The 57,671-nt window shown below is 27.2% G+C and carries 51 protein-coding genes, 6 tRNA genes, 1 other RNA gene, 1 pseudogene and 1 CRISPR repeat array (2 of these 60 only partly in view); of the genes and pseudogenes, 20 read left to right on the forward strand and 39 right to left on the reverse strand.

What is annotated here, in order from left to right:
* The 6 genes from cas3 to ACZ5CK_RS03455 all read left to right on the forward strand — a co-directional run.
* Positions 1-751 carry the 3' end of a CRISPR-associated helicase Cas3' gene (gene cas3, locus ACZ5CK_RS03430; protein ID WP_464582508.1) on the forward strand. Its footprint begins 1,403 nt before the window's first position, so the window shows 751 of its 2,154 coding nt (coding positions 1,404-2,154); the start codon falls outside the window, past its left edge; it ends in the stop codon at positions 749-751.
* A gap of 8 nt (positions 752-759) precedes the next feature.
* Positions 760-1,248, forward strand: a complete 489-nt coding sequence (gene cas4, locus ACZ5CK_RS03435; protein ID WP_464582509.1) for a CRISPR-associated protein Cas4 — start codon at positions 760-762, stop codon at positions 1,246-1,248.
* A gap of 3 nt (positions 1,249-1,251) precedes the next feature.
* Positions 1,252-2,235 carry a type I-B CRISPR-associated endonuclease Cas1b gene (cas1b, locus tag ACZ5CK_RS03440; RefSeq protein WP_464582510.1) on the forward strand — a complete coding sequence of 328 codons (984 nt, stop codon included), beginning with the start codon at positions 1,252-1,254 and terminating at the stop codon, positions 2,233-2,235.
* A 6-nt stretch (positions 2,236-2,241) separates the two neighbouring features.
* Positions 2,242-2,526 (forward strand): CRISPR-associated endonuclease Cas2, encoded by a 285-nt coding sequence (gene cas2, locus ACZ5CK_RS03445; protein ID WP_464582511.1) that lies wholly within the window; start codon positions 2,242-2,244, stop codon positions 2,524-2,526.
* Between the two features lie 175 nt (positions 2,527-2,701).
* A CRISPR array of direct repeats spans positions 2,702-4,785; the repeat unit is 30 nt; unit sequence GTCTTTAATAATCCATATTGGAATGTAAAG.
* A 175-nt stretch (positions 4,786-4,960) separates the two neighbouring features.
* Positions 4,961-5,890: a carbohydrate kinase family protein gene (locus ACZ5CK_RS03450; RefSeq protein ID WP_464582945.1), complete on the forward strand. Its 930-nt coding sequence runs from the start codon at positions 4,961-4,963 to the stop codon at positions 5,888-5,890.
* 83 nt (positions 5,891-5,973) lie between these two features.
* A complete protein-coding gene (locus tag ACZ5CK_RS03455) occupies positions 5,974-6,939 on the forward strand; it encodes a dipeptidase (protein ID WP_464582512.1) in 966 nt (321 codons plus the stop codon).
* A 21-nt stretch (positions 6,940-6,960) separates the two neighbouring features.
* On the opposite strand, the gene ACZ5CK_RS03460 is transcribed toward ACZ5CK_RS03455, so the two are convergent.
* Positions 6,961-7,401 carry an OsmC family protein gene (locus tag ACZ5CK_RS03460; RefSeq protein ID WP_464582513.1) on the reverse strand — a complete coding sequence of 147 codons (441 nt, stop codon included), beginning with the start codon at positions 7,399-7,401 and terminating at the stop codon, positions 6,961-6,963.
* A 181-nt stretch (positions 7,402-7,582) separates the two neighbouring features.
* Here ACZ5CK_RS03460 and pcp point away from each other — a divergent pair, with 181 nt between their 5' ends.
* Both pcp and ACZ5CK_RS03470 read left to right on the forward strand, forming a co-directional pair.
* Positions 7,583-8,197, forward strand: a complete 615-nt coding sequence (gene pcp, locus ACZ5CK_RS03465; RefSeq protein WP_464582514.1) for a pyroglutamyl-peptidase I — start codon at positions 7,583-7,585, stop codon at positions 8,195-8,197.
* A gap of 16 nt (positions 8,198-8,213) precedes the next feature.
* On the forward strand, positions 8,214-9,113 hold the full coding sequence (locus ACZ5CK_RS03470) for a histone deacetylase family protein (RefSeq protein ID WP_464582515.1): 900 nt from the start codon (positions 8,214-8,216) through the stop codon (positions 9,111-9,113).
* Between the two features lie 59 nt (positions 9,114-9,172).
* Here the strand turns inward: ACZ5CK_RS03470 and ACZ5CK_RS03475 are convergent.
* The 3 genes from ACZ5CK_RS03475 to ACZ5CK_RS03485 all read right to left on the reverse strand — a co-directional run bounded on the left by ACZ5CK_RS03475 (position 9,173) and on the right by ACZ5CK_RS03485 (position 10,728).
* Positions 9,173-9,247: transfer RNA gene (locus ACZ5CK_RS03475), tRNA-Glu, on the reverse strand.
* Between the two features lie 43 nt (positions 9,248-9,290).
* The gene (locus ACZ5CK_RS03480) at positions 9,291-10,151 is read right to left on the reverse strand and encodes a sugar transferase (protein WP_464582516.1); all 861 of its coding nucleotides are present in this window, start codon (positions 10,149-10,151) and stop codon (positions 9,291-9,293) included.
* Positions 10,152-10,203: 52 nt separating this feature from the next.
* The gene (locus ACZ5CK_RS03485; protein ID WP_464582517.1) at positions 10,204-10,728 is read right to left on the reverse strand and encodes a DUF402 domain-containing protein; all 525 of its coding nucleotides are present in this window, start codon (positions 10,726-10,728) and stop codon (positions 10,204-10,206) included.
* A 167-nt stretch (positions 10,729-10,895) separates the two neighbouring features.
* On the opposite strand from ACZ5CK_RS03485, the gene ACZ5CK_RS03490 reads away from it, so the two are divergent.
* The 4 genes from ACZ5CK_RS03490 to ACZ5CK_RS03505 are packed head-to-tail and all read left to right on the forward strand — an operon-like array spanning position 10,896 to position 15,469.
* Positions 10,896-12,506 carry a DNA repair protein RecN gene (locus tag ACZ5CK_RS03490; RefSeq protein ID WP_464582518.1) on the forward strand — a complete coding sequence of 537 codons (1,611 nt, stop codon included), beginning with the start codon at positions 10,896-10,898 and terminating at the stop codon, positions 12,504-12,506.
* 1 nt (position 12,507) lies between these two features.
* On the forward strand, positions 12,508-13,122 hold the full coding sequence (locus tag ACZ5CK_RS03495) for a hypothetical protein (RefSeq protein WP_464582519.1): 615 nt from the start codon (positions 12,508-12,510) through the stop codon (positions 13,120-13,122).
* Positions 13,119-14,024: a UDP-N-acetylmuramate dehydrogenase gene (gene murB, locus ACZ5CK_RS03500; protein ID WP_464582520.1), complete on the forward strand. Its 906-nt coding sequence runs from the start codon at positions 13,119-13,121 to the stop codon at positions 14,022-14,024. Before ACZ5CK_RS03495 ends, murB begins: the two co-directional genes overlap by 4 nt.
* A 2-nt stretch (positions 14,025-14,026) precedes the next feature.
* Complete coding sequence (locus tag ACZ5CK_RS03505) at positions 14,027-15,469, forward strand: GGDEF domain-containing protein (protein WP_464582521.1); 1,443 nt, start codon at positions 14,027-14,029, stop codon at positions 15,467-15,469.
* Between the two features lie 211 nt (positions 15,470-15,680).
* On the opposite strand, the gene ACZ5CK_RS03510 is transcribed toward ACZ5CK_RS03505, so the two are convergent.
* Positions 15,681-16,928, reverse strand: coding sequence for an IS256 family transposase (locus ACZ5CK_RS03510; protein ID WP_464581024.1), 1,248 nt, complete (start codon positions 16,926-16,928; stop codon positions 15,681-15,683).
* Between the two features lie 218 nt (positions 16,929-17,146).
* Positions 17,147-17,857, reverse strand: coding sequence for a tetratricopeptide repeat protein (locus ACZ5CK_RS03515; protein WP_464582522.1), 711 nt, complete (start codon positions 17,855-17,857; stop codon positions 17,147-17,149).
* A 139-nt stretch (positions 17,858-17,996) separates the two neighbouring features.
* Here ACZ5CK_RS03515 and ACZ5CK_RS03520 point away from each other — a divergent pair, with 139 nt between their 5' ends.
* Positions 17,997-18,437 carry a Fur family transcriptional regulator gene (locus ACZ5CK_RS03520; protein WP_464582523.1) on the forward strand — a complete coding sequence of 147 codons (441 nt, stop codon included), beginning with the start codon at positions 17,997-17,999 and terminating at the stop codon, positions 18,435-18,437.
* 166 nt (positions 18,438-18,603) lie between these two features.
* Here ACZ5CK_RS03520 and rnr read toward each other — a convergent pair whose 3' ends face one another.
* Positions 18,604-20,808 carry a ribonuclease R gene (rnr, locus tag ACZ5CK_RS03525; RefSeq protein WP_464582524.1) on the reverse strand — a complete coding sequence of 735 codons (2,205 nt, stop codon included), beginning with the start codon at positions 20,806-20,808 and terminating at the stop codon, positions 18,604-18,606.
* A 10-nt stretch (positions 20,809-20,818) separates the two neighbouring features.
* Positions 20,819-22,212: pseudogene (dnaB, locus tag ACZ5CK_RS03530) on the reverse strand (replicative DNA helicase).
* A 73-nt stretch (positions 22,213-22,285) separates the two neighbouring features.
* On the opposite strand from dnaB, the gene ACZ5CK_RS03535 reads away from it, so the two are divergent.
* On the forward strand, positions 22,286-22,477 hold the full coding sequence (locus ACZ5CK_RS03535; RefSeq protein ID WP_464582525.1) for a hypothetical protein: 192 nt from the start codon (positions 22,286-22,288) through the stop codon (positions 22,475-22,477).
* 92 nt (positions 22,478-22,569) lie between these two features.
* Positions 22,570-23,034: a QueT transporter family protein gene (locus tag ACZ5CK_RS03540; RefSeq protein WP_464582526.1), complete on the forward strand. Its 465-nt coding sequence runs from the start codon at positions 22,570-22,572 to the stop codon at positions 23,032-23,034.
* A 60-nt stretch (positions 23,035-23,094) separates the two neighbouring features.
* Here the strand turns inward: ACZ5CK_RS03540 and ACZ5CK_RS03545 are convergent, their stop codons facing one another.
* The 15 genes from ACZ5CK_RS03545 to ACZ5CK_RS03615 all read right to left on the reverse strand — a co-directional run bounded on the left by ACZ5CK_RS03545 (position 23,095) and on the right by ACZ5CK_RS03615 (position 39,582).
* Positions 23,095-23,823 (reverse strand): ABC transporter ATP-binding protein, encoded by a 729-nt coding sequence (locus ACZ5CK_RS03545; protein WP_464582527.1) that lies wholly within the window; start codon positions 23,821-23,823, stop codon positions 23,095-23,097.
* Positions 23,807-24,631, reverse strand: coding sequence for an ABC transporter ATP-binding protein (locus tag ACZ5CK_RS03550; RefSeq protein WP_464582946.1), 825 nt, complete (start codon positions 24,629-24,631; stop codon positions 23,807-23,809). The genes ACZ5CK_RS03545 and ACZ5CK_RS03550 overlap by 17 nt, the downstream gene beginning before the upstream one ends.
* Positions 24,632-24,645: 14 nt before the next feature.
* Positions 24,646-25,734 carry a branched-chain amino acid ABC transporter permease gene (locus ACZ5CK_RS03555; protein ID WP_464582528.1) on the reverse strand — a complete coding sequence of 363 codons (1,089 nt, stop codon included), beginning with the start codon at positions 25,732-25,734 and terminating at the stop codon, positions 24,646-24,648.
* Between the two features lie 4 nt (positions 25,735-25,738).
* The gene (locus tag ACZ5CK_RS03560) at positions 25,739-26,605 is read right to left on the reverse strand and encodes a branched-chain amino acid ABC transporter permease (RefSeq protein ID WP_464582947.1); all 867 of its coding nucleotides are present in this window, start codon (positions 26,603-26,605) and stop codon (positions 25,739-25,741) included.
* A gap of 101 nt (positions 26,606-26,706) precedes the next feature.
* Positions 26,707-27,813, reverse strand: a complete 1,107-nt coding sequence (locus ACZ5CK_RS03565) for an ABC transporter substrate-binding protein (RefSeq protein WP_464582529.1) — start codon at positions 27,811-27,813, stop codon at positions 26,707-26,709.
* Between the two features lie 177 nt (positions 27,814-27,990).
* Positions 27,991-28,977 (reverse strand): 6-phosphofructokinase, encoded by a 987-nt coding sequence (locus ACZ5CK_RS03570; protein WP_464582530.1) that lies wholly within the window; start codon positions 28,975-28,977, stop codon positions 27,991-27,993.
* 11 nt (positions 28,978-28,988) lie between these two features.
* Positions 28,989-30,968 carry a sodium-translocating pyrophosphatase gene (locus tag ACZ5CK_RS03575; protein ID WP_464582531.1) on the reverse strand — a complete coding sequence of 660 codons (1,980 nt, stop codon included), beginning with the start codon at positions 30,966-30,968 and terminating at the stop codon, positions 28,989-28,991.
* 77 nt (positions 30,969-31,045) lie between these two features.
* Positions 31,046-31,477, reverse strand: coding sequence for a hypothetical protein (locus ACZ5CK_RS03580; RefSeq protein WP_464582533.1), 432 nt, complete (start codon positions 31,475-31,477; stop codon positions 31,046-31,048).
* Positions 31,474-32,049 (reverse strand): aminoacyl-tRNA hydrolase, encoded by a 576-nt coding sequence (gene pth / locus ACZ5CK_RS03585; RefSeq protein ID WP_464582534.1) that lies wholly within the window; start codon positions 32,047-32,049, stop codon positions 31,474-31,476. The genes ACZ5CK_RS03580 and pth overlap by 4 nt, the downstream gene beginning before the upstream one ends.
* 3 nt (positions 32,050-32,052) lie before the next feature.
* Positions 32,053-32,682, reverse strand: a complete 630-nt coding sequence (locus ACZ5CK_RS03590) for a 50S ribosomal protein L25 (protein ID WP_464582535.1) — start codon at positions 32,680-32,682, stop codon at positions 32,053-32,055.
* A 33-nt stretch (positions 32,683-32,715) separates the two neighbouring features.
* Positions 32,716-33,672, reverse strand: coding sequence for a ribose-phosphate pyrophosphokinase (locus ACZ5CK_RS03595; RefSeq protein ID WP_464582536.1), 957 nt, complete (start codon positions 33,670-33,672; stop codon positions 32,716-32,718).
* A gap of 4 nt (positions 33,673-33,676) precedes the next feature.
* Positions 33,677-35,026, reverse strand: coding sequence for a bifunctional UDP-N-acetylglucosamine diphosphorylase/glucosamine-1-phosphate N-acetyltransferase GlmU (gene glmU / locus ACZ5CK_RS03600; RefSeq protein WP_464582537.1), 1,350 nt, complete (start codon positions 35,024-35,026; stop codon positions 33,677-33,679).
* 66 nt (positions 35,027-35,092) lie between these two features.
* Entirely contained in the window at positions 35,093-35,650 is a 558-nt protein-coding gene (gene ruvA, locus ACZ5CK_RS03605) for a Holliday junction branch migration protein RuvA (protein WP_464582538.1), read from the reverse strand.
* Positions 35,650-36,963 carry a bifunctional folylpolyglutamate synthase/dihydrofolate synthase gene (locus ACZ5CK_RS03610; RefSeq protein WP_464582540.1) on the reverse strand — a complete coding sequence of 438 codons (1,314 nt, stop codon included), beginning with the start codon at positions 36,961-36,963 and terminating at the stop codon, positions 35,650-35,652. Before ACZ5CK_RS03610 ends, ruvA begins: the two co-directional genes overlap by 1 nt.
* Positions 36,964-39,582 (reverse strand): valine--tRNA ligase, encoded by a 2,619-nt coding sequence (locus tag ACZ5CK_RS03615; protein ID WP_464582541.1) that lies wholly within the window; start codon positions 39,580-39,582, stop codon positions 36,964-36,966.
* A gap of 104 nt (positions 39,583-39,686) precedes the next feature.
* On the opposite strand from ACZ5CK_RS03615, the gene ACZ5CK_RS03620 reads away from it, so the two are divergent.
* Both ACZ5CK_RS03620 and ACZ5CK_RS03625 read left to right on the forward strand, forming a co-directional pair.
* Positions 39,687-40,124, forward strand: coding sequence for a hypothetical protein (locus tag ACZ5CK_RS03620; protein ID WP_464582542.1), 438 nt, complete (start codon positions 39,687-39,689; stop codon positions 40,122-40,124).
* A gap of 9 nt (positions 40,125-40,133) precedes the next feature.
* Positions 40,134-40,943, forward strand: a complete 810-nt coding sequence (locus tag ACZ5CK_RS03625; protein ID WP_464582543.1) for a DUF4895 domain-containing protein — start codon at positions 40,134-40,136, stop codon at positions 40,941-40,943.
* A gap of 30 nt (positions 40,944-40,973) precedes the next feature.
* Here ACZ5CK_RS03625 and rplT read toward each other — a convergent pair whose 3' ends face one another.
* The 13 genes from rplT to ACZ5CK_RS03690 all read right to left on the reverse strand — a co-directional run bounded on the left by rplT (position 40,974) and on the right by ACZ5CK_RS03690 (position 49,422).
* Positions 40,974-41,330 (reverse strand): 50S ribosomal protein L20, encoded by a 357-nt coding sequence (rplT, locus tag ACZ5CK_RS03630; protein ID WP_464582544.1) that lies wholly within the window; start codon positions 41,328-41,330, stop codon positions 40,974-40,976.
* A gap of 30 nt (positions 41,331-41,360) precedes the next feature.
* On the reverse strand, positions 41,361-41,555 hold the full coding sequence (locus tag ACZ5CK_RS03635) for a large ribosomal subunit protein bL35 (protein WP_464582545.1): 195 nt from the start codon (positions 41,553-41,555) through the stop codon (positions 41,361-41,363).
* Between the two features lie 18 nt (positions 41,556-41,573).
* The gene (infC, locus tag ACZ5CK_RS03640; RefSeq protein ID WP_464582948.1) at positions 41,574-42,095 is read right to left on the reverse strand and encodes a translation initiation factor IF-3; all 522 of its coding nucleotides are present in this window, start codon (positions 42,093-42,095) and stop codon (positions 41,574-41,576) included.
* 161 nt (positions 42,096-42,256) lie between these two features.
* A tRNA-Lys gene (locus tag ACZ5CK_RS03645) sits at positions 42,257-42,332 on the reverse strand.
* 10 nt (positions 42,333-42,342) lie between these two features.
* A tRNA-Trp gene (locus ACZ5CK_RS03650) sits at positions 42,343-42,418 on the reverse strand.
* Between the two features lie 14 nt (positions 42,419-42,432).
* Positions 42,433-42,506: transfer RNA gene (locus ACZ5CK_RS03655), tRNA-Gln, on the reverse strand.
* Between the two features lie 52 nt (positions 42,507-42,558).
* Positions 42,559-43,359 (reverse strand): ATP-binding cassette domain-containing protein, encoded by an 801-nt coding sequence (locus ACZ5CK_RS03660; RefSeq protein WP_464582546.1) that lies wholly within the window; start codon positions 43,357-43,359, stop codon positions 42,559-42,561.
* Complete coding sequence (locus ACZ5CK_RS03665) at positions 43,350-44,129, reverse strand: energy-coupling factor ABC transporter ATP-binding protein (RefSeq protein WP_464582547.1); 780 nt, start codon at positions 44,127-44,129, stop codon at positions 43,350-43,352. Before ACZ5CK_RS03665 ends, ACZ5CK_RS03660 begins: the two co-directional genes overlap by 10 nt.
* On the reverse strand, positions 44,126-44,851 hold the full coding sequence (locus ACZ5CK_RS03670) for a class I SAM-dependent methyltransferase (RefSeq protein WP_464582548.1): 726 nt from the start codon (positions 44,849-44,851) through the stop codon (positions 44,126-44,128). Before ACZ5CK_RS03670 ends, ACZ5CK_RS03665 begins: the two co-directional genes overlap by 4 nt.
* 1 nt (position 44,852) lies before the next feature.
* Positions 44,853-45,512, reverse strand: coding sequence for a hypothetical protein (locus ACZ5CK_RS03675; protein ID WP_464582549.1), 660 nt, complete (start codon positions 45,510-45,512; stop codon positions 44,853-44,855).
* A 21-nt stretch (positions 45,513-45,533) separates the two neighbouring features.
* Positions 45,534-45,633, reverse strand: an RNA gene (gene ffs / locus ACZ5CK_RS03680) — signal recognition particle sRNA small type.
* Positions 45,634-45,677: 44 nt separating this feature from the next.
* A complete protein-coding gene (glnA, locus tag ACZ5CK_RS03685; RefSeq protein WP_464582550.1) occupies positions 45,678-47,003 on the reverse strand; it encodes a type I glutamate--ammonia ligase in 1,326 nt (441 codons plus the stop codon).
* Between the two features lie 100 nt (positions 47,004-47,103).
* A complete protein-coding gene (locus ACZ5CK_RS03690; protein ID WP_464582551.1) occupies positions 47,104-49,422 on the reverse strand; it encodes a methyl-accepting chemotaxis protein in 2,319 nt (772 codons plus the stop codon).
* Between the two features lie 252 nt (positions 49,423-49,674).
* On the opposite strand from ACZ5CK_RS03690, the gene ACZ5CK_RS03695 reads away from it, so the two are divergent.
* Positions 49,675-51,183, forward strand: coding sequence for a V-type ATP synthase subunit I domain-containing protein (locus ACZ5CK_RS03695; protein ID WP_464582552.1), 1,509 nt, complete (start codon positions 49,675-49,677; stop codon positions 51,181-51,183).
* A gap of 31 nt (positions 51,184-51,214) precedes the next feature.
* Here the strand turns inward: ACZ5CK_RS03695 and ACZ5CK_RS03700 are convergent.
* The 3 genes from ACZ5CK_RS03700 to ACZ5CK_RS03710 form a co-directional block, all read right to left on the reverse strand.
* Positions 51,215-51,291, reverse strand: a tRNA-Arg gene (locus ACZ5CK_RS03700).
* A 22-nt stretch (positions 51,292-51,313) separates the two neighbouring features.
* Positions 51,314-51,403: transfer RNA gene (locus tag ACZ5CK_RS03705), tRNA-Ser, on the reverse strand.
* A gap of 26 nt (positions 51,404-51,429) precedes the next feature.
* Positions 51,430-53,175: a proline--tRNA ligase gene (locus tag ACZ5CK_RS03710; RefSeq protein ID WP_464582553.1), complete on the reverse strand. Its 1,746-nt coding sequence runs from the start codon at positions 53,173-53,175 to the stop codon at positions 51,430-51,432.
* Positions 53,176-53,857: 682 nt separating this feature from the next.
* On the opposite strand from ACZ5CK_RS03710, the gene metG reads away from it, so the two are divergent.
* Together metG and gyrA are read left to right on the forward strand one after the other, a co-directional pair.
* Entirely contained in the window at positions 53,858-55,816 is a 1,959-nt protein-coding gene (gene metG, locus ACZ5CK_RS03715) for a methionine--tRNA ligase (RefSeq protein ID WP_464582554.1), read from the forward strand.
* Positions 55,817-55,835: 19 nt separating this feature from the next.
* Positions 55,836-57,671, forward strand: the 5' portion of a protein-coding gene (gene gyrA / locus ACZ5CK_RS03720) for a DNA gyrase subunit A (protein WP_464582555.1). Its footprint extends 591 nt past the window's final position; the window shows 1,836 of its 2,427 coding nt (coding positions 1-1,836); the start codon lies at positions 55,836-55,838; its stop codon lies off the right edge, out of view.

The following is a 57,671-nucleotide window of genomic DNA, read 5'->3' on the forward strand; positions in this document are numbered from 1 at the left end:
ATCAAATAAGGAGAAAGAAATATTTGATTTAGGTAATAATTATAAAAAAAAGAGTATATGGATAAGTACTCAAATTGTTGAAGCTTCATTAGACATTGATTTTGATATATTGTTTACTGAATTATCAGATATAAATGGATTATTTCAAAGAATGGGAAGAGTATACAGAAGAAGGATTTGGGATAAAGATGGATATAATGTTTATGTGTTTACTGACAATTGTTCTGGAGTGGGTAAGGTTATTTATAAAGATATTTTTGAATTATCAAAAAAATCATTATTTAATATAAATGGACCATTATCAAAAGAAAAAAAATTGGAAATAATAGATGAAGTATATGATTATGAAAATATAATGAATACAGTATATTATAATAAATTGAAAGACAATATGGAGTTTGTGAAAACATATAATCTTTATGAATTAGAAAAAAGTGAAGTATCAAAAATATTTAGAGATATAGATTCTGTATTAGTTATTCCTAAAGATGTTTATAATGAAAATGAAGAATATATAAACGAATTAATAAAAAAATATAATGAAAAAAATATTTCTAGAAAAAAGAAATATAAGATTAAAGATGAAATTTTAAATTATACCACTTCTATACGATATAATGAATTAAATAATATAAAAGAGATAAAAATTAATGAATATGAAAAGTTGTTTATTCATAATTGCGAATATTCAAAAAAATTAGGAATAACATATAGTAAAGATGAAAATAAAGAGTTTAATAACTTTTTTTAGGAGTTAAAATGATTTCAGGAATAGAATTTTATTATTATTTTATTTGTAAAAGAAAATTGTGGTTTTATACCCATGGGATTTCACTGGAGAATGAAAATGAAGATGTAAAAATAGGAAAATATATAGAAGAGAATTATTATAAAAATTCTCAAAAAAATATTATGATAAACGATGAAATCAATATAGACCTTATTAGAGATAAAAAAGTTATACATGAGATAAAAAAATCACGCTCATTTGAAGAAGCTAATATTTGGCAATTGAAATATTATATATATTATTTAAATATGCATGGAGTTAATGTGAAAGAGGGAATTATAGACTATCCAAATTTAAGAAAAAGAATAAAAGTTTTGTATGAAGAGAAAGATAAAGGATTTATAGAAAAAATTATTAGCGAAATAAGTATAATAAAAAGTTCTGAAAAAATACCAGAGAAAATTTCAAAAACTAGTGTTTGTAAAAAATGTGCATTTTATGAATTTTGCTATATATAAATTATGAAGAAAACTATATATATTTTTTCAAGTGGAACATTACAAAGAAAAGATAATAGTTTAATACTAATAAATAAAAATGGGAAGTCTTATATTCCCATAGAAGTTGTTAATGATATATATGTTTTTGGTGAGATTACATTAAATAGTAAGTTGTTAAATTTTTTATCTCAAAAAAATATACTAGTTCATTTTTATAATTATTACGGTTATTATTCAGGAACTTATATTCCTAAAGAAAATAAAATTTCTGGAAATATTTTAGTTAAACAAGTAGAACATTATTTAGATAGTGAAAAAAGATTATACATAGCAAAGGAAATCATAGAAGCAGCTTCATTTAATATATTTAGAAATTTAAGATACTATAATTCTAGAAAAGAAAATATTGAAACTTATATTAATGAAATAAATTATTTAAGAAATAAAATAAGCGAACAAAAGGATATTTCTCAATTGATGGGAATAGAAGGAAATATTAGAGAAGTTTATTATTCTTCATGGGATAATATAGTTGATTTTTCTTTTGAAAAAAGAACCAAAAGGCCACCAGAAAATATTGTTAATACACTAATATCTTTTATTAATTCGATAATATATACAACAACAATATCTGAAATTTATAAAACATATTTAAATCCATCCATAAGTTATTTACATGAACCTGGTGAGAGAAGATTTTCATTAAGTTTAGATATATCGGAAATATTTAAGCCGTTAATAGGAGATAGATTGATATTTTTATTATTAAATAAGAAAATTATTACTGAAAAAGATTTTGAAAAAGATTTAAATGGATTATATCTAAAAGATAAAGCAAGAAAAAAAATACTTGAAATGTATGACGAAAGATTAAAAAAAACTATAATGCACAAAAACTTGCATAAAAAAGTATCGTATAGATATCTTATAAGATTAGAATGTTATAAGTTAATAAAGCATTTATTAGAAGAAAAAAATTATGAAGGTTTTACATTATGGTGGTGAGAAAATATGTATATATTATTAGTTTATGATATCAAATTTGATGAAGAAGGTGTTGGAGAAAAAATTTTACCAAAGGTATTTAAAATTTGTAAAAAGTATTTATATCATATACAAAATTCTGTTTTTGAGGGGGAATTAACGAAATCAGAAATATATAAATTAAGACATGAATTAGAAAATATTATTAGAAAAGATTTGGATTCGATAATAGTTTTTGAAAGCCGTAATGAAAGATGGTTAAACAAGGAATTTTGGGGAGTTGAAGAGGATAAAACGTCAAATTTTTTATAATTGTCGATGTATAGTTTTAAAAAGAATATATATGTTCGACAAAGTTCTAATATACTATGAATAAAATAAGATATAAGATTGATATATTTAAAAGTAATTTTTTTAAGTAATTAAATATATATAGACAATTGACTATGTTGAAAAGGACTAATAATAAATATTATAAATATAATGAGTCTTTAATAATCCATATTGGAATGTAAAGAATTTTGATATTATGATAGAAAATGCTTTTGCTGGTGTCTTTAATAATCCATATTGGAATGTAAAGGTTATCTCCAAATTACCAACCTCTAATGTTTTTCTTTGTCTTTAATAATCCATATTGGAATGTAAAGATTATTTTTCACTCCTTTGTTGTAGTAGTAATGTAGTCTTTAATAATCCATATTGGAATGTAAAGGGAAATAAAATTAAAATATTAGAAGGAGTGATATTAGTCTTTAATAATCCATATTGGAATGTAAAGGCTATTAAACTTTCTAACATTTTAGATCTATTTTGTGTCTTTAATAATCCATATTGGAATGTAAAGGTCTGTATAAATTCATTCTTACAGAACTATCAAAAGTCTTTAATAATCCATATTGGAATGTAAAGACAATAATACGTGAAAAAGGTATTGTTTCATTATTTGTCTTTAATAATCCATATTGGAATGTAAAGTTATTAAATAAAATCGGAATAGGTCAAGCTGTAAATGTCTTTAATAATCCATATTGGAATGTAAAGGCTGTAATTGCTCCGGAACAAGTAAGAGATTATCTAGTCTTTAATAATCCATATTGGAATGTAAAGTTGCAAGTTACTGAAATGAATCAACCTTCATTGAAAGTCTTTAATAATCCATATTGGAATGTAAAGGAAAATTATGATGAAAGATTTTATGGACTTGACTTTGGTCTTTAATAATCCATATTGGAATGTAAAGAATAATCTTGGTGCTGTATTGTCAGACGGTTTAACTCGTCTTTAATAATCCATATTGGAATGTAAAGTTCAATGGATGCCATGCGTTATGCTATTTATACAAGTCTTTAATAATCCATATTGGAATGTAAAGGAATTAAGAAATTTGACAGAAGAACAATTGAAAAATGGTCTTTAATAATCCATATTGGAATGTAAAGGTTAATATGGTAGTTGATAATACGGCAGGAATTTATCGTCTTTAATAATCCATATTGGAATGTAAAGTCAAATCCTTCTTTTTCAAGTTCTGGTAATATTTTACGTCTTTAATAATCCATATTGGAATGTAAAGGTTGTAGGATGGGATAAAGTAAGATTTGCAACATTTGTCTTTAATAATCCATATTGGAATGTAAAGATCATAAATCAAGTTGAATTAAGAGAACTGGAAAGTGTCTTTAATAATCCATATTGGAATGTAAAGAAATAACCTACAAATTTATTCATTTTTCTTTTCCAAGTCTTTAATAATCCATATTGGAATGTAAAGACTGAAAATCAATCAGGGGGGTTAGATAAGGACATTGTCTTTAATAATCCATATTGGAATGTAAAGCAAGTGGTTCAAAAGATTATATAATAACAGATTTATGTCTTTAATAATCCATATTGGAATGTAAAGATATATTAATAAAATAGGAGGGGAATCATGGTTAAAGTCTTTAATAATCCATATTGGAATGTAAAGACTCTCCTTGTTGTTCTATCTTCATGATTACCTGAGTCTTTAATAATCCATATTGGAATGTAAAGTTTAAAATCTAATAAAAATAATAATAGGGGGTTATAGTCTTTAATAATCCATATTGGAATGTAAAGACTTCAGAGATTAACATAGGGAATAGATTATTTAAAGTCTTTAATAATCCATATTGGAATGTAAAGTGTAATAATTAAATTAAATTAAATTACATAAAATATTTATCGTCTTTAATAATCCATATTGGAATGTAAAGACTCGAAGAAAAACCCTTCGCAACCTCATTCGTGGAGTCTTTAATAATCCATATTGGAATGTAAAGAAATTCAAAACAGGATTAACCTCAAAATCAAATACAGTCTTTAATAATCCATATTGGAATGTAAAGCCGAATACATCCAAAACAATTTGTTTTCTCAAAGTAGGTCTTTAATAATCCATATTGGAATGTAAAGATAAGCAAATTAAAAGATAAAATTTCTGGTATGACTGTCTTTAATAATCCATATTGGAATGTAAATGCATAAATTAGCACTTGCCATAAAATATTCATAGTTGTCTTTAATAATCCATATTGGAATATGAGATTGGTTTTTGAAGAGATTAATATATAACTCTAAGGAATAGAAACACGATTTAAGTGAACTTTTTTAATATTTCAAATCATTATACTGTTCAGTATTATACTGAGCAGTATAATTTTTTTGTAAAGAATGAAAAAATATGTAGTAAAATAGAATTAAAGTTAAAAAGTATGGGGGAATTAATATGAAAAAAATATTGACTGTAGGAGAAGTTTTAATTGATTTTATATGTTTCGATAAGAATAAAGATATTGCAAGAGGAAATACTTTCGAGAAAAAATTTGGAGGTGCTCCGGCTAATGTTGCTGCGGTAATTTCACTATTAGGCGGGAAAAGTGCATTTGTAGGGAAAGTTGGAAATGATCCTTTTGGTAAATATTTGGTCGAACAGTTAAAAAAATATAATGTAGATACCTCTTTAATAAGTTATGATAATGAATTAAATACTACTCTGGCTTTTGTTTCATTAATGGAAGATGGTGAAAGGGATTTTGTGTTTTTTAGAGGAGCAGATAAAAATTTAAAAATTAAAGATATTGATTTTGATAGATTAAATGATTTTGATATTTTCCATTTTGGATCTGCAACAGCTTTTTTAGATGAAGAATTGCAGACAACGTATTTTAAAATTTTTGAATTTGCAAAAGAAAATAAAAAATTTATATCTTTTGATATTAATTACAGAGAAGATTTATGGAAAGAAACAGGGAAGCTAATTGAATTAAGTAAGCAAATGATTAGATATGCAGATTTTGTAAAATTTAGTGAGGAAGAATTATTTTTAGTTTCTAGAAATAATAATATGTATGAATCGGTGAGATTTGTTCATAATATTGGCGCTAAAATAGTAGCTGTAACTCTTGGGAAAGAAGGTTCATTGCTAAGTGATGGTAAAAGTATAAAGAAAATAGATAGCATTAAAGTTAAGTCTATAGATTCTACAGGAGCAGGAGATGCTTTTGTTGGTTCGTTTTTATATAAACTTTCTCAAGGAGAGAAAGATTATTTTAAAATAGGAAAATTTGCAAATAAAGTAGGAGAATTAGCATGTACTAAAAATGGGGCATTAACAGCATTGTCTGAAATAGATAAAATTTTAGAAATATAGAAAAAATATAGTAATAGAAGTTATTTGATAATGTTATGTAAAATAAAATTTTGTTATATTTGTTTTTATTTTGGAGGGATAATATGAATAAAGTAATTATTGATGGGCATTTTGATTTATTAGTAGATGTATATGAAAAAAGAAAGAAAGGAAGAAAAAATGTTATATTAGAAGATCATTATTCTAAATTTAAAAAAGGTGGATTTAATATTATAGTTTCTTCTCTTTTTATTGAAGAATACTATATTCCTGAAATGGCACTAAGGAATGCATTGGATCAAATTAGTTCATTATATTACGAAATAGAAGAATCTAATGGAAAAATAATGCTATGTAAAAACATAAAAGATATTGAATATGCAGTGAAAAATGATATTATCGGAATTATGTTATCTTTTGAGGGATTAGAACCAATTGGAAATGATATTTATCTTTTAAAAATTTTTTATGAATTAGGTGTAAGGTTTGCGGGTTTAGTATGGAGTAGAAGGAATTATGTGGCAGATGGTTGTTATTTTTCTGAAAAGGAAGAAGGAACTAAAGGTGGGTTAACGGCTTTTGGCGTTGAAGTATTAAAAGAAATAGAAAAATTGCATATGATTATAGATGTCAGTCATTTAAATGATGAAGGTTTTTGGGATGTTATTAAATTTTCTAATTCACCAATTATTGCCTCTCACTCTAATGTCAGAAATATTTTTCATTCAAAGAGAAATCTAACTGATGATCAAATAAAAGCTATAGCAGAAACAGGTGGGGTTATAGGTATAAACGGTAATGGAAAATTTGTAAGTATTGATCCTAAAGAAAATAATGCAGAAGGATTAGTACAACATGTTGATTATATATCTAATTTAGTGGGAGTAGAACATGTAGGTATAGGTTTTGACTTTTGTGATATGTTTGGAAATAACGATGATGTTTTAAAGGGACACCATGAGCTAAATATATTTATAGAAACTTTGAAAAAACATGGTTATAATGGAAAAGAAATAAATATGATTTTAGGAGAAAACTTTTTAAGAGTATATAAAGAAATTTTTAAATAAAGGAGCACAAGGCTCCTTTATTTAAAACTTTGATATATTAAATTTAATAGGTGTAGGATTTTGTAGATTATCAGAAATTGGACATCTTTGTTCTACTTTGCTTAACCATTCTTTTAATGTTTCTTCATCGGCATCAGTTTCTAAATCAAACGAAACATTAATTTGAACATAACCTGTTCTATCTTTAGACGGTTTTCCAAGAAATTTTGCAGGATTTAAATCTCCATCAATGTCAATTTTCATCTTTTTAAGTTCAAATCCCATTTCTTTTGCTACTAAATGACCTACAACATTTAAACAGCCTGCAAATGCGGCTAATAAAAATTCAACAGGATTTGCTCCTTCATCTTTTCCACCTAAAGATTCTGGTTCGTCTATTACGATTTCAAAATTTCTTGCTTTAACAATTGTTTTTGTAGGGCTGGCGCTTTCTGATGTAATTTTAAAATTCATAAATGCCATAATTTCACCTCCTGATTAAAATGGATAATTTTTATCCACTTTTATTATACAACAAATATATTACGTTTTTGTGTGAAAAATATAACATCTTATAGTGAAAAAATGTACATATATTATTTAATAATGTTTATTTTTTAATGTTATAATATATATATATATATGTAAAAGGTAGGTGGGAAAAATGAGAGTATTGATTACAGGGTTTGATCCTTTTGGGAAAGAGAAAATAAATCCATCATTTGAAGCTATAAAAAGGTTGCCGGATAAAATATTGGATATAGAAATAATTAAATTAGAAATACCTACAGTATTTTATAAGTCTATTGAAACATTAAGAAGTAAAATGTGTGAAGTTCAACCTGATATAGTTATATGCACAGGTCAAGCTGGTGGAAGAACAGCAATATCCGTTGAAAGAATAGCTATAAACATTGATGATGCTAGAATAGAAGATAATGAAGGTAATAAACCAGAAGATAAGCCAATATTTTTTGATGGTGAAAATGCATATTTCTCTAATTTACCAATAAAAAAGATAGTTGAAGGTATAAAAGAAATAGGAATACCAGCGGAAATATCTAATTCTGCTGGAACGTTTGTTTGTAATCATTTATTATATGGGTTGATGTATTATATACAAAGGGATTTTAAAAAGACAATAGGAGGATTTATTCATGTTCCTTATTTACCTGAACAAGTATTGGAAAAAAGAAATACACCAAGTATGTCATTAGATAATATAGTAAAAGCGTTAGAAAAAGCTATAGAAGTTTCAATAACAGAGTATAGAAAGTGAAATGGGGGTGAAAAATATGGTTAATATTATATGGGGAGATAAACTTTTGGAATATGATTTTGGAGATGGTCATCCTTTAAGAAGTGTAAGATGTAAAATGGGAGTAGAAGAACTATTGAAATCTAATATGAATTATAAAATAATTGAACCACGATATGCATCAGAACAAGAAATTACCTTATTTCATACAAAAGGTTATATAGAAAGCATAAAAAATAATAAGGGTGGAAATGCAGAAACTCCAATAAAAAATATGTATAATCCTGCACGATTATCTGTTGGATCAACATTAACAGCTATAGATTCTATAACAGCAGATGAAAGAATAGCGGTTAATATTTGTGGAGGATGGCATCATGCATTTGAAAATGAAGCAAGAGGATTTTGTATTTTTAATGATGTAGTAATAGGCGCAAAATATGCTCAAAAAAAGGGATATAATAAAATTATGATAATTGATTGGGATGTGCACCATGGTGATGGAACACAAAGAGCATTTTTAAATGATGACTCTATTTATACTATTTCAATACATCAGGACCCCTCAACACAATATCCTTATTTAAGTGGATATACCTCTGAAAATAGGGTAACCAATCTAAATATTCCGATTATGCCAGGTGAAAATGAACAAGAAATAATGAAAAAAGTTTTATCAAATATTCCAAATGAGATAAGAGGATTTAAACCAGATATGTTAATAATTCAAATGGGAGTGGATGGTTATAAATTTGATCCAATGTCTTCAATAGATTTAAGTGAAAGGTTTTATGAATCTATTTCTGTTGTTCTAGGAAGATGTGCAAAGAAGAATAGATTTCCAGTAATATTACTTGGTGGAGGTGGATTTTATTTTCCAAAAACTGCTGAATTATGGAGATTAATAGTTGAAACTTTTGAAGATAATATGATGTAGGTAAAAAAATAGAATATATAATAAAAAATGAGCAGCAAGTAATTGCTGCCCATTATGCATGGCAGCCCCACGGGGAATCGAACCCCGACTCTCGGACTGAGAATCCGATGGACTAGCCGTTATCCTATGGGGCCAAAAGCATATATATTATATCATAAAAAATACATTTTGTAAATATCACAATGAACCATTATCTTTAAAAATTGCTAAAAAAGTTAATAATAATATTTTTAAGTCAAGTAAAAAACTTTTGTTTTTTACATAATATAGGTCATATTCTGTTTTAATTATATAATCTTCTAATGTTGTAGTATATTTATATTTTACTTGAGCCCAGCCTGTTATTCCTGGATTTATATATAATCTGTAATTATAATAATCAATATTTTCTTCACACATTTTATGAAAAGATATCATTTCAGGTCTAGGACCAATAAAATTCATATTTCCAATTAACACATTTATAAACTGAGGTATTTCATCTAATCTTGTTTTTCTTAAAAATTTTCCAAAAGAATGAATATTATCATTGTGAATTGTTCTAAATTTAAACATTAAAAATCTTTTTTTGTTTTTTCCAATTCTAATTTGTTTAAATATAATAGGTTTTCCTATGGTGAAAAAATTTATTAAAGATATTATAATAAATAATGGAGAAGTTATTATTAATGAAATTAAAGCTAACAATATATCAAATGACCTATTTTCTTGTTTGCTTAAAAAGAATTCCGAATAATAATACTCAAATTTTTTAAATACAGTTATAGGAATTCTCTTAAGGTATTTTTCAACTATATCAGGTAAAATTTCTATGATTATTCCGTTCTTTTTTAAATTCTCTAATTCTTTGGATATATAATGTTCTAGATCAGGGTCTGCAATTAAGACTCTATCATGATATTTTATTTTTTCTAAAAAAACTTCGGGACTTGGATTTAAAAAGTCCCCAAATCTAATATGTCCCTTTGTTTTTTTTTCAATTTCATTAGTAATTTCTTCAAAATCTTCTTTTCTACCGATAACCAAATATTTTATCATTCTTTTCCACCTTATTATTAGTGTCATTTAATATTTTTTTATAAGTTATATATTATCCTAAATATAATAGCCATTTTATAGGCTCCTCACCAATTTCTTTTGATATAGCGGAAATAGGAGATGTATCTTCGAATAAATTTAATAATTTTGTTTCTTCATTTAGAATTGTATAAAAATCTGCTTTTGATATCAATTCTTTTTCGTAGCTATCAATTAATTCATCCATATCATCTATTTTAAATTTTTTATTCTTTTTTATAATAATATCTAATTCTAAATCTATGAATTCAATTTGATTACCATTTTTTAAATATTTTCCAAAATCTATATAAATTAGATAATTTTTTAGAGAGGATTTTTCAGAAGTAAGAAATGAGGTCAACATGATTGATTTATTATAAGATAGTATTCTTTTTATTTTTTTTATTGAATTATGTTTATCAAGTTTTATCCAATTTCTTTCTATACCAATATTATCATCAAAATTTATAATGATATCAATTTTAGCTTCAACTTTTCTAGACGGAGATACTAAAATTTCTTTTTTATTTTCTAAATCAAAAATATAGTCTTTCATATTTTCCCCCTGAAATATATTATAATTATTTTAACATATTATAACATATTAAAACGAAAAAGGTCAAACTTTTTTAGGAGAATAATACTAAATAACATACTATTTTGTTTTTATTTTTAAAGAAAATAATGTAAAATATATTATAAAGAAAAAAATGGAGGTGTCGTATGATACATTCATTAGCTATAAAAAATTTTGGCCTTTTTAAAGAAGTTAATGTAGATTTTTCTGAAGGTCTTAATGTTATTACTGGTGAATCTGGTGCTGGAAAATCAATGTTTATAAAAGCATTGATTTCGTTGTTGAGTGGAAATATACCAAAAAATTTAAGAAATAAAAATGGTTCTATATCTGCATATATTACAATAAATGATGATATTATAGATGAATTGAGCGAAATTCTTCATATTGAAAATAATGAAATTATATTAAATGTCAACTTTAATGAGAAAAGAGCTGTATATAGAGCTAATGGAATCATTATTCCAAAATCTTTTTTAGAAAAGATCGGATCGTATATTATGGAAGTACATACTCAAGATTCACAGGTCTTATTAAGAAATGCAAAATATCATAATCAAATTGCATATAATATATTTAAAAAAAATATGGAAAAGGAAATAAATAAATATGATAAATTATATGAAGAATATATTGAATTAAAAGAAAAATTAAAAAATATTCCATCAGATCCATCGGAAATTTATAGGAAAATAGATATATTGAATTTTCAAATAAATGAGATAGAAAATATTTCGCCTAAAGAAAATGAAGACGAAGAATTAAAAATAGAGTATAAGAAATTAAATCATGTAGAAGAAATAAGAAATAAATTAGAAAAATCAATGGCAATTTTAAAAGATAGTGAGGAAAATATAGATATGCTTATAGGAGATATAGTTGATGATTTATCTGATATATCTGGTTATGGATATAGTGAAGATTTAGATACTGCTGTTTCAATTCAAGACATGATAAATGAATTATATAGTAATTTAGAATCCAAATTATATGATCTAGATTTAGATCCTCGAAGATTAGAAGAGGTTTCAAATAGGCTAAACGAAATAATGAATTTAAAAAGAAAATATGGGCCATCTCTTGAAGATGTATTTGATAATTTAGAAAGATTTAAAAAAGATTTGAAAGAATTAAATGATTTAGAAAAAATATTAAATGAGATTAATCCTTTAATTGAGAAGAAGAAAAAAGAATTGATTAATCTTGGTGAAATTATTAAGGAAAAAGGCGAGAAGATTTTATTAAAATTTGAAAAAAAGATAAAAGAAGAATTAGTATCATTAAATATGGAACATAGTGAAATAAAATTTGAATTTAAAAAACTCTCTGAACCCAATAGATATGGTACATATTCTATAAGAATGTTAGCTAAAACTACTCCACAATCATCATTTTTACCTTTAGAAAAAATAGCATCTGGTGGTGAATTATCCAGGATAATATTAGCTATTGAAAAAGTTTTAGGAGAAATTCATTTTGTTGAAACAATGTTATTTGATGAAATAGATTCAGGGGTAGGGCAAAGAATTGCGGATGTTATTGGAAAAAAGTTAAAGAGTTTTTCAAAAATAAAACAATTAATTGTTATAACACATATGCCACAAGTAGCAAATTATGCAGATAAGCATTTTAAAATTTATAAGGAAGAGAAGAATAACGAAATGTATTCTATGATTATGGAGTTAAATGACAAAGAACGTTTAAAGGAAATTAAAGAAATGTATGGTGAAATAGTATTTGATAAAGAGGTGGAATAAGATGAAAAGAGAAGATGTAATTCAACGAATAATAGACGAAAAAGGAGTTAAAGCTATTCCGGTTTTAATAGATATGTTAGAAGAAAGTGATTCAGAAACATATGAACTAATAACTGATATAATCGATATATTAGGAACTGATGCAAAAAAATATTTATTTGAAGAATTTAAAAAAAGATTTAGTAAAAATAATTTTGATGATGTGGTAATGTTATATTTAATTGATGTATTATCTGGAATGGAATGTGAAGAGTTAAAACCATATTTAGAAAGAATGATGAATATGTATTCAGATGAAAGAGCATTTCCATTGATAATTGAAGCTTTATTAAGGATAACTAAAGATGAAAAATATATAGATATTTTATCGACTTTTTTAGATGATACTGGAGATATTCAAGATCTTGCTATAATGGCTATAGCAGAACATCCAACAAAAAAAGGAATAAATTATTTATTGAACAAATATATGTCTAATATTTCAAAATCAGAAAAAGCTTTAATTTTAGATTCTATTCAAAAAATGTTTTTTAAAAATCAAAATTTGTTTGATGAAGTAAAAAAACATCCTGCTAGTGAAGAAATTGTTGAAATATTGGAGTGGATGCTAAAATGAATTATTTAAAAATAGCAAAAGAACTTTATTTAATGGGTTGTGATGTTAGTGTTGATGAATCAATGAATAGACATACAACCTTTAGGATTGGTGGTAAGGTTCCATTATTTGTTAAGCCCAAAACAAAAAAAATATTTATTAACGTTTTAAATTATATGTTGGAAAACAATTATTTATTTAAAATTATTGGCGGTGGTGCTAATATAATTGTTGATGATAACCCGCTTAAATTTATTGTGATTAGCACTGAATATTTAAATAATTTTACTATTAAAAAGGATAGCATTATAGCAGAGGTAGGAATGTCTTTATCCAGATTATCTTATTTAGCCATGGAAAATAGTTTATCTGGATTAGAATTTGCTGTTGGGATCCCAGGAAGTTTAGGTGGAGCACTATTTATGAATGCAGGAGCATATGGTGGTCAAATAAAAGATGTTGTAGAAGAGGTTGAGGCTTATGACATGGAAAATAAGCAAGTAATTATTTTAAAGAGAAAAGATATAAAATTCGATTATAGAAAAAGTATTTTCCAAGAAAGAAGATATATTTCTTTAGAAGCTAAATTGAAATTGTATAGTGAAGAAAAAAATAATATAGAAAAAAAAGTAAAAGAGTTATCTCTTAAAAGATGGGAAAAGCAACCATTAGAATATCCAAGTGCTGGAAGTATTTTTAAAAGACCTAAACCAGATTTTTATGTGGGAACTACCATTGAAAAATTGGGGTTAAAAGGTTTTTCAATAGGTGATGCGGAAATATCAAATAAGCATGCAGGTTTTATTATTAATAAGGGGAATGCTAAATTTGAAGATGTAATGAATATAATAGAATATGTAAAAAATATAGTAAAAGAAAAATATGGAGAAGATTTAGAAATAGAACCAGAAATATGGGGGTAGTCATGAAGAAAAGATTGTTTATTATGTTATTGGCTATTTTACTTTTCGTATTTATATTATTATCCATAAAATGCTATTATTCTCCAAAAGGGCAAATTTTGGATTTTCCTGTTTTTTATAAAGTAACAAAAAATCCAACAGAAATGGAATTTGAAGTTGTTTTTGATAAAACAGATTATAACGTAATTTTATTTCCTATGTTATCTTATAATGAAATATCAGTTTATTTAAATGATATGTTAATATATGAGAATGGATATAAATATTCCAGTTTATGGAATAAAGCTTTTTATGTTGTTTTTGATAAAAATCTTTTAAAAGATAAAAACAGATTAAAATTAAGGATAAAAGGATTATATGATATTGGAATTCAGAAAAAAATCTTTTTAACTGATAAAATGACAGCTATTAAAAAAATTTTTTTCTTAAATTTTTTTAATGAAAATATATATTTAATATCAATAGGTGCAGCGATAGTTTTAGGCTTAATTTTACTAATAATATCTGGATACAATGATTTAAAGTATTTTAAATATATGGGATTGTCTACTTTATTTATAGGTATATATATTTTTGACACTGTAAGTAGATTATATAATGGAAGTATTTTATTTTCTTTAATTCTAAGAAAGATATTCTTAAGTTCATTTTATATAAGTAGTATTTTAGTTCTTATAGGAATTGAATATTATTTCTTTAATAGGATTAAATCTAAAATAATGATTTACATTACTTCATTTTCGATATTTATTTTACTATTATCCCCTAACTTTTATTATTTAAAAATATTTTCAAATTATTTGAACTTAATAGCAATGATAAATTTAATGATTCTTACATACTGGATATATAAATCTAATAACATTTATTTGTTATTTCCTGTAACCTTTTTAACAATAACTTCTATACATTCTATATTAGTATTATTTTTAGGATTAAATGAACCTTTAATTTTTGGTTATGGTGTATTGGCTGCAAGTTTAGGGTTTGGTTTTTCACTTGTTTTAGAATATAAACATCTATCAGATAAAAATAAAACACTTTTTGATAAAGCTTTAATTGATCCGCTCACAGGAGCTTATAATAGAAATATTTTTGATAATAATAAATTTAATGGTTATTTTGCGATAATAGATATAGATGATTTAAAGAAAATAAATGATAAGTATGGTCATTCAAAGGGGGATGAAGTTCTTAAAAAATTTGTTGATATTGCAAAAAATAATTTAAGAAATACCGATTACATAATAAGATTGGGTGGAGATGAATTTGCTATAATTACAAATTCAGAAAATATCGAAAAAATAATTGAAAGAATTAGAAAAATATATAATGAGAAAACAGGATTTGATTTTTCATACGGTATTTCGGTAGCATGTAATTTTTTGTGTAAATACCTCTTCTTGGATGGTAATAAATTAATTAAATTGGATTATAATTCTTAAATTATTTTCATATGAATTATCGTCTATATTATAATATGCTTTAATAGTAATTTCTAGAAGTTTTTAATGTGAGTTTTTGAAAACAAACACCTTTTTGCAATTTTCACTGCAAGATTTAACATTATTAAATTAAGAATATATTTTTGGCGTTAGTTTTTAGCATTTAGTTTTATGTATTATTGATTATTACAGATTTTGGAATTTAGTTGTATTAAGAATTATAGACGTATTTTGTGATTCTTTCTTTGAAAAAGATGGATAGTTCGTTTAGGACTTTACTCCAGTTTCTATATCGAGCTGTCCATCTTTTTGTTGCATCTATTGTTGCTAAATATAATATTTTTAATAATGCATCATCATTTGGAAAAGATGTTTTATTTTTAGTCACTTTTCTATATTGCCTATTCAATGATTCTATTACATTTGTTGTATACATTATTTTTCTTACTTCATCACCATAATCAAAATATGGAGATATTGTTTCCCAATGTTTTTCCCAGCTTTCTAATGCCAATTTGTATTTTGTCCATTTGTTTTCTTTTAAATCTTGTAGGTTTGAATAAGCTATATCTTTATTGGGTGCTTTATATACTTTTTTTAAATCATTTACAAGTTCTTTTCTATCTTTGTAATTAACATATTTTAATGTATTTCTTATTTGATGTATTATACATCTTTGTACTACAGTATCAGGAAATGCTGCTTTAATTGCTTGTGGGAATCCTGTTAATCCATCTACTGAAGCTATTAATATATCTTTAACTCCTCTATTTTTTAAATCATTTAATACTCTTAACCAGAATTTTGATGATTCTATTTCACCTATATATATACCAAGAACTTCTTTAAATCCATCAATATTTACACCTATTACAACATATGCAGTCTTTTTAATTATCTCACCATCATCTTTTACTTTAAATACTATTCCATCCATGAAAACAAAAGTGTATATCTCTTCTAATGGTCTGCTTTGCCATTCTCTAATTTCTGGTAATATCTTATTAGTAATTTTACTTATCATTTCAGCTGATAATTCTACACCATATATATCTTCAACATTCCTAACTATATCTTTCGTACTTAATCCCAAACCATACATTCCTATTATTCTACTTTCAATATCTGAAATATCTCTTTTATATTTTGGTATTATTTTCGGTTCATATTCACCCTTTCTATCTCTGGGTATTTTCAATTCCATCTCACCCATGCTTGATCTTACCTTTTTTGAGCTGTATCCATTTCTGGAGTTATCCGTTTCTTTATTTTCCTTATCGTATTTCTCATATCCTAATTCATCTTCTAATTCCGCTTCTAACATTTCTTGTATTATTGGTCCCATCAATTCTTTTATCTTGTCATATACGTCTTTCATTGTGTTTACTTCAGGATCTCTTGCTATTAACTTTGCTAATTTTTCAATGTTACTTTCTTCTTTTTTCTTTCTCTTTGCCATTTAAAATACCCCCTTCTTGGTTTTATTTTACCATACCAAGAAGAGGGTTACCTATTTTTTCTACTTTTTATTTACACAAAATTTTTTATGGTCTCGGTATTTCTTCTTTTAAAGAAAAAAATTACTTTGAATTAGCTGATAAAAATTTATATATGATGAAGCAATTAAACAAGTCTAATAAAAAAGATGGTTAGCTATGCATTAGCTAACCATTCTTTTTATTTTAAATTGTTTAATTCTTTCTTAGAATCCTCTTTTGCTTCTTTTCCTTGTTCTATCCAATCAGGATGTAAAGGCATATTTATAACTTTTTCAAACATTTCTTTAGCTTTATCATATTTTTTCCATATTTTATATAAAACACCTAATTCATAATAAGCATTAACATAACCAGGTTCAATTTCGGCAGCTTTAAGTAAATACTGTTCAGATTTTTTATAATTATTCATGGGCCATGGAACATCTCTATATCTCATCCCCATCGCAATATAAGCAGTATATAAATTGGGATCGAGTTTTATAGCTTTTTTAATATGTTCATCAAAATCACCAAGTAAAAATAAACTAGAAACTATCCCTTTATATTGAGCTAATCTTCCAATTGCAGCACCAAGTGCATAATGTGCATACCCATTGTTTTCATCTAGTTTTACCGCTTTTTTACCAATCTCAACAGCTTCATTATATATATTTTCTTTTTTATCTTCTGAAACACCCCAGTTTGCATATTCTGTTAAAGCATTACAATATAATGCTAACATCGAAGCATCATTTGTATAATTTTTTAATTTTGTTAATAATTCTTCCATCTCTTGAATTTTGTGATAACTATTTATTTTTTTAAACTCATTATAAAGATCAGAAAATGTTTCTGCATATAGCATTACAAAAGAAATAATTAGAAATACAAAGATAATAATTCTTTTCATTTACATCCCTCCTGTTATAATATTAATACAATTATATCACAAAAATTAAAATTTTGTATCAAGACTTGATTTTTAATCGAAAATGGTATAAAATTAATATAGAATTATAATCAATTTAATATTGAAAGGATGTGGTTATATGAGTGAAGAAGAAAAAATTGAATATATTAGTAGTATATTAAGGGAAAAGGATATTTCGCCATCTTTACAGAGAATTCAAATTTACAAATATCTTATGGATAATCAGGTTCATCCAAATGTAGATATGATCTATAGAGATTTGGTGAAAAAAATACCAACTTTATCAAAAACTACAGTATATAATACATTAAAATTGTTTCAATCTAAAGATTTAGTATCTGTTATCACAATTGAGGAAAATGAGGCCAGATATGATATACATACTCATCTACATGGTCATTTTAAATGTTTAAATTGTGGAAAAATATTTGATTTTGATATTGAAGAATTAAAATTTGATCCAATGATTGAAAAAGAGAATAAAATTATTGATCAGCAATTATACATTAAAGGTTACTGTAAAGAATGTATAGAAAAAATGAATAAAGAAAAAGAATAACAAACAAGCCCGAGAGGGCTTTTTTTGTTACAAATTAATTAACTTGAAATATAATGTGTATCTTTTTGTATTTTTATGATATAATATGTAATGAAAAGAGAAAAATACCTAGGGGGGTATAGGGGCCGCCGCATCGGTAACGAATGCCGTGCGGCTCTTTTTTATTTTAAAATTTCTTTTTCTTCTTTGATTTTTTTATTTTTATTTTAGCATTAGGATATTTATTTTTTAGTTCTTTTTCAATTAATTTATCATTTTTTTCTACTATTTCAAAATCAATTTCTGCAGTTAATTTATTTGCTTTTTTAACTCTTACTTTTAATTTGTCTCCCAATCTATAAATTTTATTAGTTCTTTCCCCAATCAATACATTTTGTTTTTCATTATAAATATAATAATCATCCATAGTAGAAACGTGTATTAATCCTTGAATAAATTTATCTGGTATTTCTACAAACATGCCAAATTTTGTTATATTAGTAATATACACATCAAATGTTTCTCCAATATGTGACATGATATATTCAACTTTCTTCATATCTGTTAAATCCCATTCCGCTTCATTTGCAACTCTCTCTCTTTTGGAACTATGAGAAGCTATTTCTGGAAGTAACTTGCTATATTTTTCTATTTCGTTGTTTTTGAAAGTACCGCTATTTTTTAAATATTTTTTCAATAATCTATGTACAATTAAATCTGGATATCTTCTAATTGGAGAAGTAAAATGTGTATAATTTTGAGATGCTAAACCAAAATGTCCGACATTCATATCTGAATATACAGCTCTTTTCAATGATCTAACCAATAATTTTTGTATACTTTTTCTTAAAGGATGTTCTTTTAATTGTTCTAGCATGTCTTGTAATAATTTTGGATGAATATTTTTAGGAAATTTATATTTTAAACCCATTATTTCTAAGTAATTTTTTAATTGTAATAACATATCTGGATCTGGTTCTTCGTGAATTCTATATATGAATGGTAATCCTTGTGAATCAAAAATAGAGGCTATAGTTTCATTTGCTTTGATCATAAATTCCTCTATAATAACTTCAGATATACCTCTTTCAACAGGTATAATATCTACAACATTTCCTCTTTCATCAAATTCAAACTTTACTTCACCACCTTCAATGTCTAAAATGGCTCCTCTTCTTTTTCTATTTTCTCTTATTATTTCCATTAATTCTCTCATCAATTCAAGATTTGGTCTTAACCATCCAATTTCTTTTTCCAATATCTCATCAGCTTCATTATTCAATAATTTATTTACTTTATTATAGGTTAATCTTTTTTTGCTTTTTATAACACCGTTATATACGTTGAAATCAATAACATCACCATTTTGATCAATTTCCATAATTAATGACATAGTCAATCTATCTTCATTTTCTACTAGCGAACAAATCCAATCTGATAATTCATGAGGAAGCATTGGTATTACGGTATCTATAAGATAAACACTTGTACCTCGTTTAAATGCCTCTTTGTCTAAATTTGAATTTTCTTTTACATAATGAGAAACATCAGCGATATGTACTCCTAATAAATAATTACCATTTTCTAATTTTTTTACTTGAACAGCATCATCAAAATCTTTTGCACTATCTCCATCTATTGTAACTATAATTTCATCTCTAAAATCTTTTCTTCCTTTTAAATCCTTTTTTTGAATAGTATTAGGTATTTTTAATGCTTCTTTCATAACATTTACTGGAAATACTCCTGGCTCTGGAAGTTCATGTTTTATAATTACTATAGGCAAATCAACTTTTGGATCATTTACATTTCCTATTATTTTGGTTATTTTTACTTCTGGATTTTTATGAGTATATTTTATTATTTCGGCTTCAACAATTTGACCTGGTTTGGCTTTATTAAAGTTTTCTGGAGAAACATAAAAATCTGTATGGATTTTTTGATCTATTGGTAATACAAAACCAAATAATTTTTTTTGTTCAAATATACCAACAACTTTTTTCATTCCTCTTTTTAAAACTCTTATCACTTTTCCTTTTGGTAGGTCTCTCCATGTACCAATTATTTCAATTAATACAGTATCTTTGTGCATGGCATCTTTGACATTTTCTAAAGTGATAGCTATTTCTTCTCCATTTTTTGTATTAACAAAAGCCATACTTCCTCTTCTGGTAAATTCAATAACCCCTATTTTCATATTTTTATCTAATGGACAAAATCGATTTTTTGAATTTTTATATAATTCACCATCTTCCAGCAATTCTTTTAATGCATTACGTATTTTACTTTTTTCCTCTTTTGTTTTCGCTTTGAACTTATCATAAATCTCCTTTTGTAATAATGGTTTCTTTTCAATTAATTTTAAAATTTTACTTTTTATACTTTTTTCCATTTTTTTCCTCCTAATATTTATCTTTATGTATATTATCCTTTTCATAAAATAAAGTAACTTTTGGGTCAAACATTAATTTAATAGTACCAACAGGCCCATTTCTTTGTTTCCCAATTATTAATTCCGATTCGTGTGGATGATTTAAAATTAAATTTTCATTATTTTTATCTTTATTATCACTTTCTTTTTTTCGTTTATAATAAGCATCTCGGTATAAGAACATTACCATATCAGCATCTTGTTCTATAGCTCCAGATTCTCTTAAATCACTTAATCGGGGTCTTTTATCTTCTCTCTGTTCTACAGCTCTTGAGAGTTGTGAAAGAGCGACAATAACTACATTTAATTCTCTTGCTAATAATTTTAAAGAACGAGAAATTTCTGAAATTTCTTGTTGTCTACTTTCAGAAGCTCTGCTTCTAGACGACATTAACTGAAGATAATCAATGAAAATTGCTTCAATTCCATATTCTCTTTTCATTCTCCTGGCTTTAGCTCTTAAAGTTCTTGGGTCAAGACCAGGTTCATCATCCACAACAATTTTTGACTGAGAAAGTTTATGTGCTGTATTTACTAATTTATTCCAGTCTTCATTACTAAGCATTCCAGTTCTTACTTTTTGCAAATCCACTTGTGCTTCAGCACATAAAATTCTTTGAACCAGTTGTTCTTTTGACATTTCTAAATTAAACATTGCTATAGGTGTTTTATATTTTATAGCTAAATTACTTGCAACATTTAGTGCAAATGCAGTTTTACCCATAGATGGCCTGGCAGCGATAATAATTAAATCAGATTTATGAAATCCGGAAGTTAATCGATCTAATGAAATGAAACCAGTAGGTAAACCAGTTACAAGAGCATTTGGTTCAACTGAAGCTCTTTTTTTAATTCATCTAATTTTTCAAAAACATCATGAACAATATTTGGTACAGAATCATATGTTCTAGTAGCTCTTGATTCTGCTATCTCAAAAATTTTCTTTTCGGCAAAATCTAGTATTTCTTCAGCTTCACCTATAGTTCTTGTTGCTTCTACTATTTCGGTGCTAGCAGTAACGAGACTTCTTAATAAAGATTTATCCTTAATTATTTTAGCATAATACAATGCATTAGCAGGTGTTGGAACAACTTCAGCTAGATATATTAATTTATCTTCACCACCTGCTTTTTCTAATAAATTAGCATTTCTTAAATTTTCCATTACAGATATTGCATCTACTGGAAGGCCTCTATCAAATAAATCTTCTATTATTTTAAAAATTATTTGATGTTGTTGATTATAAAAATCATTAGATCTTATTTCTTCTAAAATATCAGGTAAAATTTGAGGATCTAAAAAAATGCTACCTAATAATGCCTCTTCTGCTTCGAGATTATGTGGCGGAGTTAATTCTTTATTCAATTTTAATACCTCCTTTTACAACACATGATATAATTATAATACTTTAATGTAAAAATTCCAAGGAGGATAAAAAATGTTAGCAAATATATTTTTCTTTATAGGAGTTGTTTTTATAATAAATGGAATTTATATGTTTAATTCTTCTGTAAAAGAAACAAGAAAAGGGTATATGAAAAATGAAGATAAAATAAGAAAAAGCGATAAAAATGCGTTAATATCATTGGGGATAGGGCTTTTATTCTTTTTTATTACATCGTTATTTTAACATATAATTATTTTTTTAATAATAAATTTAGTATATAATTGTTCTTCGGCGGTCGCAGCACCCGCCTCAACAAAACAAGGAGGTGTGTTTTTGTGAAAACTAAAAACATTGTATTGGCAGGTGTAGTTGCAGCATTATATGTTGCATTAACGGTAGTATTGGCTCCAATTAGTTATGGACCTTTACAGGTTAGAATTTCGGAAGCATTAACAGTTTTACCTTTTTTTAATCCTATTTTTATTCCAGCATTGTATATAGGAGCTATGTTAGCAAATATTTTTGGTGGATTTGGAGCTATAGATATATTTTTAGGTAGTGCATTAACTCTTTTAGCAGCTTATTTAACTTATAAAATGCCAAATAAATATTTAGCTCCTTTACCACCAGTGATAGTTAATGCATTTGGCGTATCTGCATATGTTGCGCCTCTTGCAAAGGTTCCATATTGGCCAACTGTATTATGGATTGGAATAGGTGAATTAATAGCCTGTTATGCTTTAGGATTACCATTTTTACTCTTTATTGAAAAGAGAGGAATTTTTCAAAGACAAAAATAATATGACAACAGCTCCCTATTTGGGAGCTGTTGCTTTATGCAAATGGAGTATGACGGCGTATTAGGCCATTCCTAAATATGCTTTTTGTACATTTTCATCTTTTAATAATAAGTCAGAGTCATTTTCAAGTATAATGTTACCAGTTTCTAAAACGTATCCATAATGAGATATTTTCAAAGCTTGCGCAGCATTCTGTTCTATAAGAAGAATTGTACCGCCGTTTTCATTTATAACCTTAATTATATCAAAAACCTCAGAAACAAGAACAGGTGCTAAACCTAAGGATGGCTCATCCATCATTATTAAATCTGGTCTTCCCATTAATGCTCTACTAATTGCTAACATTTGTTGTTCGCCACCAGATAATGTACCCCCTAATTGTTTAATTCTTTCTTTTAATCTTGGAAAAAGGTTAAATACCCAATTTAAATCTCTTTCTATTTCTTCTTTATCATTTCTATTAAAAGCACCCATCATTAAATTTTCATAAACTGTTAAATTAGGGAATATTCTCCTTCCTTCTGGAACCAAGGCTATTCCAAGCCTATTTATTTCATGAGAATGTTTTCCGGCTATGTTTTTGTTTTTATAAAGTATTTCACCGCTTTTGGGTTTTACCAAACCTGCTATAGCTGAAAGAGTGGAGGTTTTTCCTGCACCATTTGCACCGATTAAAGTAACTATCTTTCCTTTTGGAACTTTTATATTAATACCTTTAACAGCATGAATGGCTCCATAAAATATATTTAAATCTTTAACCTCTAAAACAATATCATTCTGCTTTTGCATCTTTCCACTCCTCTCCGAGGTATGCTTCGATAACTCTTGGGTTTTTCTGTATTTCTTCAGGTTTTCCTTCTGCAATAATAGCACCATAATCTAATACTAAAATTCTTTCGCATACCCCCATAACAACTTTCATATCATGTTCAATTAATAATATAGATAAATTAAAATCATCTCTAATTTGTTTAATAAAATGCATAAGTTCTTCTGATTCTTGTGGATTCATACCTGCTGCTGGTTCATCCAATAATAATACTTTAGGATGTGTAGCTAATGCTCTAGCTATTTCCAGTTTTCTTTGTAACCCATAAGGTAAAGCTGAAGCTTTTTCTTCGGCTAAATGTAGTAAACCAACTTTTTCTAATAAAAGCAACCCTTCCTTAATCATTTGTTTTTCTTTTCCAAAATATCCAATTTTTGTTAAAGCTTTTAAAAACCATAATGGTGAACTACCTTTAGTTTTTTTTCCGTTTTTCTTTAAAACCTTATCTACATCAGGATTAGATAACATATGATGTTGTGCAACAATAACATTTTCTAATACAGTCATATCTTGGAATAACCTAATATTTTGAAATGTCCTTGATATACCTAAATGAGTTATTTCATGTGGTTTATAAGGAGTAATATCAATTCCGTCGAATATTACCTTTCCTTTAGTAGGAATATAAATACCAGTAATTACATTAAAGGCTGTTGTCTTACCTGCACCATTAGGTCCAATTAGCCCTAATAATTCACCTTCATATAGTTGATTGTGAAAATCATTTACTGCAATCAAACCACCAAATTGCATCGTTATATGGTTCATCTCGAGTATTTTTTTCACTTCGATTCACCTTCTTTACCTAAATATATCTCAGCTAGTGATTGTTTTTTAACTTTTATACCAAATAATTTTAAAAACTTTTCCCAGGAGAATTCAGCTCTTCCCATAATACCTTTTTGCCAGAAAATCATAATAAATATAAATATTGCAGATATAACTAACATTCTCATTCCTGGAATTCCAGGTACATGAATTCCAAATAAATCAAATGGTTCTTCTAAAGATCTCAAGTATTCAAACATCAAAGCAAATACACCTGCACCTATAATAGAACCAGTGATACTACCTAAACCACCAAGAACAACCATGATTAATACATAGAAAGTTAATAATGGCCCAAATGTTGTAATTCTAGGATCTATTGTTGTTAACCAATGAGCATAAAGAGCTCCAGAAATACCTGCAAAAAAAGCACCAAATACAAAAGCCATTAATTCATGTTTAAATACATTTATTCCCATAGACTCTGCAGCTATAGAATCTTCTCTTATTGCAATTAATGCACGTCCATATGAACTTTTTACTAAACTGATAATAGCTATTAATGTAACTAATAACCAACCCCATGCCCAATAAACATTTGTATAATTAGGTAATCCTTTTAATCCTAATGGACCGTTTGTAATACTAATTACATTATTTGCTAGAACTCTAGCAATTTCAGCAAATCCTAAACTAGCAATTGCTAAATAATCTCCAGATAATTTTAATGTTGGCCAACCAATTAAAAATGCAAAAACTGAAGCAATAACTCCACCTGCTAATGTTGCAACTAAGAAGTTAGCATGTAAATTTAATAACCAAGGTTGTATAGGAACGATAATGTATGATAATTCTTTTTGAAATGGTTCAAGAGTTAATAAAGCAGAAGTGTAAGCGCCTAATAACACAAATCCCGCATGCCCAAGGGAGAATATCCCTGTTATACCATTGATTAAATTTAAACTAACAGACATGATAGCATAAATAGGAATCAGGGTAATTATTCTCAAAGTATAATCATCAAAGTTTCCTTGAGCATATGAAAGAAATAAGGTAAATAATACGATTGTTGAAATATTTAATATCCAATTTGTTTTCTTCATACTCTCACACCTTTACTACGGATTTTTTACCCAATAATCCGTCTGGTTTTATTAATAATATAACTATAAGAATGATAAATGCGAAAGCATCTCTATACCCTGCAGCTCCTGGCATTAAAGCTACGAGGAATATTTCAAGTAGCCCCAATAGGAATCCTCCAACAACTGCTCCGGGTATGGAACCTATACCTCCTAAAACAGCTGCAATAAAGGCTTTTAGGCCAGGCATGAATCCCATATATGGGAATACATTAGGATATCTCATAGCCCACATGATTCCACCAGCAGCAGCCATTGCAGAACCAAGAGCAAATGTAAAACCTATAACCATATCAACATTGATCCCCATTAAAGAAGTTGTTGGGATATCGGAGGATATAGCCCTCATAGCCATACCAATCTTTGTTCTATATACAATCCAGAATAAGATCAAAAATATAATGGCTGTTACAAAGAAAATTAAAAATGTCATTACAGGAATTCTTGCCCCTAAAACATTCCAGGTTTTGTCCATTATCCATTTGTTATTATCATTAAATACAGTAGTAAAAGATTTTGGAACCGCACCAAAAAGAACAACAGCAACACTTTCTAAAAAGAAACTCATACCAATAGCTGTTATTAAAGCAGAAATTCTTGGTGCATTTCTTAAAGGTTTATATGCGATTCTATCAATCAAGAAACCTAATATAGCAGCACCTAAAACTCCTATAATAACGGATAACCATAAAGGAGAACCCATTAAAGAAGCATAAAATGCAAAATACACGCCCATCATCATAATGTCTCCATGAGCAAAATTGATAAGCCTTAGGATACCATAAACCATAGTATAACCTACAGCTAAAAGGGCATATAATCCGCCAAACATTAGCCCATTAAAAAGATTTTGTAGAAAAGTAGCTCCACTCAATGCCGACACCTCCATTTTCAATAAAAAACCCCGGAAGACCGGGGAAATATTTTTTTAATTTAGTAATTTGCTGGGTTAATGGTTGTTACATATGTAAATTCTCCATTCTTAACCATATCTATAACAACAGATTTTTCAGCATCACCATTTTTGTTAATAGTAATCATACCTGTTGCACCTGGGAAGTTTTTAACTTCTCTTATAGCTTTTGCGATAGCCTTTGGATCTGCTTTCCCCGCCATTTCAATAGCTTTTCTTAATACTAAATATGCGTCAAATCCTAAAGCATGCATAGCGCCTGGTTCTTCCCCATATTTTTCTTTGAATTTTTCGACAAAAACTTTTGTCATTTCAGTTGCAGCACCCTTTGGATGGAAATGAGTTGTGTAATATAAACCTTCTACAGCATCTCCACCTATCTTTATTAATTCAGGAGCTTCTGCGCCATCACCAGCTAAAATAGGACCATTGAAACCTAACATTCTTGCTTGTCTTGCAAATAATGAAATTTCTGGATAATAACCTGTTATATATAAAACATCAGGGTTTTTATTTATAGCGTCTGTTAACTGAGCACTAAATTCTTGGTCACCAGTTTTAAAGAATTCGATGAAATAGTTCCCGCCTAATTCTTGGAATTTCTTTTTAAAGAAATTAGCAAGACCAACACTATAATCTTGTTCTACATCAATAAATACAGCAGCTTTTTTTGCGTTTAAATTTTTAAATGCGAAAATAGCAGCGGCAGCACCTTGATAAGGATCAATGAAACATACACGAGATACGTATTTTTTTCTGTTTGTAACCAATGGATTTGTTGAAGAAGAAGTTAACATAGGAATATGTTTTCTTTCTGCAACAGCTCCGCCAGCTAATGAATGAGCACTAGCTACCTCACCAATAATAGCAACAACTTTTTCTTTATCGATAACCCTACTTACAGCATTAGCGGCTTCTGTTTTTTCTGATCTGTTATCAACTAATACTAAATCAATTTTTTCACCTAATACTTCAGGATACATCTCATGAGCTAATTCAATACCTTGCCATGACATTTCACCAAATGCAGCAATTCCACCGGTCATTGGTAAAACTACACCAATTTTAATATTTGCGAATAAAACCAATGAAAGAACTAAAATCAAGGCTAACAAAAATTTCTTCATAGAATCCCTCCCTTTCTAATGTTTAATCAATGTAAAAACTTGATTATATTTTACTATATTTTAATATTGTTGTCAAGTATGAAATATTTTTCATAGCATTTATTAAAATAAGACAATATTTATTAACTTTTTTATAATGTAATAAAAAAAGCCCTTTCGGGCTCTGTTAAAATTTCTTTAAAAAAATAGTTTAGCCATTTCGTATATTTTTGGATCAATTTCTTTGTTTTTTAAAAGTTCTTGAGTAAAAGGAACTTCATGTATATCAAATCCTTTTAAAGATAATGCAATATTAACTTTACCTTTCTTTATATATTCAATAGCTTTTGTAGAAAACATTGTGGCAATTAATCTATCAAAAGAAACAGGAGTTCCTCCTCTTTGCATATACCCTAAATTGACGTTTTTACATTCAACGTTATCAATGTTTTCTTTAATAAAATTAGATATTATTTCAGATGGAGAATTTCCTTTTGAAATTTCAGGTAAAGAACATTTTTCTTGCACAACTACAATAGAAAATTTTTTACCCTCATTATATCTTTTTTTAATGTTTTTTATTAAATCATCCGAATCAAATTTAATTTCTGGTATTAAAATATAATCAGCTCCACCCGTAAGACCACCTAATGTTGCTAACCAACCAGCTTCATCTCCTCCCACTTCAACAACTATAACTCTATGTCCAGCACTTGCTGTTGAGTGTAATGCATCTAAAGTTTTTGTTACAGTTTCTAAAGCGGTAAAAAATCCTATGCTAAAATCTGTCCATGGCAAATCATTATCAATTGTTGCAGGTATTACAATTGAAGGCATACCATCATTAGAAATCTTTAAGGCGATTTGTGTACCGGTGTGTCCGCTCATTATAACAAATGCAGTAATTTGATATTTTTCGAAATTTTCTTTTAATTTTTTAAAATCATCTGGATTTTTAGTTGGATCAAATTTTGAAGAACCTAATATTGTTCCACCACGTTCTAAAATACCAGAAACATGTTCTTTAGTCATTACGAATACTCTATCTTCAATAAAACCTTTGAACCCATCGTAAACTCCTAGCACTTCAATATCTTCAATTGCAGATTTTCTAATTAAAGCTCTAATAGCACTGTTTAATCCAGGACAATCTCCACCAACATTCAAAACAGCAATTCTTTTCATAAAACCCCTCCTTATTTGAATAATTTTATTAATATAGGTATTACAACAATTGAGACAATAGACATGAGTTTTATTAATATATTAATTGCAGGACCCGCTGTATCTTTAAAAGGATCACCAACGGTATCACCTATAACAGAAGCTTTATGAGCAAAAGAACCTTTTCCACCATAATTACCTTCTTCTATATATTTTTTTGCATTGTCCCAAGCACCTCCAGAATTAGCCATGAAAATTGCTAACATAACTCCTGATACTGTGGTACCAACAAGCATTCCAGCTACTGATTCTTTTCCAAGTATAAAGAACATTATAATGGGCATGAATACAGCTAGTAAAGAAGGCATAATCATTTTTCTTAATGCACCTTTAGTTGCTATTGCAACACAAGATTTATAATCTGGATCAGCTTTACCTTCCATTAGACCTACGATTTCTTTGAATTGCCTTCTTACTTCGGTAACCATAATTTCAGCTGCATCTCCAACAGCTTTCATTGCCATTGATGAAAATAAAAATGGAAGCATTCCACCTATTAATGCACCTATGAAAACTTGAGATTTTGATAAATCTATAATACTTAAATTTGTAACTTTAGTATAGGATGCAAACAATGCTAATGCGGTAAGTGCAGCTGAACCTATAGCAAATCCTTTACCAATAGCGGCTGTTGTATTCCCAACGGCATCTAATTGATCCGTACGTTCTCTCACGTAAGGCTTTAATTCAGCCATTTGAGCAATTCCACCAGCGTTATCAGCTATTGGGCCATACGCATCAATAGCTAAAGTTATACCGAGTGTAGATAACATTCCAACACCAGCTAAAGCAATACCAAATAACCCCATTAAATAATAAGATACTATCGTTGCTATTGATATTAAGATGACAGGTATAGCAGTGGATTCCATTCCTATAGCCATTCCATTAATCAATAATGGAGCAGCACCACTTTCTGCACTTTTTGCAAGATGTTTTATAGGAGATTTAGCAGTATAATATTCGGTTATATTACCTATTATCATTCCAACAAGCATACCGAAAAATATTACAATAAAAGGATATATACTCTTTAATATTATTAAAGAAAGAAATAGCGCACCTAATAGTGTTAAACTATTTGCAATATAAGTTCCAAAATGTAAAGCTTTTGAAGGATCTACATTTTCTTTATTTTTAACATTTAAATTAAAAATTAAGATACCTATTATTGCAGATAAGATACCAATTGAAGTGACTAAAAAAGGAAATACAGCACCATTTTCATTATAGGATAAAACACCTAAAGCGGAAGCGGAAAATATAGAACCAACAAATGATTCGTACAAGTCAGCTCCCATTCCAGCAACATCTCCAACGTTGTCTCCAACATTATCAGCAATAACTGCAGGATTTCTTGGGTCATCTTCTGGAATGCCAGCTTCTGTTTTTCCAACTAAGTCAGCGCCGACATCAGCAGCTTTTGTAAATATTCCACCACCAACTCTAGCAAAAAGTGCAACTAAAGATGCTCCCATAGCATAACCGCTCATTGAAATTGTATCACCATTTGTTAAATAATATACTAGACCTAAACCAAATAAACCTAATGATGCAACAGTCATTCCCATTACAGCCCCACCATTAAATGCTATTTTTAATCCTTTATTTAATGATTCTATAGCGCCTTGAGCTGTTCTTGTGTTAGTTTTTGTTGCAATACTCATTCCAAAAAAACCAGCTGCTACAGATAAAGTTGAACCTAAGAAAAAAGAAAATGCCATTTTCCATCCGTTAAAAATACCTAATAGTAAAAAGATAATAATGACTATAACGTATAAAATTTTGTATTCAGAAATTAAAAAAGCTTTAGCCCCTGACTGTATTGCTCCGGAAATTTTTTGCATTTTTTCATTTCCTGGAGAATTTTCTAATACCTTGAATGTAAGAAAAACTGTAAATATAATACCGATTAATCCAAAAATGACTCCACTTAGATTTAAAATATACATTAAAACCCTCCCTTCCAATTTATAGAAATATTATATCATAATAAGTAAAAAATCTGGCTAAATTAATAGCCAGATTTTTATAATAATTTTTTTATATTATTGATTATATTTTCGATTGCTTTCATTCTTTCTAAGTCTTTATCATTTTTTGCTTTTTCATATTCATTTTTCCAAAAATTTAAACCTCTTTTTATTATAAATTGTGTATCTCTTACTTTAGAATTATCATCACTTTTAAATAGAATTTTTTTTATAAAAACCGGTTGTTCAATAAGAACTTTGCTTTTGATGTTTTTAAACTCAATATTTTCACTTTTTGTATTATATATATTTTTAAAAAATGTTTTTGTATTATAAATTTTTAAACTTTTTGTGTTTAATGGAAGTATATGAAATTTAACAATTTCTTTTATACAATTATTACAATAAGCAATATTTTCTTGAATGCCATCATAATCAAATTTTTGAACAATATCAGCTTCATTTTTTTTACAAAGTTGACAGATCATAATGATTCATCTCCGATTAAATCTTTATTATTAAATTTATTCATAGCATCACTTATTTTATTATCAATTATTAAATCAATAGCTTCTATTGTTTTATCAATAACCTTGTTAATTTTATACATTTCGTCATTAGAAAATTCACTAAGAACATAATTAGCTAAGTCAATATAATCTGGTTTTGGACCAATTCCTATTCTAATTCTTGGAAATTCAGAACTTTGCAAAACTGATATTATAGATTTTAAACCGTTATGACCTCCAGCAGAACCATTAGGCCTAATTCTTATTTTTCCTATATTCAATGTGACATCATCATACACTACAATCAAATCATTTAAATTATTTATTTTATTTTTCAAATCATATAAAACTTTTCCGCTTAAATTCATGTATGTAAGCGGTTTTATTAGCATTAGCTTATCATTGTAATAACCCTCAAAAGTCCTTTTTTCTATTTTTTTAAATAATGTTTTATTTAATTCAAAATATCTATCTACAACCAAAAACCCCACGTTATGTTTTGTAAAAACATAACGTGGGCCTGGATTTCCTAGACCTATTATTATTTTCATTGATTAAGCTTCTTCTCCCTCTTCTTCAGCTTCTTCTCCCTCTTCTTCAGCTTCTTCAGTAACTTTTCCTGCTTCAGGAATTGCAACGACTACTTCATCAGGATCTATTAATACATCAATTTCTTCTGATATGTTCAAATCTTTAATTGTTAAGTGATCATTAACATCTAAATCTGATATATCAACAACAAATTTTTCTACAATATCTTTTGGCAAAATTTCTACAGGTAATTCGTGAAGATGTATTTCTAACATACCTCCCTTTGATAAACCTTTAGCTTCACCAGTGAATTCAATAGGAATATTAAGGTGCATTTTATGCCCAGCTGCTGGAACATAAAAATCAGCATGAATAGGTTTATCAGTAACTTTATGTCTTTGGACAGTTTTTAAGAAAGCAGTAACGTTATAAGTTTCACCATTTTCTTTTGTAATTTCTAATTGAATAGGTGTAGTTTCTTCAATTTTATCAAGCAGTAAAATCGTTTCAACAGAAGAAACTTTTATATGGATATTATCGCCTTCTAAACCAGGTCCATATACTACAGCAGGAACAAAACCTTCCTTTTTCACATGATTTGATTTTTCTCCTTCTTTTCTTTCAACAGCTTTTAGTTTATATACTTTTGCCATGTTAATCCCTCCTATGTAAATAAATTATTTTGATTATTTAAATAAAATACTAACTGATAAATTATTTTTAATTCTTGCTATTGTTTCACCCAATAAAGAAGCGACAGATAATATATGAAATTTGTCTGGCAAGTCATTATGATATATTGTATCTGTAACATATATTTTTTCAATTACTGAATTTTGTAACTTTTCTTTTGCATTTTTGGAAAGAACTCCATGAGTTGCACAAGCTATTATACTTTTTGCACCTTTTTTCTTTAACATTTCAGCTGCACCAACCAAGGAACCACCAGTATCTATTATATCATCAAAAATTATAGCTGTTTTACCTTCAACATCACCAATAATATTTACTATTTCAGCTACATTGTCTTTAGGACGTCTTTTATCTAAAATAGCTAAAGGTAGGTTCAACTTTTCTGCTAATTTTCTAGCCCTTTTTACACCACCAACATCAGGTGAAACTACAACGGAATCATCTTCGTCAAAAGTAGAGCATTCATTTTTAAAATAATTAACAAATACGGGAAATCCCATTAAATTATCAACAGGGATATCAAAAAAACCTTGTATTTGCTCTGCATGTAAATCTATGGTAACAACTCTCGTTGCGCCAGCCACAGTTAATAAATTAGCTACTAATTTAGCAGATATTGGATCTCTTCCACGGGCTTTTCTATCTTGACGAGCATATCCAAAATAAGGTATTACAACAGCAATAGAATTTGCTGAAGCTCTTTTTAAAGCATCAATCATAATTAATAACTCCATTAAATTGTCATTAACAGGAGCAGATGTTGATTGAATAACAAAAGTATCTAATCCTCTAACTGTTTCACCAATTCTAAGATTAACTTCACCATCAGCAAATCTTTTTAATTCGACTTCACTTAATCTAATTCCTAAATATTGAACTATTTTCTCAGCTAAAGGTTGATTAGAATTACCACTAAAAATTTTTATTTCGTGGGCCATTGAAAAAGGCATTTTTTTACTCTCCTTTCTCCCTCTTTTGATATACCCAATTTTCTTTATTAATCTGTCTAGCTCTACCAAGAGCTAAACTACCTTTAGGTATATCATTTGTAATTGTCGAACCTGCACCAATCAATACATCATCTTCAATTTTTAATGGAGCAACTAATGAAGAATTGCTTCCTACGAAAACTCTATTACCAATAAATGTTTTATGTTTATTTTTTCCATCATAATTACATGTAATTGTTCCTGCTCCGATATTTGTGTTTTCACCTATTGTAGCATCTCCTAAATACGATAAATGCTGAGCTTTTGTATTTTTATTTATAATAGATTTTTTCGTTTCAACAAAATTGCCAATCTTTACATTTTCTTTTAATACGGTTCCTGTTCTTAATCTGGAAAATGGTCCAACTGAAGCATTATTTTCAATAGTAGCTTCTTCGCATTCTGAACGAATTATTTTTACATTATTACCAATTTTGCAGTTGTTAATTTTAGTCATTGGCCCAATTTCACAATCTTCACCTATTGTCGTATCTCCAAAAATAAAAGTCATTGGATGAATTATAGTGTCTTGTTTTATTTCAACATTTGGAGAAATATAAGTTGTTTCTGGATCAATTATAGTTACGCCATTTATCATCAGTTTATTTAAAACTCTTTTTCTCATTATCTTTTCGGCTTCTGCTAATTGTATTCGATTATTTATTCCTAACACTTCTGAATGGTCTTCTAATAAATATGTTTCAACATAATCTAAATGTTTAGGAACATCAGTTAAATAATATTCTCCTTGTTTATTATTAGGTTTAATTTTATCTAATCCAAATAATAACTTGCTTCCCTTAAAAATAACAAAGCCAGTGTTTATTTCTTTTATATTTTTTTGTTCATTATTTGTATCAGCATCCTCAACAATGTCGATAAAATTTCCATCTTTGTCTTTAATAATTCTACCATAACCAGATGGATTATCTAATATTGCTGTTAGAATTGTTGCATCTGCATGTGTTTCTTTATGTTTATTGATTAAGTTTTTTAAAGTTGTTTCAGTTATTAATGGGGTATCACCATATAATATTAATATATCTTCATCATTTAAAAATTCTTTTGCAGACATTACAGCATGACCAGTTCCTAATTGCTTATCTTGATAATATATTTCAACATCAGTTGGTAAAATTTTCTCTACAAGTTCACTTTTATATCCTAATATAACACCTATTTTTGATGGATTTAACTTTTTTGCAGTTTCAATAACCAAATTTACCAATTCTTTATTCATGATTTTATGCATAACTTTTGGATATTTTGATTTCATTCTTTTTCCTAAACCTGCAGCTAATATTAAAACTCTCATAATACACCCCCGATATATCACTATCTTATTTTAACATTATTTTCATTAATTAAAATTAAGATATTATCACAATTTCTTCAAAGCTTGTGTAATAATATTTTCTAATGACAAATTTTCGATATCCATAGCTTTTAATATATTGTATACTTTATTTTTCTCAAACCCTAATGCTTCAAGTGCTTCAAGAGCATCATTTAGAACATTAGTTTCTTTTGTAATAATAAATTCTTCAAAATTATTCTTTAATTCATTTATTATTCTTTCAGCAGTTTTTTTCCCTATTCCAGGTAATTTTGATAAGCCATTTATATCATTTGAGGAAATCATTATTGCGATGGATTCAGCATCAGCATTTTGTAAAATTTTTAATGCACTTTTTGATCCTAATTTAGAAACTTTTTTTAAATTAATAAACATGTGCCTTTCGAATTCATCGTAAAATAAGTATAAAGATATATTCCATTCATTTGTTTCTAAAATAGATTCAAAAGTATATTCATCGTTTTCATTACAATTTTTAATAATTCTATAAGTTGGAATACTTTCTATATAAAAATTTCCAACTTTAATGATAATTTCATCATCAGATATTTTATCAATTATACCTCTAACTTTTCTAATCATTAAATTTCCTCCAAATTAAGCATATAACCTCTAATTTTACCAACTAAATATAAGGACCCTGTTACAAAATAATAGTCATAGGGGACTTTAAGTAATTTATCAAAGGCATCTATTGGATTTTTTATAAAAACAACATTCTTTGAATATTGCTTAAAAAGATTATATACATTTTCTGGATTTGTAGAACGTTTGTTTGGAACTTGGGTTACAATTATATAATCAAATTCACCAGATAACAATTTAACCATACCTTCAATTTCTTTATCATCTAAAATACCAATTAAAGCAGCTTTTTTGAAATTTTTGATATAAGTTTTTATAGAATTTTTTAGAGCTAACGCTCCGGATATGTTATGAGCTCCTTCTAATATAACATTTTTATTTTTATACTCTATTAGTTCAAATCTACCTTCCCAAATAAAATTCTTTAATGCTTTTTTTGTTTTTTCTATATCAAGTTTTTTTTCTTTTCTCTCTAAGAACGCTTCAACAGCCTTTATAGCTGTAGAAATATTATATGGTTGATAAGTTCCATTAGCTTTAAAGATTAAATTATTTATTATATTACTCTCACTTTCATAATTAATAGAATTCCAATTTAATGAAAATGCAGGATCCTTAAAAGTATAGTCTTTATCAAATTCATAAATATTTTTCACACCTATTTCATTAGCTTTATTGTATATAATATTTTTTGCAGAAAGATTTATTTTTCCTAATATTAGGTCATTATTCTTTTTAATTATTCCAGATTTTTCAAAGGCAATATCTTCTAAAGTATTTCCTAATAAATTCATATGATCATATTGAATAGTAGTTATTATGGAAACATCTGAATCAACAACATTTGTAGCATCTAATCTGCCACCTAAACCAACTTCCATAACAGCCACATCAATACTCATTTTTGAAAAATATTTAAGAGATAATGCTGTTATTATTTCAAAGAATGATGGGCTAAGATTTTCTTTTGTATCCATTTTTTCAATATATTGAATCATTTCATTCAATGTTTCAATAAAATCATTATCAGATATTGGAATACCATTTATTTTTATTCTTTCGGATATATGAGTTAAATGTGGTGAGGTGAATAAGCCAACTTTGAAACTGTGAGCTTTTAAAATATCATGAATAGCTTTAGATGTGCTACCTTTGCCATTAGTTCCTGTAATATGAATTACAGGGAAATCTTTTTGAGGATTTCCCAATAATTCACATAATTTTTTAATTCTATCTAATCCATATTTAATTCGTGTTCCACCACGTCTATCGTATATATAATCAACAGCATCTTTAATAGATGTGATCATTTAATTTAACTCCCCTAATAATTTTTCTAATTTTTCTATTTGACTTTTTACAAAAGAATATTTTTCTTTAACTTCTTCTATAACGTCTTCTGGTGCATTTGCCATAAATTTCTCATTATTAAGTTTTTTATCATATTTTGAGAATTCTTTTTCCAGCTTATCTTTCTTCTTGTTTAATCTTTCTTTTTCAGCATCAATATCAATTAGATCACCTAGTTTAACATAAGCTTCCAATGAATCATCAACGTATGAAGTTGCAGATTTTCCGGGTTTTTCATTTACAGATTCAATGTTTGAAACAAAAGCAAGTTCCTTAATTAATTTTTCGTTATTTTTAATCCATAAATCATCACCTAATGTTTTATAGGCTATTTCAACTTTTTTAATTTGAGGTATATTTATTTCAGCTTTAACATTTCTAATACCTCTAATAAATTCTTTAATTTTCTCAAATTCTAATTCATCTTTTTCAAAATTATATTTTTTATTATATTCAGGCCATTTAGCTTTAATTAAGTATTTTTCATCAGTTATTTTAGGTAAATTTTGCCACAATTCTTCAGTTAAGAAAGGCATAAAAGGATGTAATAATCTTAAAGAAGAATCTAGAACTCTTACTAAAACATTTTGAGCTATTTTTTTGTTTTCAGATTTTAGTCTGTTTTTAACAGCTTCAATATACCAATCACAATATTCATTCCAGAAGAAATCATATAATGATCTTGCTGCAATATTGAATTCGTATTTTTTAAGTGCTTCAGTAACACTATCTATTGTTTTGTTCAATTTTGATAACATCCATTTATCTTCTAATTCAAGAAGTTCGGGATTTAAATCAATCTTTTCAAAATCATCCATATTTAATAATACGAATCTTGTAGCATTCCATATTTTATTTGCAAATTTAGAATATGATTCAAACATTTGAGGATCTAATTTTATATCTCTTCCTTGAGCAGCAAGTATTGCTAAAGTGAATCTCATAGGATCAGCACCAAATTTTTCTATAATTTCTAAAGGATCAATACCATTTCCCAATGATTTGGACATTTTCCTTCCATGTTTATCTCTAACTAATTGATGTATATATACATCTGAGAAAGGTTTATCGTTCATAAACTTTTCTCCCATTACAATCATTCTTGCTACCCAGAAGAATATGATATCAAATCCGGTTACCAATAAATCTGTAGGATAATATTTTTTAAGTTCATCGGTATCTTCTGGCCACCCTAAAGTTGAAAAAGGCCATAATGCAGAACTAAACCATGTATCAAGAACATCTTCATCTTGCCTAATGTTTGTGGAACCACATTTTTGACATGTGTGTATATCTTCTTCGGAAACATTAATATGACCACAATCATCACAATACCATACAGGAATTCTATGTCCCCACCATAATTGTCTTGAAATACACCAATCTCTAATTTCATTCATCCAATTAAGATAAACTTTTTTCCATCTTCCAGGATAGAATTTTATATCAGCTTTTTCAACTGCATCTATAGCTTTTTCAGCTAATGGTTTCATTTTTACAAACCATTGATCAAGCAAGAATGGTTCAACAACTGTATTACATCTATAACAATGGCCAACAGAATGTACCATTTCTTCGATTTTTACTAAGTATCCTTCTTTTTCTAAATCTTCAACTATAGCCTTTCTTGCAGTTTCTCTATCCATACCAACATATTTTCCGCCGTTTTCATTAATCTTAGCAAATTCATCCATTATTTGAATAGAGTCAAGATTATGCCTTTGACCCATTAAATAATCATTAGGATCGTGAGCAGGAGTAACTTTTAATGCACCAGTTCCAAAAGATGGATCTACATATTTATCAGCTATAATTGGAATTTCTCTTCCAACAAGAGGTAAAATAGCTGTTTTTCCAACATAATCAGCATATCTTTCATCAGAAGGATGTACAGCTATAGCCGTATCTCCTAACATTGTCTCAGGCCTTGTTGTTGCTATAATAATATAATCATTTTCACCTTTTATAGGATACTTGATATGATAAAAAGCCCCTTTTTCGTCTTTATGTTCAACTTCTTCATCTGATAAAACTGTTCCACAACTAGGACACCAATTAACTATATATTTACCTTTATAAATTAATCCTTCATTGTATAATTCTACAAAAACCTTTCTAACAGCTTTATTTAACCCTTCATCAAGCGTAAATCTTTCTTTTGACCAGTCAACAGAAGCACCTATAGCCATAATTTGTTTTTTTATATGATCTCTATATTCATTAGCCCATTTCCAAACTTTTTCTAAAAATTCTTCTCTTCCATAATCTTCTTTTCTTTTTCCTTCGCTTTTCATTAAGAACTTTTCTACAACATGTTGAGTCGCAATACCAGCATGATCTTCTCCTGGAAGCCATAAAGTATCTTTTCCTTGCATTCTATTAAAACGAGTAATAATATCTTGTAGAGAGATATTTAAAGCGTGGCCCATATGTATTTTTCCAGTAATATTTGGAGGAGGTATGACCATAGAAAATTTACCATTTCCTTCATCTTTAGCTTCAAATAAACCATTATCTAACCAAAATTTATACCATTTTGTTTCTATTTCATTTGGCGTATACCTTTTTCCTATATCCATATTTTTAACCTCCCGATTATTATATATTAATATTATTATACTTTACAGATGTTAATAATTCAAGGGATTTTATTATAAAATTATAGAAAAAATAATTGGAGGTGGTGTATATTAAAAATAAAACACCTATAAAATATATAATGATAATAATTTTTACGGCAACAATAACAGTAATCATAGCTTTATCATTTATTTATTTTTTTTACTTCAAAGATCTATTTGAAGTAAATTTAACAGACCAAGAATGCATTAATATTGTAAAAAATAGCTCTTTTTATGGTTATCCAGATAAAAAAATAGGTTTTTACTTTGACCAATTTTTTTCAAATTCTAAATGGTATTGTCAAAGAGAATTTGGTAAAATAAATGTTGTATTTGAAGGTGATGCCTATTATTTTGGGAAATATTCTAAATTTAGAATTATTTTTGATGTTAGAAAAACTATAAAAACTAAAACTATTCAGCCTATAAAATACACTGCAGATGATAAAGAAATACTGTATACGGATTTTTTAAATTTAATAAATACTATATTTAAATGAGGTGATATTTTGTTTGAGAATATAAAAATAGATGATTTTAAAGAACTAAAAAATATTGCAATAAATTATTATAATAATAAAAAAGATAAATTGGCTGATGAATATGATCATTTGATAGTTTATTCAATTTATGATATTAATAATAAATTTCCTAGTTTAAATTTGTTTTATGATGAAATTGGTAGAGCATTTTTATCTTTGACCCCAGAAAAACCTACTAAATATATGAGTTCTTTATATCCAACAAAGATAGAGAATAATGAAATAGAAATATTAAAAAAAGAATATGAAAATTTAGCGAAAAAATATTTAAAAAAAACAAATGCAAATATCAGTATGTCAATTTGTCAATCTCCACTGATTATTCCAACTTTTTATGCTAAAGGAAATGAATACATGTTAAAAAAATACTATTTATCAGAAAAGCTAAAAGGTTTAAGATACATATCTTTGCATAGAATAATAGATGAAAATTTGTTGGATTTAATTTTGAAATCTTATAATACATGGTATTATAAGGATATATTTACTTATTATTCTTTAAATGATGTACACATGGTTTTTGATATTCCAGAAGAGTTAGATATTAAGACTTTATCTATAGAATTAGGAAAAATAGCTAAACAATATTTGATAAAAAATAATCCAATATTTTTAGATTCATATAAAATTCCAGATATGAATATAAAAAAATCCGTATTAATGGTAATAAAAACAAAAGTATGGAATATAAAAAATATAGATATTGAATCTATCAAATATGATATTTTTGATAAAATAAAAAAATCATATTTTTATGTTTTGGATATGTTTAAATAATATTTGAGGCACCTTAAGGTGCCTCAAATATTATTTAGATAAAGCTTCTTTTGCAATATTAACGTATTCTTTAAAAGCTTCGTAATCATTAACAGCAAGTTCAGATAGCATTTTTCTATTTATGTTAACACCTGCTAATTTTAATCCATGAATTAAATCGTTATATTTTAAACCTTCATTTCTAGCAGCAGCATTAATTCTGGTAATCCACAATCTTCTGAAATCTCTCTTTTTTTGTTTCCTTCCAGCATAAGCGTATACACCTGATCTGAAGAATTGTTGTTTTGCTAATACATATCTTCTGCTAAGAGCTCCTCTATAACCTTTAGCAGCTTTAAGATACTTCTTTCTTTTTTTCTTAGCAGTAATTGCTCTTTTTACTCTCATTTATATTCTCTCCTTTCATTATTTGTTATATTATTTTAAACCAAGTAATCTTTTAACTTTGTCATTTAATCCTGATGGAATATCTTTATATTGATGTAACCTCTTCATTCTTTTTTTACCTCTTATTCTAGTATTATGCCCGACGTTCGATCTTCTCATTTTTATTCTACCTGATCCTGTAACTTTAAATCTTTTTGTAGATGATGAATGTCTTTTAATTTTCATAATTAATCCTCCTTTTTATTATTGTTTTTTGGGAGATAGAATCATATCCATATCTCTTCCAGCCATTTTAGGTGCTCTTGTAACTTCGGCTATATCTTCAACGTTTTGAACAACTTTATTTAATATTTCTTTTCCTTTATCAGTAAACATGATATCTCTACCTAGAAACATAACAACAACCCTAACCTTATTTCCCTCTTCAAGGAAAGATCTTATTCTTCTAACTTTTGTATTAAAATCATGTTCGTCAATCCTTAATCTGAATTTCATTTCTTTTAATATTTGTTTTTTCTGTTTTTTCTTTGCCTCTTTTTCTCTTTTCTCTTTTTCATATTTATACTTTCCAAAATCCATGATCTTCGCCACTGGAGGATTTGAATTTGGGGCAACCAACACTAAATCGAGTCCATCTTGATAAGCTAATTGTAGAGCTTTTTTCGTTTCCATAACCCCTAATTGTTCTCCCTCTTTTCCAATAACTCTTACTTCTCTAACTTTAATTTCTTCATTTTTTACCGTTGTATCTTTTGATTTCCTAATATTTATCCCTCCTGTTCTTTTTCAGTAAACTGAAAAATGATATAAAAAATGGGTGGAATACACTCCACCCACGTATTTTCCCTTATTCAAAACCCCTGCCGGCTTTTTGCCCGAGGTGGGAAGCTACTGGGTGGCTTCCGCTTTACTTTAAAAACAAACAATGGTGGGCCATGCGGGATTCGAACCCACGGCCTACTGATTAAGAGTCAGCCGCTCTACCAGCTGAGCTAATGGCCCACTTACAAACTGGCACGCCCGGAGGGACTTGAACCCCCAGCCTGCGATTTTGGAGACCGCCGCTCTACCAATTGAGCTACAGGCGTGTACCTAACTTTATTGGCTGGGAGGGGAGGATTCGAACCTCCATCGGCGGATCCAGAGTCCGCTGTCCTGCCATTAGACGACCTCCCAAGACAGATAGTATTATAACATTATTTTTTTAATTAGTCAACGCTTAATCTTTTCAATATTGAAATAATTTGTCTAACTTTATATTATTTTTTAATGAACAGTAATATAATTTAAGTTTTTTTGAGAAAAGAATACTTCGTTTTTTCAATTCATTTTCTCCTAATAGTACGAAATTATCAAATTCTCCCTTATAACTAATTTCATTATTTTGTATATGTAATATGTTAGGTTTGAAAGAAATCAATTCATCTATCCAATGTGTAACTATTATAATAGTTTTTCCAATATCAATAAGATTATGTATTATTTTCCAAATTTTTTTTCGACCCTCATAATCTAATCCAACAGTTGGTTCGTCAAAAATAATATATTTAGGATTGTAAGATAATATAGAAGCTATAGCGACTTTTCTCATTTCTCCTCCGGATAAACTAAAGGGGTTTCTGTTAAGAAAATTTTTATTTAAACCAACTATATTTAATATGTTAATTAGATCATTAGAAGAGATATCTTTATTAAAATTTTTAGGAGCATACATTAGCTCTTCTAATACTGTTGGAAGAAAAAATTGATTTTCGGGATATTGAAAGACGATACCAATTTTTTCTCTAATTATTTTTATGTCATTTTTTTGGTCTTTTATAGATAAATCATCAACAATAACATCTCCATTTTTGGGAATTAGGAGACCATTTAATGTTTGAATTAATGTTGTCTTTCCAGAACCGGTTTTTCCTAAAACTAACCACAAAGAACCTTCATTAATTTCCCAATTTATATTTTTTAGAGCTATTGTTTCGAAAGGAGTTCCTTCAGCGTAAGTATAAGATAAATTTTTAACCTCTATTGACATATGCTACGCTCCAAATCACTAAAATTTTTTCCAGTGTATTTTTTAACTATTTTATCAAATGGAATTTCAACGTTAAATTTTTTGTTTTCAGACCAATCGTAAAAATGTTCTTTGTTATCATAAAATAGTATTTTTCCCTTATGTAAAGCTATTATTTTATCTACTAATTCTAAATCATTTGCATGGTGGGAAGCTATTATTATACCTTTGTCTATATTTATAAGATTTTTAATAACTTTGTATATATCGTCTCTTCCTTCTGGATCTAACATTGTTGTTGGTTCATCCATTAAAATGAAATCTGGTTTCATTGCAATCATTGAAGCAATAGCTAATCGCTGTTTTTGACCTCCGGATAAAGTGTTAGGGTCTTTTTTTTCTAGCCCTAATAAATCGGTTACTTCTAAAGCCCAGTTAATTCTTTTTTTCATTTCAACTCTATCTAATCCTAGGTTTTCTAATCCGAAGGCTATATCCTCCTCCACTGTAACACCTACTATTTGATTTTCTGGATTTTGAAATATATAACCTATATGTTTTTTTAAAAATAAAAGAGAATCTGGATTTTTAAAATTAATTTTTTTATTAAATAAGTATATGTCACCTTTCTGTGGAGTTAAAATGCCACATAATAATCTTAATAAAGTTGATTTTCCACTTCCATTAGATCCGACTAATCCTATTGGCTTTTTTGAATTAATTTCTAAACTAAAGTCATTAAAAATAATTTTCTCATTGTATCCAAAAAAAATATTTTTTGCTTTTATCATTTTTCTTTCACCGATTTATAAACTCTTATACCACCCTTTTTTGCTATTTCTTCAACGTTTCCGTATATTTTTTTCATATATTCTTTAATTCTGCTTCCACCTTTATTATGAAAGGCAACTAACTGTAATGTTCCGTTTTTTGCTAAATGGTTTAATGACTCTTCAATTAATGACATCCATATTTTTTTCCCAGCAACTATAGGAGGATTAGAAATAATTTGATCAAATATATAACCTTTCCAAGGTTCAAATAAAAAACCTTGTTTTATTTCAGCGAACACATTATTATCTTTTGCATTAATTTTTGTGAATTCAACAGCCCTTTTATTTATATCGCTCATATAAACTTCTATATCCGGATGTTCTTTTTTTAATGTGATGCCAATTACACCATATCCACAACCAATATCCAATATTTTTTTGCCATGGATTAGAGCATTTTCTAACAAAATAATTGTAGCTTTATCTATGCCTTTTTTTCCATACACACCAGATGGGGCTTTAAAGTTATATGTATGTCCGTTTTTTAAATTCAAAGTATGTGTTCTAATTGTTAATTCTGTTTCAGGATTTTCAATGTAGTAATGTTGAAAACTTTGTATATTCTTCTTTTCTTTTCTTTTTTTATCAGGTTTATTTTGATTATATAACTCAATAACCTGTTTTGGAGAAAGGTCTATAAGGTCTTCAGGACCAAATATTTTTTCATTTTTATCTCTCATATTATTCCTCCTGATTAATCAAATCATTTAGCGTTAAAAGAACGCCAAAATTATAATTTTTATTAAATTGATATAAGGTTAGTCCATTTGGGAAACTTATATAATTTGCTCCGAAATTGAAAAATACATTTATATTATTATCATTTAAAGGGATAATGTAATTTAATCCCAAAGAAAAGAAAACAGCATCTTCGAAAGTTCCTTGAAATGCTGGTAACGAATTTATAATGTCTCCAGATTTAAACCAATTCATAACTTTAAGGTTTAATGATACATTAATAACTAAGTTTGATAAATTTGTTTGAATTCCGGTAAAAAAGCCAAAATTTCCTATCTTAGCGATTGTTGCATCTAATGTTTCATTAGAATAAAAAGTATTCCATAATCCAGAATAAAGATTTAAATTTTTAAATTTTATTCCCAAATTTGTTGATATATAATTATTTAATTGAGGATTGTTCATATTAAAATCAGATTTTAAATCAAAAGATATAAATTCTGTATAGTTTTTATAAGAAAAACCAAATGTAGGATACCCTACTTTCAATGACATATTTTCAAAAGGAACCTCTAAAAAAATACCGTTTGAATAAACCCCTAGATTCATTGAAAAGAATTGAATGCTTATTAAGGTGAAAATAATAAATAACAATTTTTTCATAAGAATCCCCCTTAAATTAAAGATGGCCGGGCACCCCCGCGGCACACAGGAAATACCGCTTATGGCTGCTCCCTTCCGGGCCTGACCAGGTTCGCGGGTTCCCGTTGCGCGGGACCCAGCCTATAGTAGGTCCCTAGAACCATATATTATTATAATAGATAAATGTTACATAATCCATAAATATTTATTAATTTCCCAGTTGGTTACATTAATAGAATATTCTTTCCATTCTCTTTCTTTTAATTCAATATATTTATTAAATATATGTTCTCCTAAAACTTCTTTCATTAAATTATCCTTTTTTAATTCATCTATGGCTTCTTTTAAATTAGAAGGTAATTGTTCAATTCCAACTTTATCTCTTTCTTCTGGTGTCATATGATAAATGTTTGCAGAAACTGCTTTTGGCGGTTCTATATTATTTTTAACACCTTCTAGCCCTGCAGCAAACAATGTTGCTAACAATAAATATGGATTAGCTGTAGGATCCGGACTTCTTACTTCGATTCTAGTTCCGTTTCCTCTTGAAGCAGGAACTCTGATTAAAGCGCTTCTGTTACTTTGTGACCAGGCGATATTGACGGGTGCTTCATATCCTGGTACAAGTCTTTTAAAACTGTTTATTGTAGGATTCGCTATAGCTGTTATTGCTTTTATATGCTTTAATACACCACCAACGAAGAATTTCAATGTGTCACTTACTTCAAAAGGTTTTTTGGGATCGTAAAATGTGTTTTCTCCGTCTCTAAATAAGCTTAAATGAGTATGCATACCTGAACCGTTTATACCAAAAAATGGTTTTGGCATAAAAGTTGCGTGTAATCCTTTTAATAATGCTATTGTTTTTACAACTAATTTAAAAGTTTGAATATTATCAGTGGTTTTGAGAGCTTCATCATAAGTAAAATCTATTTCATGTTGTGAAGGAGCAACTTCGTGATGTGATGCTTCTACATTTATTCCCATTTCTTCTAAAGCTAAAACAATATCTTTTCTTGTTTCTTCACCTTGGTCAATAGGCAAAAGGTCAAAATATCCTCCATTGTCTAAAAATTCTAATATTGGTTTATTTGTTTGTGGATCTTTAGGTAATAAGAAGAATTCTGGTTCTGGACCAACATAAGCAGAAAAACCATTTTTCTTTAAATTGTCTAAGGCTAATTTTAATCTGTATCTTGGATCACCTTCAAATGGGGTTCCGTTAGAATTATATACATCACATATTAATCTTGCTGATTTATACCCTTTATCAGTCCAAGGATAAATCGTAAAAGTTGAAGGATCTGGTTTTAAATACATATCAGATTCTTCAATTCTGACAAAACCTTCTATGGAAGAACCGTCAAACATAGTACCTTTTTCAAATGAGTTCCTTAATTCATCCCATGGTATTTCTACGTTTTTTAACAATCCATTAATATCAGTAATTTGTAGTCTGATGAACTTAATTTTTTCTGATTCTATAAATTTTAGAATCTCTTCCCTCTCCACAAAAAACACCCCCAATATAAAATATATAAAAAATTATATCATAATCTATAAATTTTTCAATATAAGAATAAATAAATTTAGACAAGAAAATTTTAAAAAATTAATTTAACTTAAAGAAAGATATTATAGACATTAATTTTTTTGAAGTTTCTTGTAATTTCTCGGATTGCTTAATAAGGATATTAATTATTTCTGTTTCATTATCAACTATATTTGAAGATTCTATTATTTTATTCTTTGAAGATAATAAAAATTCATTTATGTCATTTTTCTTATCTTCGAAAGTTTTTAAAATATCATTTTGATTTTCTATAATTCTTTTCAATATCACAAAAACATCATTTAACTCTATTGTAAGATTATTAATTTCGTTCATATCATTTTCGAATTTATTCATAATTGTATCCAAGTTATGGACATTTTCTTTTGAAGAATGAACTTCCTTTAACAATTTTTCCATATCATCTTTTAATATACTAATTTGTTTTGAGATATCTATAGCAATATCGTTAGTTTCAATTGATAAACTCCTTATTTCATCAGCAACCACAGCAAAACCTTTACCAGTTTCACCAGCTCTTGCAGCTTCTATAGCAGCATTTAGTGCTAATAAATTTGTTTGTTTTGCAATGTCGGATATTTTTTCTACAAAATTGAAAATATTTTCCACTTTGTTGTTGAATTCATTAAAACTTATAAATAAATTCTCTATCATAATATCTATAGTATTTGTGGTTTCTTTGCTTTCTAAAGTCATATTTTTAGTTGTTTGATTAAATTCACTTAATTTATTTATAGTTTTTTCTATTGTACTAGCTTCGTTTTTGATTTCATCGCTATTATTAAATAATATTTCTATATTATTATCTAAAGAAATTAAGAATTCAGATAAATCATTTATTAAATTTCTAATATTTTCAACAAGACTATCAATAGTATCCTTGGTTTTTTCAAGTTTTTCAGAAGATTCATCAATTTCGTTTGATGCATTATTTAGCTTATAAGAATATTCATTCAATTCCTTAAATAATTTAATTAGGAAATCTATAGTGCTATGGATTTTATTCATCATAATGCCTATTTCATCAAGTTTTTCTCTGGATAATTTTTTAATATCTTTTAAATTTCCTTTAGAAATATTATCAAGATTTTCTGCAACAATATATAAGTCTTTAGATAATTTTTTTCCCATATATAATGAGATAATGATTGAGATAAATATAATGAACAGAATAACTATAATAATAACTTTTATAACTTCATTCATGTCTATATTTAAGTTTAAAGATATGTTTTGTGTTTTAAACTGAGGTAATGTGAAATCTTTTTTTAAACTTATATTCAGTTTTGTTTCAGTCTTTACTATAGGTTTTGATATTTGAATGTACATAAAAGGAAAAATTTGTGATGTTGTATAAAAGCTTCTTGTTTCTTTATTCAGCAATTTTTCAGTAATAAATTTATTGACATTTGATGGATTAAATTTTAAATTTGATGTTGGAATGTTACCAAATAATGGTTTTCCATTAGAAGAATAAAAGACCAAATATGCATCAATTAAATTACCTATTTCAACAATATCTTCATAACCAAAAATTTTTAAACCTACCAATATTCCTACTATTTTCTGAGTTGAAACTGGGTCATAAACAGGTGTAATAGAAATAAAATAAGGTTTTTCATTTATAAAAATAATTTTATTGATGCCGTAAGATAGATTTTTTGTTATTATAGTGTTTGAATACATTTTAACAGTATTTATTATATTAAGAGATTTTAAATTATCCTTTCCTGGCATATAACTTTCAGCTTTTTTTTGAATTTTATAAGTTGAATCACTTATTGTTATTGTAAATGCATTTTTCTTTGTGAATATTTTTGGATTAACCAACCATAGTTGGATTCCGTCAAATACATTTAATTCAGCATATGGTTGCAATAAACTATATCTATTTATAATAGATATAGATCCTGAAGCAGCTTTTTCTTTAATTTCTGAATTCCTTGAAATTGAATTAAGAAAAATCCCTTGATTATTTATATTTTCTTTTCTTTTATTTTCAAATATGGAAAATAAAGTTGATAAATTCTTATCGTAATTTTCAATGAAAAATTCGTCAAATTTTTTGTTTACTTCTTTATTTAATTTCTGAATTTGTTCTGAGAGGTTGTCATTATATTCCTCTATTTGTGATTTTAAGAGTTTGTTGTAATTTTGAAACTGTTCTTTGTAATTATTTTGTATAGATATAATTTGTTTTTCAATAGAATTTTTAATTAAGCCTTCTTGTTTTTTTATAGAAAAGTTAACCACTAACGAGATAATAATAAGTGGAATAACTGAAAATAATAATATTAACATGCCTATTTTAAATCCAAAAGAATTAAAAAATCTAACATTCGATTTATTTTTATTCATTTTAATCCTCCTTGATTTCCACAGTTTTATAGTCATAATGATATTATATCAAAAAAAATAAATTAAATAAAGTTAAAAATGATAGAAATATGTAGAATTTTTATTATAATTATATTTAAATATGTTTATATGAAAATAATACCTTTTTATAATAAAATTAGTATAAGTGATAGATAGAGTTAATTAATATCTTATAACTCATAAAAAATTGTGATATAATAAATTAGATAATTATGAATAGGGGGAATTAGAATGGTAAATGGTGAATTTAAAAAAGAAGAAAAGTTAGAAATAAAAAATTCTCAAGATACTCATAGCAAAAATAAAAATGATTATAATATGAAGATTTTTAAATTATCAAAAATAATTATATTTTTAAACATTATTATTATAGTTGTAGTAGCTTATTTTTTGGTTGAACAATACTATTTTAAATTGTCTATAGAAAATAATATTGATGAAATTAAAATGAAAGTTGAAAATTTAGAGGGATTAAACAATAATTTAGAAAAATTAAATAATAATTTTCAAGTTTTAGATATTATTAATTCTAATACAAGAAAAATACCTGATATATTATTAAGTCTTGAAGAAAATAAGAAAATTATAGATAAACTAGAATTTTCTCAAGAAAGTTCTATATTAGATGAAATAAAAAATATTAAAATAAATGTTGATTTTACCAACCAATTTAATATGCTATCAAAATCTTTATTGGAGGACATCAATAATATTTTGGATGAAAAAATTAGTAATAATAATATACTTCAAAATAAGCTGGATAGTATTGATAATAAATTGAGCGATATTGCTAGTATAAAAGATAGTATTGATAAACTAATTGAATCATCAAATGAAATTTCTAAAAGTATAGAAAATATGGCTAGTTTCCAAGAAAAAAATAAAGATAGTAAATTGGAAGATAAAATGGATAGTATAGTTATACAAGTTAATAAATTAAATGATAATATGAGTAATTATTTTAATAAATTAGAAGAAATGAGAGATAAAATTTATAGTGATTTAAATGAAAAAATCAAATCTATAAACCAAAAAGATTATAGTCCTGAATTAAAAATTATTGAAGATAGGATAAATAGCATTGATCAACTTATATCAAATTTGAATAATACAATAGAAGATAGTCAAAATAAATATTATAAAAAAATAGAATATATACTAAATAAAAAAGATATAGTATCTTTAATAAAGGAGTTAAATGATTATATAGCATCTGATAAATTTAAACTTATAGAAATGGTACTAATGTATAATAATATAGCTGAAAAATATATTAATTTTAATAACGATAAAGATGTAAATTTCTCTTTTGGAAATATAACTAAAAAAGTTTACTCAAAATTCGAGAATATTGTGAATAAAGAAATTGATTATTTAACTAAAACAAGTTATAATGAGAATGTTAAAAAAGATATAAATTATTTGGATTATGTTTTCAATAAAATGGTTAAAATAAAAGGATTTGAGAAATATTATGAGGATTTGAAAGTATCTATAGAAAAATTAGAAAAGTTAGAAAAAGAAAAAATAGCTGAATATAATAAAGTTTCAAGTTATAAATTAAAAAAATACATAGAATTATTTAGTAAGAAGAGGTTGCTTCAAGAAGAGATAATAGAAGGATATAAAAAATATGTTTTAACAATTGATCCTACTTTATTGAATGATAATATTAAAAGTGAGTATTATAATATTGTTGATAAAACTAAAAAAATATTAAAAGATAAATACATATGGTAAAAAAGAGAAGAGCAGACGCTCTTCTCTTTTTTGGCGTGCCCGACTGGATTTGAACCAGCAACCTTTGGATCCGCAGTCCAATGCTCTATCCAATTGAGCTACGGGCACATATAAAAATAGGTAAAAAAAATGGCGGAGAGGGTGGGATTTGAACCCACGGAGGGTAATAACCCTCACTTGCTTAGCAGGCAAGCGCCTTCGGCCACTCGGCCACCTCTCCGACGCACAACAATTATAACATGAAGATCATTCTTTGTCAATAGAGTTTACGTAAATTTTTGGGTCGTATTCGTTTAATTTTTTCTCAATGATTTCTAATAAATTATCGAAAGAATCGGAAATTTCAACTTCTTGAGAACTTTTTTCATACCTTAATTTTAATTCAACTTTCCCATCTTTTAATTTTTTTCCTAAAACCATTTTTAAAGGAATACCTATTAAATCAGCATCTTTAAATTTAAAACCAGGTGAGGCATCTCTGTCATCATATAAAACATCATATTTATCTTTTAAAAGGTTATAAATTTCTTCGGCCTTATCTACTAATTCTTTTTGTTTCATAGAAACAGGGATTATAACAATCTCAAAAGGTGCAATGGATCTTGGCCATATCATACCATAATTATCGTGTAACTGTTCAACAATAGCTCCTAAAGTTCTTGATACACCCCAACCATAACAACCCATTATAAATGGTTTTTGTTTTCCGTTTTCTGTTGCATAAAAAGCATTTAATTTTTCTGAATATTTAGTACCTAATTTAAATACTTGTCCAACTTCAATACCCTTAATTTCTTTTAACGGAGCACCACATTTAGGGCATGGTTCGCCTTTTGAAACAGTTCTAATATCAGCAAAAGAATTTATTTCAAAATCTCTATCAGTGTTAACATTAATATAATGTTTATCTTTTTCCATGCCTCCTACTACAAAGTTCTTCATACCTTTTATGCTATTATCAGCTATTATTTTTACATTTTTAATTCCAACTGGACCTATAAACCCAATTTCTACACCAAATTCTTTTTTAATATCATCTGGTTCTCCTAAAGCTAAAGTTTGATCATTCATGAAAGCTTTTAATTTAGAAATATTTAATTCAAAATCTCCTCTGATTAAAGCTAAGACCCAACCTTCTCTTCCTTTAAATAGTAAGGATTTTACAATTTTTCCTTTAGAAATATTTAAGAAAGAAGCCACATCATCAATTGTTTTAACATTGGGAGTATCAACTTTTTCTATGTTTTTTTCTGGTTCATTTTCATAATTAAATAAAAGATTAGATTCGGCTTTTTCGTCAGTTGCTGAATAACCACAATCACAATAGTATATTGTACTTTCGCCATATTGAGCTTTTACTTGGAATTCGTGAGAATCGCTTCCGCCAATAGCTCCAGTATCAGCTTCTACAACTAAATAATCCACACCTAATCTATTTAATATATTTTCATAAGCTTTATAAAAATCATTATATGTTTTATCTAAAGATTCTTCAGAATCATGAAAAGAATATGCGTCTTTCATAATGAATTCTCTTGCTCTTAAAACACCAAATCTTGGTCTTATTTCATCTCTGTATTTATTAGCTATTTGAAATAAAGAAATAGGTAATTGTTTATATGATCTTAATTCATTTTTTATAATGGTGGTAATCATTTCTTCATGAGTAGGACCTAAAGTGAAATCTCTGTTGTGTCTATCTTTTAATTTCATCATTTCTGGTCCGTAATCATCCCATCTTCCGCTTTCTTGCCAAATTTCTGCAGGTTGAATTATTGGCATTAAAATTTCTTGTGAACCGATTTTTTCCATTTCTTCTCTAACTATATTTTCTATTTTTTTCAAAACTTTTGTTCCTAATGGTAGATAAGTATATACACCTGAGGCTGTTTTTCTTATAAATCCGCCTCTTACCAATAATTCGTGGCTTTTAATTTCTGCATCATTTGGTACCTCTTTTAATGTTGGAGCATAATATTTTGACATTCTCATAATTAAATCCTCCTTGTCATTTTATGTTTTTTTTATTTTAACATATCATTTTAAATAAAACAACTTTTTATGGTAAAAAAAATATGAAGGTAATAAAATCAATTATATAAAAATGTTCAAAAAGTATAAAAGAAATGAAGACTCGAAGATTGCCTAAGCTTCGCTTTGCGAAAATTTAAACATTATAAACTAAAATTATTGCTTTATTAATATAAAAACTTTTATCTATTTTTAATGCTATGGATTAAAAATATCAGTTGTAGACAAAGTTCAAAATAAAATATTCAAAACAATATTCGTTCATCCAGTGAAAATTCTAATCCTCAAAAAAATTCATTCTCGCCGGGCGCTCAGACGCACATCCTGATTGGCTTCGCTTAAAATCACATCCATGTGACTTTATCCGGCTTCATTCATATCTTTTCTGGAATTTTCAAGGATTCTCTCATATTACTTTTTCATATTTTATTTTATCAACAGTCTACTACTTTTAATCTTATGCATTAAAAATATGTTCATGAATAATTTTTAAAGATAAGCAATCGAGCGTCTGAGTGATTTTATACTTTTTGAACATTTTATAATAATATAGTATGACCAAAATTTTAAAAACTTCTTAATTTTACTTGAGGTAGTATATGGTATAATAGTATTAACAAGAAAAAGATAGGAGGATTGAACAATGGAAAAATTTTATGTAACTACTCCGATTTATTATGTTAATGCTGAACCGCATATTGGTTCAAGTTATACTACTATTGTAGGAGATATAATTTCAAGATATAAAAGAATGAGAGGATTTGATGTATTTTACTTAACTGGAACAGATGAACATGGACAAAAAATATTACAAACAGCAAAAGCAAAAAATATAGATCCAAAGGAATTATGTGATGAATTATCAGGGAAATTTAGAGACTTGTGGAAAGAATTGCAAATTACAAATGATTATTTTGTTAGAACAACTGATGAACAACATATGAAAACTGTTCAATTTTTTGTTGAAAAAATGCTGGAAAATGGGGATATTTATAAAGGAAAATATGAAGGATGGTATTGTGTACCTTGTGAAACATATTGGACAAAAGATGAAATAGAAGAAAAAGATGGGAAAAAGGTTTGTCCTTCATGTGGTAGAGAAGTTAATTGGGTAGAAGAAGAAAATTATTTTTTTAAATTATCAAAATATAATGAACCATTGAAAAAGCATTTCAAGGAACATCCTGATTTTGTTGAACCGGAGTTTAGAAAAAATGAAATGATAAAGATTTTGGAAAGTGGATTAAAAGACTTAAGTATCACACGTACTACATTTGATTGGGGAGTTCCAATGCCCAATGATCCAAAACATGTTATTTACGTTTGGGTTGATGCTTTAATAAATTATGTTAGTGCCCTGGGATATCCTGAAAATAAAGAATTATTTGAAAAATATTGGCCAGCTGATTTGCATTTAATTGGAAAAGAAATTAATAGATTCCATTCTTTGATATGGCCTGCAATGTTAATGTCAGTTGGATTACCTTTACCTAAAAAGGTTTTTGCTCATGGTTGGTTAACTGTGAATGGTGAAAAAATTTCTAAGTCTTTAGGAAATGCTATAGATCCTAGAATTTTAGTAAAAACATATGGAAATGACGTAATAAGATATTATTTGATGAGAGATATTGTTTTTGGTAAAGATGGTGATTTTTCAGAAGATAATTTAATAACAAGATATAATTCGGATTTAGTAAATGATTTAAGTAATTTAGTTCACAGAACATTATCTATGGTTAATAAATATTTTGATGGGGTTATTCCAACTCCTGAAGTTAAAGAAAATGTTGATAATCAATTATATGATTTAATAAACGTAACAATAGAAAAATATGAAAATTATATGGATAAATACTTATTTACACATGCCTTAGAAAGTTTATGGGAATTGGTAAGGTTTACAAATAAATATATAGATTTAACAGAGCCTTGGTTATTAGGAAAAGATGAAAGCAAAAAGTCAAGATTGTCTACTGTAATGTATAATTTATTGGATTCTATCAGGATAATTTCATTATTGATATCTCCAATAATGCCAAACACTACAATAAAAATATTAGAAAAATTATCAATTGAAAACCCTGAAAAATATATTAGAAATGAAAATATTAAAATAGGGTTATTACAATCTGGGAAAAAGGTTAATATAGGAGATCCTGTTTTTAAAAGAATAGATGTAAAAACGTGGAAAAAAGTCATTATTATGAAAAAGGAGGAGAAAAAGATGGAAGAAAAAAAGGTGGAAGAAAAGAAATCTGAAGAAAAATTGGAAAATGTTTTAATTGATATAGATTATTTTAAAAATATTGATTTAAGAGTTGCAGAAATTTTAGAGGCAGAAAAAGTTAAAAAATCCAGGAAATTAATAAAACTTCAATTAGACTTAGGTGAATTAGGAAAAAGACAAATTGTAGCAGGTATTGCAAATTATTATGAACCAGAAAATTTAATCGGTAAAAAAATAATTATAGTTGCAAATTTAAAACCTGCAAAATTGATGGGTATTGAGTCCAATGGAATGTTATTAGCAGCAAAAATAAATGATAAATTAGTTTTATTAACAACAGATGGTGATATTGAACCTGGAGCTAAAATTTCGTAATTTGGGAGGGTAATTTTTAATGAGTGATATTTTAAATAAATCATTTGAACAAGAGCTTAAAGAATCGTATTTGTTATATTCTCTAAGTGTTATTACGAGTAGGGCTATTCCTGATGTAAGAGATGGTTTAAAGCCAGTTCAAAGAAGAATATTGTATTCAATGGATGAATTAAATTTAAGACATACAGCAGCTTATAAAAAATGTGCTCGTATTGTTGGTGAGGTTATGGGTAAGTATCACCCTCACGGTGATGCGGCAATATATGATGCATTAGTAAGAATGGCACAACCTTTTAGTTTGAGATACCCCTTGGTAATTGGACAGGGAAATTTTGGTTCTGTAGATAGAGATCCTCCAGCTGCCATGAGGTATACAGAAGCAAAAATGCATGAGATGGCTGAATATATGTTAATGGATATAGACAAAAATACTGTAGATATGTTAGATAATTTTGATGGTTCTTTACAAGAACCATCTGTTTTGCCAACCAGGATACCAAATTTGTTGATGAATGGAGTAAATGGTATTGCAGTTGGAATGGCAACGAATATCCCTTCTCATAATTTAAATGAATTAGTTGAAGGTATTAAATTATTGATTGATAATCCAGAGGCAGATGTTGAAGATTTGATGAAACATATAAAAGGTCCTGATTTACCTACTGGCGGAATAATTGTTGATGGTGAAAAAATTAAAGATATTTATAAAACTGGTAGAGGTTCATTTCATATTAGAGCAAAATATGATTTAGAAGAAAATAAAAATGGAATGAGTATTGTTATTAAAGAAATTCCATACGGGGTTCCTAAATCAGATTTGATTACTCAAATAGCTAATTATGTTACTAAACAAAAGGAAAATAAAAAAGACGTAGGAATAAGAAATATTAGAGACGAATCAGATAAAGAAGGTATTAGAGTTGTTATAGAATTAAAGAAGAATGTTAATCCGCAAAGAATAATAAATCAATTATTGAAACATACATCTTTACAGATATCTTTTGCTGTTCAAATGACTGTTATAGATAAAAGAAAACCAAGGGTTATGAATTTAAAAGAAATACTTGAAGCATTTATAAAACATAGAGTTGATGTTGTTACAAGAAGAACACAATTTGAATTAGATAAAGCAAGAAAAAGATCTCATATTGTAGAAGGTTTAATGAAAGCTTCTGAAGGTATAGAATCTGTAATAGAAATAATCAGACAATCGGAAGGAAGAGAAGATGCTATCAATAGTTTAATGGAAATAATAAATGTAACTAAAGAACAAGCAAACGCTATTGTTGATATGAGATTAATTAGTTTATCTAAATTAGAAGGTGAAAAATTAGAAAAAGAATATGCTGAGTTAACTGAAAAGATTAAAACAGCAATGGATATATTAAATAATAAAGAAAAAATGTTTGAAGTGATAAAAAAAGAATTAGAAGAAATAAAAGTGAAATTTGGAGATAATAGAAGAACAAAAATTACGAATCAAGGTTCTAAAATAAATGAAGCGGATAATATTGAAGAAGAAGATTTAGTAGTAGTTTTAACTCAATGGGGTTATATAAAAGCTATGAGCAGTGATGAATATAAAGTTCAAAATAGGGGCGGAAAAGGTTCAAGAGCAATAAAAAAATCGGATAATGATTTTATTATTCAAGTCCTGCAGACCAATAGTTTATCAAGACTTTTATTTATAACTTCTAAAGGAAAAGCATTTGAATTAAATGCATATAATATAGAAAAAAGTAGTAAAGAGACCAAAGGAAAACACATAAGCTCTTATCTGTATTTAGATAACGATGAAAAAATAAAAACAATAATTGCAATTGAAAATGAAAAAGATTTAGAAAATGAATTCATT

This window comes from Marinitoga okinawensis (assembly GCF_055387075.1).

Coding starts and splice junctions, on each gene's coding strand:
- cas4 (WP_464582509.1), top strand. CDS start 760: ATGATTTCAGGAATAGAATTTTATTATTATTTTATTTGTAAAAGAAAA.
- cas1b (WP_464582510.1), top strand. CDS start 1,252: ATGAAGAAAACTATATATATTTTTTCAAGTGGAACATTACAAAGAAAA.
- cas2 (WP_464582511.1), top strand. CDS start 2,242: ATGTATATATTATTAGTTTATGATATCAAATTTGATGAAGAAGGTGTT.
- ACZ5CK_RS03455 (WP_464582512.1), top strand. CDS start 5,974: ATGAATAAAGTAATTATTGATGGGCATTTTGATTTATTAGTAGATGTA.
- ACZ5CK_RS03460 (WP_464582513.1), bottom strand. CDS start 7,401: ATGGCATTTATGAATTTTAAAATTACATCAGAAAGCGCCAGCCCTACA.
- pcp (WP_464582514.1), top strand. CDS start 7,583: ATGAGAGTATTGATTACAGGGTTTGATCCTTTTGGGAAAGAGAAAATA.
- ACZ5CK_RS03470 (WP_464582515.1), top strand. CDS start 8,214: ATGGTTAATATTATATGGGGAGATAAACTTTTGGAATATGATTTTGGA.
- ACZ5CK_RS03480 (WP_464582516.1), bottom strand. CDS start 10,151: ATGATAAAATATTTGGTTATCGGTAGAAAAGAAGATTTTGAAGAAATT.
- ACZ5CK_RS03485 (WP_464582517.1), bottom strand. CDS start 10,728: ATGAAAGACTATATTTTTGATTTAGAAAATAAAAAAGAAATTTTAGTA.
- ACZ5CK_RS03490 (WP_464582518.1), top strand. CDS start 10,896: ATGATACATTCATTAGCTATAAAAAATTTTGGCCTTTTTAAAGAAGTT.
- ACZ5CK_RS03495 (WP_464582519.1), top strand. CDS start 12,508: ATGAAAAGAGAAGATGTAATTCAACGAATAATAGACGAAAAAGGAGTT.
- murB (WP_464582520.1), top strand. CDS start 13,119: ATGAATTATTTAAAAATAGCAAAAGAACTTTATTTAATGGGTTGTGAT.
- ACZ5CK_RS03505 (WP_464582521.1), top strand. CDS start 14,027: ATGAAGAAAAGATTGTTTATTATGTTATTGGCTATTTTACTTTTCGTA.
- ACZ5CK_RS03510 (WP_464581024.1), bottom strand. CDS start 16,928: ATGGCAAAGAGAAAGAAAAAAGAAGAAAGTAACATTGAAAAATTAGCA.
- ACZ5CK_RS03515 (WP_464582522.1), bottom strand. CDS start 17,857: ATGAAAAGAATTATTATCTTTGTATTTCTAATTATTTCTTTTGTAATG.
- ACZ5CK_RS03520 (WP_464582523.1), top strand. CDS start 17,997: ATGAGTGAAGAAGAAAAAATTGAATATATTAGTAGTATATTAAGGGAA.
- rnr (WP_464582524.1), bottom strand. CDS start 20,808: ATGGAAAAAAGTATAAAAAGTAAAATTTTAAAATTAATTGAAAAGAAA.
- ACZ5CK_RS03535 (WP_464582525.1), top strand. CDS start 22,286: ATGTTAGCAAATATATTTTTCTTTATAGGAGTTGTTTTTATAATAAAT.
- ACZ5CK_RS03545 (WP_464582527.1), bottom strand. CDS start 23,823: ATGCAAAAGCAGAATGATATTGTTTTAGAGGTTAAAGATTTAAATATA.
- ACZ5CK_RS03550 (WP_464582946.1), bottom strand. CDS start 24,631: ATGAACCATATAACGATGCAATTTGGTGGTTTGATTGCAGTAAATGAT.
- ACZ5CK_RS03555 (WP_464582528.1), bottom strand. CDS start 25,734: ATGAAGAAAACAAATTGGATATTAAATATTTCAACAATCGTATTATTT.
- ACZ5CK_RS03560 (WP_464582947.1), bottom strand. CDS start 26,605: ATGTTTGGCGGATTATATGCCCTTTTAGCTGTAGGTTATACTATGGTT.
- ACZ5CK_RS03565 (WP_464582529.1), bottom strand. CDS start 27,813: ATGAAGAAATTTTTGTTAGCCTTGATTTTAGTTCTTTCATTGGTTTTA.
- ACZ5CK_RS03570 (WP_464582530.1), bottom strand. CDS start 28,977: ATGAAAAGAATTGCTGTTTTGAATGTTGGTGGAGATTGTCCTGGATTA.
- ACZ5CK_RS03575 (WP_464582531.1), bottom strand. CDS start 30,968: ATGTATATTTTAAATCTAAGTGGAGTCATTTTTGGATTAATCGGTATT.
- ACZ5CK_RS03580 (WP_464582533.1), bottom strand. CDS start 31,477: ATGATCTGTCAACTTTGTAAAAAAAATGAAGCTGATATTGTTCAAAAA.
- pth (WP_464582534.1), bottom strand. CDS start 32,049: ATGAAAATAATAATAGGTCTAGGAAATCCAGGCCCACGTTATGTTTTT.
- ACZ5CK_RS03590 (WP_464582535.1), bottom strand. CDS start 32,682: ATGGCAAAAGTATATAAACTAAAAGCTGTTGAAAGAAAAGAAGGAGAA.
- ACZ5CK_RS03595 (WP_464582536.1), bottom strand. CDS start 33,672: ATGCCTTTTTCAATGGCCCACGAAATAAAAATTTTTAGTGGTAATTCT.
- glmU (WP_464582537.1), bottom strand. CDS start 35,026: ATGAGAGTTTTAATATTAGCTGCAGGTTTAGGAAAAAGAATGAAATCA.
- ruvA (WP_464582538.1), bottom strand. CDS start 35,650: ATGATTAGAAAAGTTAGAGGTATAATTGATAAAATATCTGATGATGAA.
- ACZ5CK_RS03610 (WP_464582540.1), bottom strand. CDS start 36,963: ATGATCACATCTATTAAAGATGCTGTTGATTATATATACGATAGACGT.
- ACZ5CK_RS03615 (WP_464582541.1), bottom strand. CDS start 39,582: ATGGATATAGGAAAAAGGTATACGCCAAATGAAATAGAAACAAAATGG.
- rplT (WP_464582544.1), bottom strand. CDS start 41,330: ATGAGAGTAAAAAGAGCAATTACTGCTAAGAAAAAAAGAAAGAAGTAT.
- ACZ5CK_RS03635 (WP_464582545.1), bottom strand. CDS start 41,555: ATGAAAATTAAAAGACATTCATCATCTACAAAAAGATTTAAAGTTACA.
- ACZ5CK_RS03660 (WP_464582546.1), bottom strand. CDS start 43,359: ATGTCAATAGAGGTTAAAAATTTATCTTATACTTACGCTGAAGGAACT.
- ACZ5CK_RS03665 (WP_464582547.1), bottom strand. CDS start 44,129: ATGATAAAAGCAAAAAATATTTTTTTTGGATACAATGAGAAAATTATT.
- ACZ5CK_RS03670 (WP_464582548.1), bottom strand. CDS start 44,851: ATGAGAGATAAAAATGAAAAAATATTTGGTCCTGAAGACCTTATAGAC.
- ACZ5CK_RS03675 (WP_464582549.1), bottom strand. CDS start 45,512: ATGAAAAAATTGTTATTTATTATTTTCACCTTAATAAGCATTCAATTC.
- ACZ5CK_RS03690 (WP_464582551.1), bottom strand. CDS start 49,422: ATGAATAAAAATAAATCGAATGTTAGATTTTTTAATTCTTTTGGATTT.
- ACZ5CK_RS03695 (WP_464582552.1), top strand. CDS start 49,675: ATGGTAAATGGTGAATTTAAAAAAGAAGAAAAGTTAGAAATAAAAAAT.
- ACZ5CK_RS03710 (WP_464582553.1), bottom strand. CDS start 53,175: ATGAGAATGTCAAAATATTATGCTCCAACATTAAAAGAGGTACCAAAT.
- metG (WP_464582554.1), top strand. CDS start 53,858: ATGGAAAAATTTTATGTAACTACTCCGATTTATTATGTTAATGCTGAA.